General features: G+C 70.9%; 53 protein-coding genes (2 of these 53 cut by a window edge). 27 read left to right on the top strand and 26 right to left on the bottom strand.

Features of this window, described 5'->3' with window-relative positions; all coding sequences use genetic code 11:
* The 5 genes from YU1_RS0106195 to YU1_RS0106175 form a co-directional block, all read left to right on the top strand.
* A protein-coding gene (locus YU1_RS0106195) for an ABC transporter substrate-binding protein (RefSeq protein ID WP_029003326.1) crosses the window boundary here: on the top strand, positions 1-174 show its end. 1,047 nt of this gene lie to the left of the window's left edge; only the last 174 of its 1,221 coding nucleotides appear in the window; its start codon lies beyond the left edge, outside the window; it ends in the stop codon at positions 172-174.
* 140 nt (positions 175-314) lie between these two features.
* Positions 315-1,322 carry a YVTN family beta-propeller repeat protein gene (locus YU1_RS0106190; protein ID WP_245263245.1) on the top strand — a complete coding sequence of 336 codons (1,008 nt, stop codon included), beginning with the start codon at positions 315-317 and terminating at the stop codon, positions 1,320-1,322.
* Between the two features lie 34 nt (positions 1,323-1,356).
* Complete coding sequence (locus YU1_RS0106185) at positions 1,357-2,106, top strand: ABC transporter ATP-binding protein (RefSeq protein ID WP_029003324.1); 750 nt, start codon at positions 1,357-1,359, stop codon at positions 2,104-2,106.
* Positions 2,103-2,942 carry an ABC transporter permease gene (locus YU1_RS0106180; protein WP_029003323.1) on the top strand — a complete coding sequence of 280 codons (840 nt, stop codon included), beginning with the start codon at positions 2,103-2,105 and terminating at the stop codon, positions 2,940-2,942. The genes YU1_RS0106185 and YU1_RS0106180 overlap by 4 nt, the downstream gene beginning before the upstream one ends.
* Complete coding sequence (locus YU1_RS0106175) at positions 2,939-3,553, top strand: hypothetical protein (protein WP_029003322.1); 615 nt, start codon at positions 2,939-2,941, stop codon at positions 3,551-3,553. Before YU1_RS0106180 ends, YU1_RS0106175 begins: the two co-directional genes overlap by 4 nt.
* 226 nt (positions 3,554-3,779) lie before the next feature.
* Here YU1_RS0106175 and YU1_RS0106170 read toward each other — a convergent pair whose 3' ends face one another.
* From YU1_RS0106170 to YU1_RS0106145, 6 genes are all read right to left on the bottom strand, one after another.
* Positions 3,780-5,036 (bottom strand): NAD(P)/FAD-dependent oxidoreductase, encoded by a 1,257-nt coding sequence (locus YU1_RS0106170; protein ID WP_029003321.1) that lies wholly within the window; start codon positions 5,034-5,036, stop codon positions 3,780-3,782.
* Positions 5,037-5,101: 65 nt separating this feature from the next.
* Entirely contained in the window at positions 5,102-6,598 is a 1,497-nt protein-coding gene (locus YU1_RS0106165; protein WP_029003320.1) for an amidase, read from the bottom strand.
* Positions 6,599-6,756: 158 nt separating this feature from the next.
* Positions 6,757-8,298, bottom strand: coding sequence for an L-aspartate oxidase (locus tag YU1_RS0106160; protein ID WP_029003319.1), 1,542 nt, complete (start codon positions 8,296-8,298; stop codon positions 6,757-6,759).
* Positions 8,295-9,281 (bottom strand): quinolinate synthase NadA, encoded by a 987-nt coding sequence (gene nadA / locus YU1_RS0106155; RefSeq protein WP_425339135.1) that lies wholly within the window; start codon positions 9,279-9,281, stop codon positions 8,295-8,297. The genes YU1_RS0106160 and nadA overlap by 4 nt, the downstream gene beginning before the upstream one ends.
* 56 nt (positions 9,282-9,337) lie before the next feature.
* Positions 9,338-10,306 carry an NUDIX hydrolase gene (locus YU1_RS0106150; RefSeq protein ID WP_029003317.1) on the bottom strand — a complete coding sequence of 323 codons (969 nt, stop codon included), beginning with the start codon at positions 10,304-10,306 and terminating at the stop codon, positions 9,338-9,340.
* Positions 10,307-10,344: 38 nt separating this feature from the next.
* Positions 10,345-11,268: a LysR family transcriptional regulator gene (locus YU1_RS0106145; RefSeq protein ID WP_029003316.1), complete on the bottom strand. Its 924-nt coding sequence runs from the start codon at positions 11,266-11,268 to the stop codon at positions 10,345-10,347.
* A 109-nt stretch (positions 11,269-11,377) separates the two neighbouring features.
* Here YU1_RS0106145 and YU1_RS0106140 point away from each other — a divergent pair, with 109 nt between their 5' ends.
* Positions 11,378-12,211: an oxidoreductase gene (locus YU1_RS0106140; protein ID WP_029003315.1), complete on the top strand. Its 834-nt coding sequence runs from the start codon at positions 11,378-11,380 to the stop codon at positions 12,209-12,211.
* 41 nt (positions 12,212-12,252) lie between these two features.
* On the opposite strand, the gene YU1_RS0106135 is transcribed toward YU1_RS0106140, so the two are convergent.
* Positions 12,253-13,104 (bottom strand): LysR family transcriptional regulator, encoded by an 852-nt coding sequence (locus tag YU1_RS0106135; protein WP_029003314.1) that lies wholly within the window; start codon positions 13,102-13,104, stop codon positions 12,253-12,255.
* Positions 13,105-13,330: 226 nt separating this feature from the next.
* Here YU1_RS0106135 and YU1_RS0106130 point away from each other — a divergent pair, with 226 nt between their 5' ends.
* Positions 13,331-13,531: a hypothetical protein gene (locus YU1_RS0106130; protein WP_029003313.1), complete on the top strand. Its 201-nt coding sequence runs from the start codon at positions 13,331-13,333 to the stop codon at positions 13,529-13,531.
* 24 nt (positions 13,532-13,555) lie between these two features.
* Here the strand turns inward: YU1_RS0106130 and YU1_RS0106125 are convergent, their stop codons facing one another.
* A complete protein-coding gene (locus YU1_RS0106125; protein WP_029003312.1) occupies positions 13,556-14,452 on the bottom strand; it encodes a hydroxymethylglutaryl-CoA lyase in 897 nt (298 codons plus the stop codon).
* Between the two features lies 1 nt (position 14,453).
* Positions 14,454-15,872 (bottom strand): aminotransferase-like domain-containing protein, encoded by a 1,419-nt coding sequence (locus YU1_RS28225; RefSeq protein ID WP_245263239.1) that lies wholly within the window; start codon positions 15,870-15,872, stop codon positions 14,454-14,456.
* Positions 15,873-16,019: 147 nt separating this feature from the next.
* On the opposite strand from YU1_RS28225, the gene YU1_RS0106115 reads away from it, so the two are divergent.
* From YU1_RS0106115 to YU1_RS0106090, 6 genes are all read left to right on the top strand, one after another.
* Positions 16,020-17,339: a hydroxymethylglutaryl-CoA reductase, degradative gene (locus YU1_RS0106115; RefSeq protein ID WP_245263238.1), complete on the top strand. Its 1,320-nt coding sequence runs from the start codon at positions 16,020-16,022 to the stop codon at positions 17,337-17,339.
* A gap of 276 nt (positions 17,340-17,615) precedes the next feature.
* Entirely contained in the window at positions 17,616-18,125 is a 510-nt protein-coding gene (locus YU1_RS0106110) for a hypothetical protein (protein WP_198018850.1), read from the top strand.
* 1 nt (position 18,126) lies between these two features.
* Positions 18,127-19,512, top strand: coding sequence for a tripartite tricarboxylate transporter permease (locus YU1_RS0106105; RefSeq protein ID WP_029003309.1), 1,386 nt, complete (start codon positions 18,127-18,129; stop codon positions 19,510-19,512).
* A gap of 154 nt (positions 19,513-19,666) precedes the next feature.
* Complete coding sequence (locus YU1_RS0106100) at positions 19,667-20,830, top strand: MFS transporter (protein WP_035714043.1); 1,164 nt, start codon at positions 19,667-19,669, stop codon at positions 20,828-20,830.
* On the top strand, positions 20,831-21,934 hold the full coding sequence (locus YU1_RS0106095; protein ID WP_156921980.1) for an amidohydrolase family protein: 1,104 nt from the start codon (positions 20,831-20,833) through the stop codon (positions 21,932-21,934).
* A gap of 63 nt (positions 21,935-21,997) precedes the next feature.
* A complete protein-coding gene (locus YU1_RS0106090) occupies positions 21,998-22,744 on the top strand; it encodes an IclR family transcriptional regulator (protein ID WP_029003306.1) in 747 nt (248 codons plus the stop codon).
* A 51-nt stretch (positions 22,745-22,795) separates the two neighbouring features.
* Here the strand turns inward: YU1_RS0106090 and pcaF are convergent, their stop codons facing one another.
* From pcaF to YU1_RS0106075, 3 genes are read right to left on the bottom strand one after another with little or no spacing between them, the layout of a single operon-like run.
* A complete protein-coding gene (gene pcaF, locus YU1_RS0106085; protein ID WP_029003305.1) occupies positions 22,796-23,995 on the bottom strand; it encodes a 3-oxoadipyl-CoA thiolase in 1,200 nt (399 codons plus the stop codon).
* A 35-nt stretch (positions 23,996-24,030) separates the two neighbouring features.
* On the bottom strand, positions 24,031-24,798 hold the full coding sequence (locus YU1_RS0106080; protein ID WP_029003304.1) for a CoA-transferase subunit beta: 768 nt from the start codon (positions 24,796-24,798) through the stop codon (positions 24,031-24,033).
* 13 nt (positions 24,799-24,811) lie between these two features.
* Entirely contained in the window at positions 24,812-25,675 is an 864-nt protein-coding gene (locus YU1_RS0106075; protein WP_029003303.1) for a CoA transferase subunit A, read from the bottom strand.
* 141 nt (positions 25,676-25,816) lie between these two features.
* On the opposite strand from YU1_RS0106075, the gene YU1_RS0106070 reads away from it, so the two are divergent.
* Together YU1_RS0106070 and YU1_RS0106060 are read left to right on the top strand one after the other, a co-directional pair.
* Complete coding sequence (locus YU1_RS0106070; RefSeq protein ID WP_029003302.1) at positions 25,817-26,578, top strand: IclR family transcriptional regulator; 762 nt, start codon at positions 25,817-25,819, stop codon at positions 26,576-26,578.
* Between the two features lie 172 nt (positions 26,579-26,750).
* Positions 26,751-28,064, top strand: a complete 1,314-nt coding sequence (locus tag YU1_RS0106060; RefSeq protein ID WP_029003301.1) for a cation:dicarboxylate symporter family transporter — start codon at positions 26,751-26,753, stop codon at positions 28,062-28,064.
* Between the two features lie 11 nt (positions 28,065-28,075).
* On the opposite strand, the gene YU1_RS0106055 is transcribed toward YU1_RS0106060, so the two are convergent.
* Positions 28,076-29,011, bottom strand: coding sequence for a LysR family transcriptional regulator (locus YU1_RS0106055; RefSeq protein ID WP_280790700.1), 936 nt, complete (start codon positions 29,009-29,011; stop codon positions 28,076-28,078).
* Between the two features lie 107 nt (positions 29,012-29,118).
* On the opposite strand from YU1_RS0106055, the gene YU1_RS0106050 reads away from it, so the two are divergent.
* From YU1_RS0106050 to YU1_RS34695, 7 genes are all read left to right on the top strand, one after another.
* Positions 29,119-29,931 (top strand): alpha/beta fold hydrolase, encoded by an 813-nt coding sequence (locus YU1_RS0106050; RefSeq protein ID WP_035714040.1) that lies wholly within the window; start codon positions 29,119-29,121, stop codon positions 29,929-29,931.
* A gap of 26 nt (positions 29,932-29,957) precedes the next feature.
* Entirely contained in the window at positions 29,958-30,563 is a 606-nt protein-coding gene (locus YU1_RS31795) for a DUF4286 family protein (protein ID WP_051356552.1), read from the top strand.
* Positions 30,564-30,568: 5 nt separating this feature from the next.
* Positions 30,569-31,372 (top strand): alpha/beta fold hydrolase, encoded by an 804-nt coding sequence (locus tag YU1_RS0106040; protein WP_029003298.1) that lies wholly within the window; start codon positions 30,569-30,571, stop codon positions 31,370-31,372.
* An 8-nt stretch (positions 31,373-31,380) separates the two neighbouring features.
* Positions 31,381-31,929, top strand: coding sequence for a carboxymuconolactone decarboxylase family protein (locus YU1_RS0106035; RefSeq protein WP_029003297.1), 549 nt, complete (start codon positions 31,381-31,383; stop codon positions 31,927-31,929).
* Positions 31,930-31,939: 10 nt separating this feature from the next.
* On the top strand, positions 31,940-32,740 hold the full coding sequence (locus tag YU1_RS0106030) for an SDR family NAD(P)-dependent oxidoreductase (protein WP_029003296.1): 801 nt from the start codon (positions 31,940-31,942) through the stop codon (positions 32,738-32,740).
* Position 32,741: 1 nt separating this feature from the next.
* Positions 32,742-33,644 carry an amidohydrolase family protein gene (locus YU1_RS0106025; RefSeq protein ID WP_029003295.1) on the top strand — a complete coding sequence of 301 codons (903 nt, stop codon included), beginning with the start codon at positions 32,742-32,744 and terminating at the stop codon, positions 33,642-33,644.
* Positions 33,645-33,783: 139 nt separating this feature from the next.
* On the top strand, positions 33,784-35,847 hold the full coding sequence (locus YU1_RS34695; protein ID WP_051356551.1) for a methyl-accepting chemotaxis protein: 2,064 nt from the start codon (positions 33,784-33,786) through the stop codon (positions 35,845-35,847).
* A gap of 82 nt (positions 35,848-35,929) precedes the next feature.
* Here YU1_RS34695 and YU1_RS0106015 read toward each other — a convergent pair whose 3' ends face one another.
* The 7 genes from YU1_RS0106015 to YU1_RS28205 form a co-directional block, all read right to left on the bottom strand.
* Entirely contained in the window at positions 35,930-37,321 is a 1,392-nt protein-coding gene (locus YU1_RS0106015) for an amidase (protein ID WP_029003293.1), read from the bottom strand.
* 26 nt (positions 37,322-37,347) lie between these two features.
* Positions 37,348-38,358: an oligopeptide/dipeptide ABC transporter ATP-binding protein gene (locus YU1_RS28215; RefSeq protein ID WP_035714038.1), complete on the bottom strand. Its 1,011-nt coding sequence runs from the start codon at positions 38,356-38,358 to the stop codon at positions 37,348-37,350.
* Positions 38,355-39,332, bottom strand: coding sequence for an ABC transporter ATP-binding protein (locus tag YU1_RS28210; protein ID WP_035714036.1), 978 nt, complete (start codon positions 39,330-39,332; stop codon positions 38,355-38,357). The genes YU1_RS28215 and YU1_RS28210 overlap by 4 nt, the downstream gene beginning before the upstream one ends.
* Positions 39,329-40,168: an ABC transporter permease gene (locus YU1_RS0106000; RefSeq protein ID WP_029003292.1), complete on the bottom strand. Its 840-nt coding sequence runs from the start codon at positions 40,166-40,168 to the stop codon at positions 39,329-39,331. The genes YU1_RS28210 and YU1_RS0106000 overlap by 4 nt, the downstream gene beginning before the upstream one ends.
* Positions 40,165-41,112, bottom strand: a complete 948-nt coding sequence (locus YU1_RS0105995) for an ABC transporter permease (protein WP_029003291.1) — start codon at positions 41,110-41,112, stop codon at positions 40,165-40,167. Before YU1_RS0105995 ends, YU1_RS0106000 begins: the two co-directional genes overlap by 4 nt.
* 100 nt (positions 41,113-41,212) lie before the next feature.
* Complete coding sequence (locus tag YU1_RS0105990; RefSeq protein ID WP_051356550.1) at positions 41,213-42,694, bottom strand: ABC transporter substrate-binding protein; 1,482 nt, start codon at positions 42,692-42,694, stop codon at positions 41,213-41,215.
* Positions 42,695-42,841: 147 nt separating this feature from the next.
* Complete coding sequence (locus tag YU1_RS28205; protein WP_051356549.1) at positions 42,842-43,807, bottom strand: LysR family transcriptional regulator; 966 nt, start codon at positions 43,805-43,807, stop codon at positions 42,842-42,844.
* 184 nt (positions 43,808-43,991) lie between these two features.
* Between YU1_RS28205 and YU1_RS0105980 the strand changes: the two genes are divergently transcribed.
* Both YU1_RS0105980 and YU1_RS0105975 read left to right on the top strand, forming a co-directional pair.
* Complete coding sequence (locus tag YU1_RS0105980) at positions 43,992-44,414, top strand: YciI family protein (RefSeq protein WP_029003289.1); 423 nt, start codon at positions 43,992-43,994, stop codon at positions 44,412-44,414.
* Positions 44,415-44,524: 110 nt separating this feature from the next.
* Positions 44,525-45,457 (top strand): LysR family transcriptional regulator, encoded by a 933-nt coding sequence (locus tag YU1_RS0105975; RefSeq protein ID WP_029003288.1) that lies wholly within the window; start codon positions 44,525-44,527, stop codon positions 45,455-45,457.
* Positions 45,458-45,534: 77 nt separating this feature from the next.
* Here the strand turns inward: YU1_RS0105975 and YU1_RS0105970 are convergent, their stop codons facing one another.
* Positions 45,535-46,860: an MFS transporter gene (locus tag YU1_RS0105970; RefSeq protein WP_051356548.1), complete on the bottom strand. Its 1,326-nt coding sequence runs from the start codon at positions 46,858-46,860 to the stop codon at positions 45,535-45,537.
* 403 nt (positions 46,861-47,263) lie between these two features.
* Here YU1_RS0105970 and YU1_RS0105965 point away from each other — a divergent pair, with 403 nt between their 5' ends.
* A complete protein-coding gene (locus YU1_RS0105965) occupies positions 47,264-48,505 on the top strand; it encodes a Zn-dependent hydrolase (RefSeq protein WP_029003286.1) in 1,242 nt (413 codons plus the stop codon).
* A gap of 6 nt (positions 48,506-48,511) precedes the next feature.
* Positions 48,512-48,928, top strand: coding sequence for a RidA family protein (locus YU1_RS0105960; RefSeq protein WP_029003285.1), 417 nt, complete (start codon positions 48,512-48,514; stop codon positions 48,926-48,928).
* 58 nt (positions 48,929-48,986) lie between these two features.
* Here the strand turns inward: YU1_RS0105960 and YU1_RS0105955 are convergent, their stop codons facing one another.
* Entirely contained in the window at positions 48,987-51,188 is a 2,202-nt protein-coding gene (locus YU1_RS0105955) for a PepSY domain-containing protein (protein ID WP_029003284.1), read from the bottom strand.
* A 285-nt stretch (positions 51,189-51,473) separates the two neighbouring features.
* On the opposite strand from YU1_RS0105955, the gene YU1_RS0105950 reads away from it, so the two are divergent.
* The gene (locus YU1_RS0105950) at positions 51,474-52,568 is read left to right on the top strand and encodes an amidohydrolase family protein (RefSeq protein ID WP_051356547.1); all 1,095 of its coding nucleotides are present in this window, start codon (positions 51,474-51,476) and stop codon (positions 52,566-52,568) included.
* Between the two features lie 18 nt (positions 52,569-52,586).
* Here the strand turns inward: YU1_RS0105950 and YU1_RS28200 are convergent, their stop codons facing one another.
* The 4 genes in view from YU1_RS28200 to fumC are tightly spaced (at most 52 nt apart) and all read right to left on the bottom strand, a layout consistent with a single transcriptional unit that may run on beyond the window.
* Positions 52,587-53,816 carry a threonine/serine exporter family protein gene (locus tag YU1_RS28200; RefSeq protein ID WP_245263236.1) on the bottom strand — a complete coding sequence of 410 codons (1,230 nt, stop codon included), beginning with the start codon at positions 53,814-53,816 and terminating at the stop codon, positions 52,587-52,589.
* A 52-nt stretch (positions 53,817-53,868) separates the two neighbouring features.
* On the bottom strand, positions 53,869-55,368 hold the full coding sequence (mqo, locus tag YU1_RS0105940) for a malate dehydrogenase (quinone) (RefSeq protein ID WP_029003282.1): 1,500 nt from the start codon (positions 55,366-55,368) through the stop codon (positions 53,869-53,871).
* A gap of 21 nt (positions 55,369-55,389) precedes the next feature.
* Positions 55,390-55,785: an AraC family ligand binding domain-containing protein gene (locus tag YU1_RS0105935; protein ID WP_029003281.1), complete on the bottom strand. Its 396-nt coding sequence runs from the start codon at positions 55,783-55,785 to the stop codon at positions 55,390-55,392.
* 47 nt (positions 55,786-55,832) lie between these two features.
* Positions 55,833-56,740 carry the 3' portion of a class II fumarate hydratase gene (fumC, locus tag YU1_RS0105930; protein WP_029003280.1) on the bottom strand. It continues 553 nt past the right edge of the window, so 908 of the gene's 1,461 nt are visible here — the last part of the coding sequence; the start codon falls outside the window, past its right edge — the gene reads right to left on this strand; it ends in the stop codon at positions 55,833-55,835.

Raw genomic sequence — 56,740 nt, 5'->3', positions numbered from 1 at the left:
GGCGTTCCCGTAAGCTTCCGGGCCTGGGACCAGCAGTTGCGCCAGCCGCTGCTGATCGCCCAGCCGAGCGCCATCGTCTCGGTCTCGCCGCAGGACGGCTACCTGCACCGCGCCACGGTGCTGGACACGCTGGGCACCGACGCGCCCGAGACCGCCTGCAAAATGGCGCCGTGACAAGGCCGCCATAACCCATGGCGCCCTGCCCGGCGGCACGTTCCGCCGAGCGGAGGCCGCCCTCCAGCGACAAGGAAAAGGCGCCGAAGCGCCGGGATTGGGAGGATCAGATGTCCGCCGCACGCAAGGCCGAACTTCGCTTGCCCCGCCGCCTGCCCCCGCGGCTCGCGGGCGTATCGCTCGCGCTCGGCGCCCTTCTCCCCGGCCTCGTCCTGGCCCTGGCGGCGGGCGAGGCGTCGGCCTTCAGCGTCTATGTCTCCAACGAGCGGGGCAATTCCGTCAGCGTCATCGATTCCAACACGCTGGAGGTCACCTCCACGGTGAAGGTGGGCCGGCGCCCGCGCGGCATCACGGTCAGCCCGGACGGCAAGTCGGTCTATATCTGCGTCAGCGACGACCATGCGGTGGCGGTGCTCGACCCGGTGACGCTCAAGGTGCTGCGCAAGCTGAAATCCGGGCCGGACCCGGAACTGTTCGTGCTCAACCCGTCGGGCAACCCGCTCTACGTGGCCAATGAGGACGACAACCAGGTCACGGTGCTCGACATCGAGAAGAACCGCGTCATCGCCCAGGTGCCGGTGGGCGTCGAGCCGGAAGGCATGGGCATCAGCCCCGACGGCAAGGTGCTGGCCGCCACCTCCGAGACCACCAACATGGTCCACCTCATCGATACCGCCACCTACAAGGTGATGAACAACGTGCTGGTGGACGCCCGGCCGCGCTTCGCCGAATTCACCGCCGACGGCAAGAAGCTGTTCGTCTCCGCCGAGGTGGGCGGCACCGTGACGGTGATCGACCCGCAGACCCGGGCGATCCTGAAGAAGATCACCTTCGCCATCCCCGGCGTCGCCAAGGAGGCGATCCAGCCGGTGGGGGTGCGCATCACCAAGGACGGCAAGCGCGCCTTCGTGGCGCTCGGCCCCGCCAACCGCGTGGCGGTGGTGAATGCGGAGACCTACGAGGTGGAGAAGTACCTCCTGGTCGGCCAGCGCGTCTGGCAGCTCGCCTTCACCCCGGACGAGGCCCTGCTGTTCACCACCAACGGCAATTCCAACGACGTCTCGGTCATCGACGTGCCCAGCCTCAAGGTGGTGAAGTCCATCAAGGTGGGGGGGGCGCCCTGGGGGGTGGTGGTGGCGCCGCAGTGAGGCCCCTGCCCGCCCGGCCCATGGAGCCCCGCCCGTGACCGGCACGCCCCTCGCCCTGGACATCCGCCGCCTGGACCACAGCTTCGGCAAGCGCCGGGTGCTCGCCGGCATCGACCTGGCGGTGGAGCAGGGCCGCTTTGCCGCCTTGCTCGGCCCCAACGGGGCCGGCAAGACCACGCTGTTCTCCATCGCCACCCGGCTCTATGCCAACCGCTCCGGCGCGGTGAAGATCCTTGGGCATGACCTGTCCGCCCGGCCCCGGCACGCGCTGGCGGAGTTGGGGGTGGTGTTCCAGGCCCGCACCCTAGATCTCGACCTCTCGGTGCGCCAGAACCTGATCTATCACGCCGCTTTGCACGGCCTCGCCGGGCGGGCGGTGGCCGCGCGCATCGCCCATCTGCTGGCCCGGGTGGGCCTGGGGGAGCGGCAGGACGAGCCGGTGCGGGTGCTCTCCGGCGGGCAGGCGCGGCGGGTGGAGATCGCCCGCGCCCTGGTCCACCGGCCCCGCCTGCTGCTGCTGGACGAGCCCACCGTGGGGCTCGACCTTGCCGCGCGCACCGCCATCCGGGCGATCGTGCGCGACCTGGTGGCGGACGAGCAGGTGGCGGTGCTGTGGGCGACGCACCTGTTCGACGAGGTGGCGCCGGGCGACCCGGTCCATGTGCTGCACCACGGGCGGATGATCGCCGAGGGCACCGCCGCCGCCATCGCCGCCCCGTTCGGCGGCGACCTGGAGCAGGCGTTCCGCGCCCTCACCGAGACCGGCGCGGAGGAGGTGGCGTGAGCGGTGCCGGGCGTCCCATCGGCCTTGCCGGCTACGCCGTCTGCTTCGGCGGCATCCTGTGGCGCGAGATGCTGCGCTTCCTGCGGCAGAAGGGGCGCTTTCTCTCGGCGCTGGTGCGGCCGCTGATCTGGCTGTTCATCTTCGCCGCCGGCTTCCGCAGCGTGCTCGGGGTCTCGATCATCCCGCCCTACCAGACCTATGTGCTCTACGAAGTCTATGTCACGCCTGGGCTGGCGGTGATGATCCTGCTGTTCAATGGCATGCAATCCTCCCTCTCCATGGTCTATGACCGCGAGGTGGGCTCCATGCGGGTGCTGCTCACCAGCCCGTTCCCGCGCGGTTCGCTGCTGTTCGCCAAGCTCGCCGCCGGGGTCGCTGTGGGGGTGGTGCAGACCTATGTGTTCCTGGCCATCGCCCGGCTGTGGGAGGTGGAGATGCCGCTCGCCGGCTACCTGCTGGCGCTGCCCGCCTTGATGCTGTCGGGCCTGATGCTGGGGGCGCTCGGCCTGGTCTTCTCCTCGCTGATGCGGCAGCTGGAAAACTTCGCCAGCGTGATGAATTTCGTCATCTTTCCCATGTTCTTCGCCTCCTCCGCCCTCTACCCGCTGTGGCGGGTGCGGGAGGGCAGCGAGACGCTCTACTGGGTCTGCCTCGCCAACCCCTTCACCTATGCCGTCGAGCTGGTGCGCAACGCGCTCTACGGCGTGGTCGAGCCGGTGTCCGCTTTGGTGGTGGCCGGCTGCGCCGCCGCCTTCTTCACCCTCGCCGTCTGGGCCTATGATCCCGGCCGCGGCATCCTGGGGCGGCGGGGCGCCCCCAAGGGAGATACCCCATGATCCTCCAGGCCCGCGTCCTTCTTCTCCTGCTGCTGGCGACGGTGCCGGCGGCGGCCCAGCCCAAGCCGCCGCCGGGCGGGCAGGCCTGGCCCTGCGTCCAGCCCAAGACCCCGAAACTCAGCCTCGGCGCGGTCTGGAGCGGGCCGGACCTCGGCGCGCCCAATGCCTGGACGCAGGACCTGGACGCCGCCGAGCTGGCCCAGAAGCTGGCCTCCCGGCGCACCCCCATGGACCAGGTGGACGGGCTGCTGGACGCCTTCGCCGCCCAGGCGGGCGCCGCCGCCAAGACCCGCCTTCCCCTTGTCTTCGCAGGGGTTTTCGACGTGATCGACGCCGAGCGGGCGAAGATCGTGGCCGGCATCGAGCGCTATGCGCTGGGCCAGCAGAAACTCGCCAACCGGCTGCGGGACGAAGGCGAGAAACTGACCCTGGCCAAGGATTCCCCGGCCGCCGCCGAGACTCCCCAGAGCAAGGAATTGCAGGAGCATCTGGCCTGGGACACCCGCATCTTCGAGGAGCGGGCGCGCTCGCTCACTTATGTCTGCGAGGTGCCGGTGCTGCTGGAGCAGCGGGTGTTCGAGATCGGCCGGCGCATCCAGGCCAGACTATAATACCACCCGAAAGGCAGCCGGACATTCGCATGGCACGCAATGCGAATGGACGGCGCTCCGGCCCGGTGCCGGACGGTCTTCGACGCGCAATTCCCCACTCCGGACACCGTGTCTTGCGACACGTCCCGGGCGTCTCTTGGAACGTCTCCAGCGACATGCCGGCGGCGCGTTCGACACGCAATTCCCCACTTGCGACACCCTGTCTTGCGACACCCGCCGCCCCCGCTCACGCGGCGGCGCGGGCCGCGCCGCACCAGCGCTCCGGGCGGAAGGGCGCGGGGTCCACATAGGGCCGCTCGCCGGCCATCATCTGCGCCAGCAGCAGGCCGGTGGCCGGGCCGAGGGTGAAGCCCTGGTGGCCGTGGCCGAAGTCGAGCCACAGGCCGGGATGGCGGGGCGCCCGCCCCACCAGCGGCAGCATGTCCGGCATGCAGGGCCGCACCCCGGTCCAGGGCTCCGCCTCCACCCCGGCGCCGAAGTCCAGCAGCCCGCGCGCGGCCGCCTCGGCGCGGGTGAGCTGCACCGGGGTCAACGGCGCGTCCGGGGCGGTCAGCTCGGCCCCGGTGGTGATGCGCAGGCCATCGGCCATGGGGGCCATGACATAGCCGTTGTCGGCATCCATCAGCGGCAGGTCGAGCGCCGCGCCGGCATAATGGCGGTGGTAGCCGCGCTTGCGCACCATGGGGACGGCGTAGCCGAAGCGGCGCAGCAGCTCGGGCGACCACGGCCCCAGCGCCACCACCGCGTGCTCGGCCTCCACCGGCCCGTCCGCCGTCTCCACGCGCCAGCCGCCGGCTGCCGCCGGGGTGAGGCTGTCCGCCGCGCCGTGCACGAACCGCCCGCCCTCGCGGGCCAGCAAATCGGCATAGGCCGCCATCAGCGCGCCGGGATTGCTCACGGTCCAGGGCGCGAGCCAGTGGATGGCCCCGGCACCGGCATCCTTGAGCGCCGGCTCAGCAACAGCCAGCGCGCGCGGGTCGAGCGCCTTGAACGGCACGCCATAGGTGGCGCGCACCCGCTCCGCCTCGGCGATGGCCTGCGCCATGTCGGCCGCCCCCCGGTGGAACACCCGGTAGCCCTCGCGCCGCACCAGCCCGGCGGCATTGGTGCCGCGCATCAGCTCCTCGTGGGTGGCGATGGCGTTGGAGATCAGGCTGGCATAGCCCTGCGCGAGCACCCGGTGCCGGGCCGGGGCGGAGTTCCACCAGTAGCGCAGCAGCGCCGGGGCGTGGCGGGGGAGCGAGGCCCAATGGAAATGCACGTCGTTGCTGCGCCCGGTGGCGATGGCCAGCAGCGAGGCCAGGTCGCGCGGCATGGCGAAGGGCTCCGCCGCCTCGCTCTGGATAATGCCGGCATTGCCGTAGCTGGTGGCGCGGCCGGGCTCCAGCCGGTCCACCACCACCACATCCCACTGCCGGCGGCGCAGGTGCAGCGCGGCGCAGACGCCGGCCATGCCCGCGCCGAGAACGATGGCGGAACGCATCCTCGTGTCTCCTGACCCCTGGCGCGCCCGGCGCCGGGCGTCGCATGTCCCTGTCCGTGGCGGCGCTATTCCCAGGTCATGAAGCCGGGGGTTTCGCGGATCGGCCGGGCGGCGGCGAGCGCAGCGAGGTCCGGCACCGGGCGGGCGAGCGCGGCATCGCCGGCGCAGGCGGTCTCCAGCGCCTGCGCCACCGCGAGCGTCAGCGCGTCGCCGCCGCGCGGGCCGATGATCTGGAGGCCGAACGGCATGCCCGCCTCGTCCACGCCCAGCGGCAGGCTGATGGCCGGGTGGCCGACCAGCGTCGCCGCATAGGCGAGCGCCAGCCAGTGGAAATAGGAGCGCGTGGGCACGCCGTCGATCTCGGCCGGGTGCGGCTCGGCCCAGGGGCGCGGGCTCAGCGTGATGGTCGGGCTCACCAGCACGTCGTGGTTGGCGAAGAAGGCCTGGTAGGCGCGGTAGATACGGGTCTGGGTGGCGGCGGCGGCGGCATAGTCGGCCAGCGCATAGCCCAGGCCCTCCTCCACGTTCGCCCGCACGTTGGGGCCGAGCATCTCCGGCCGCTCGCGATAGTTCGCCCCGTGCGCGGTCAGGAAGACGGAGGCGCGCAGCACCGCGAAGGCATCGTCCGCCCCGGTGCAGTCCGGGCTCGCCTCGGCGGCGGCGGCGAACAGCGGCGCGATCGCCGCCACGCGGGCGCGGAACACCCGCCGGATATGCTGCTCGGTGGGGGCGAAGCCGAAATCCTCGGTGAAGGCGAGGCGCAGGGTCTTCAGCTCCACATGCGGCAGGCTGGCCCAGCGCTCCGGCCGCCCGCGCACCGGCTCGCCCGGCAGGGTATAGGCCAAAGGATCGCGCGCATCGTCGCTGGCCATCACCGAGAGCATCAGCGCGGTGTCGGCCACCGTGCGGGCCATGGGACCGTCGGTGGGCAGGCAGGTCCAGCCGTGGCCGCGCTTCTCGCTGGCGACGAGGCCGTAGGAGGGGCGCATGCCGACGATGCCGCAGAAGCCGGCCGGGTTGCGCAGGCTGCCGCCGGTGTCCGAGCCGGTGGCGAGCGGGGCCATGCCGCAGGCCAGCGCCGCCGCCGAGCCGCCGGAGGAGCCGGCGGCGGACTTCATGGGATCGAACGGATTGCCGGTGGCGCCATAGACCGGGTTGCGGGTATTGGCGCCGGCCGCCCATTCCGGCGTGTTGGTCTTGCCGAGGATGACGGCGCCGGCCGCCCGCAGCCGGGCGACGCAGCCGGCATCCGCCGCCGGCACGTGGTCGGCGAAGATGGGGCTGCCGTAGGTGGTGCGCATGCCGCCGACGTCGTGGGTGTCCTTCACCGCCAGCGGCAGACCGTGCAGCGGGCCGAGGTCCTCGCCGCGCATCACCGCCGCCTCGGCCGCCCTGGCCGCCGCCCGCGCGCCGTCCTCATCGACCACCACCATGGCGTTGACGGCGGGGTCCACCGCCGCGATGCGGGCGAGGCAGGCGTCGAGCACCTCCACGGGCGAGACGGACTTGGCGGCGATCCGCTGGCGCAGATCGACGGCGGTGAGATCACAAAGGGCGGTCATGGACAGGCTCGGCCGGGGAAGGTGTTCGGATCATAGGAATATTTGCAAAATCGGCAAAGGATGCATTGCTTCATATGCAGGCATCCGGCGATCAAAGTTTGCGCGTCCGGCGCGGGATCAGGCGCCCACGCGCGACCGGAGCGGACCGAGCCTCCGCCTCACGCCATCTCGCGCGCCGCCACCTCCTGGGCGTCCGCCAGCGCCGCGGCGAGGGTGAAGCGGGTGCGGCGCGGCGGGGCGGCATCGGGAAAGTCGGTGCGGCAATGGGCGCCCCGGCTCTCCTCGCGCCCGAGCGCCGCCACCGCCATCATCAGCCCGACCCGCGCCGGACCGGCCGCTGGACCGCCGCCTTGCGCCAGCGGCAGCAGCGCGCGCACGGCTTCGGTGAGCCCGGCCGCGTCGCGCAGCACGCCCAGCCCGCGCGACAGGATGGGCCGCACCAGGGCCGGATCGGGCGCCATTGGCAGGTCCGGCACGCGCCCGGGAGCCGTCCGCCAGGCGGGGGTGCCGCCAAGGCTCCGCGCCACCAAGCCGGCGCACACCGCCGCCTCGGTGAGCGAATTGCTGGCCAGCCGGTTGGCGCCGTGCAGGCCGGTGGAGGCCGCCTCGCCGCAGGCCCACAGGCCGGGCAGCGTGCTGCGCCCTTCCCCGTCCACGGCGATGCCGCCCATGTGGTAGTGCGCCGCCGGGCGGATGGGGATGGGTTGGCGCGCCGGGTCGAGGCCCGCCGCCCGGCACAGGCCGGCGATGGCCGGGAAGCGCCCGGAAAAGCCGCCGGCGTGGCGCTGCTCGATGGCCCGCGCGTCCAGCAACACGCGGTGCCCGGCCGAGAGGTGCCGCCACACCCGCCGCGCCACCACGTCGCGCGGCGCCAGTTCCGCCCCCGGCGCGTCGGCCATGAAGCGAGTGCCGGTCTCGTCGATCAGCGTCGCCCCCTCGCCGCGCACCGCCTCGCTGATGAGCGCCATGGGGCGCGCCGGGCCGTCCAGCGCGGTGGGGTGGAACTGCACGAACTCCGGGTCGGCCAGCACGGCCCCCGCCTCGGCCGCCAGCAGCAGCCCCTGCCCCCAGGCGCCGCGCGGATTGGTGCTGTCATGGAACAGCCCGCCGACGCCGCCGGTGGCGATGATGACGCGATCGCTCGCCAGCACCAGCGGGCGCCCCGCCGCGTCCGCCGCCAGCACGCCCGCCACCCGCCCATCCGCCAGCAGCAGCCGGCGCGCGGAAACGCCTTCCAGCAGGGCGAGCGCGGGCGTGCGCCGGGCCGCCTCGGCCAGCGCGCGCATGATCTCCCGCCCGGTGCCGTCGCCGGCCGCATGGACGATGCGGCGGCGGCCGTGCGCCGCCTCCAGGCCCAGGGCGAGGCTGCCGTCCGCCGCCTGGTCGAACCGCGCGCCGAGCGCCGCCAGCGCGGCGACGGCGGCGGGCGCCGCCTCCAGGATGCGGCGGGCGACGGCGGCATCGCACAGGCCGTCCCCCGCCTCCAGCGTGTCCGCCAGATGCTGCGCGGGGTCGTCGTCCGCGCCCATGCTCGCCGCCAGCCCGCCCTGCGCCCAGGCGCTGGAGGCCTCGGTGCCGAGGGGCGCCTGCGCCAGCACCACCACCGGCTCGGGCGCCAAAGCGAGCGCGGTCATCAGCCCGGCGAGGCCGCCGCCGATGACGACCGGCCGCCCGGCCAGGGATGCCGTGTCCGGGCTCATATCGCCAGCATCCGCTCCACCGCCCGCCGCGCCCCGGCGGCGACGGCGGGATCGATGGTGACCTCGTGCCGGTTCTCTTCCAGCGCCGCGCGGATGGCCTTCAGCGTGATGCGCTTCATGTGCGGGCACAGGTTGCAGGGGCGGATGAACTCCACCTCCGGATGGAGCACGGCCACGTTGTCGCTCATCGCGCATTCGGTCAGCAGCACCACGCGCGAGGGCTGATGATCGGCCACATAGTCGGCCATGGCGGCGGTGGAGCCGGAGAAATCGGCCACCGCCACCACCTCCGGCGGGCACTCGGGATGGGCCAGAACGACCACACCGGGATGGCCCTCGCGCACTTCGGCGATGTCGGCCGGCGTGAAGCGCTCATGCACCTCGCAATGGCCGCGCCAGGGGATGATCTCCACCTTGGTCTCGGCGGCGACGTTCCGCGCCAGATATTCGTCGGGCAGCATGATCACCCGCTCGGCGCCGAGCGCCTCCACCACGGCGCGCGCATTGCCCGAGGTGCAGCAGATGTCGGAACGCGCCTTCACCGCGGCGGAGGTGTTCACATAAGTGACCACCGGCACACCGGGATAGCGCGCGCGCATCGCGTCCACGTCGGCGGGGGTGATGGAGTCCGCCAGCGAGCAGCCGGCGGCGAGGTCCGGGATCAGCACGGTTTTGTCCGGGTTCAAGAGCTTGGCGGTCTCGGCCATGAAGTGCACGCCCGCCAGCACGATGACGTCGGCCTTAACCGCCATCGCCTGGCGCGCCAGCGCCAGGCTGTCGCCGACGATGTCGGCGACGCAGTTGAAGATCTCCGGCGTCTGGTAATTGTGCGCCAGGATCACCGCGTTGCGCGCCCGCTTGAGGGCGAGGATGGCGTCCACATCCTCCGCGAAGGCCGGCCATTCCACCGCCGGAATGACCCGGCGCACCCGTTCGTAGGCCGGCGCGGTGCGCTCCAGCAGGTCGGTCATATGGCTTGCCATGTTATACTCCGATTGAGCATTTCCCCGACAAATGATTATCCTGAGTATAAGTCCTGTCAACCCCGCGCGAGCGGCAGCTTGGTTCCGGCGACGGCGCGCTCCGCCAGGACCGCATGGCGGAAGCGGAACAACTTGGCGGGGCGCCCGCCGGTGTCGGTGGCGGTGGCGCCGGTTTCCTCCACCAGGTCCTGCTGCTCCATCAGGCGGCGGAAGTTCTGCTTGTGCACCCCGCGCCCGGCCAGCGCCTCGACGCTGCGCTGGAGCTGCAGCAGGGTGAAGGCGGGCGGCATCAATTCGAACACCACCGGGCGGTATTTGATCTTGGCGCGCAGCCGGGCGATGCCGGTGGCGAGGATGCGGCGGTGGTCGCTCTCCATGGCCCGGCCCGGCACCAGCGGGCCGGCGGCGGGGCGCCCGTCCCGCGCCGCCTCGGCCACCAGGCCCGCCTCATAGAGCAGTTCGTAGCGCTGGAGCGCCCATTCCTCGTTCCAGCCGTCGCCGTCGCGCCCGAAGGCCAGGGCCGCGCGCCGCGCCCGTTCCGCCCGCCCCGCCCGCCCGGCATCCTTCGCCCAGGCATCGAGCGCGGGGGCAATGGCCTCGGCGATCAGCGCCGGGGCGCCGGCGCGATGGTCCTCCCAGGGGAAATAATCGTACCAGTCGCGCCAGCCGTCCGCCCCCGCGCCGGCCCCCGCCTCCTCGCGGGCGAGGCCGAGGTAGGAGATGGAAATGACCCGCAGCTCATCATCGCCGGTGGTGCGGTCGCGGTCGGCGAAGGTGTAGAGCTGCTCCACATAGCCGAGCGGCAGGCCGGTCTGCTCCTCCACCCAGGCGCGCAGGCCGAATTGCAGCGAGCGGTGGCGGTGCTCGAACGGGCCGGAGGGCAGGCCTGTGCCGCCGCGCACGGTCATCACCCGGGGCGCGCCGCCGGTGACGGCGACGAGCACCGCGATCAGGTCCGCCGCCACGGCGCGGCCGGCCTCGTCGCGCGGCCGCGGCTCACCTGTTCCCGCCCGCGCCCCCGTCATCGCCCCGCTCCCCGCATCCCGCATTCGTCCGCCGCCGCTCATGCCGGCCCGGCCTCGGCCGCCACCCGCCGCACGCTGTCGATGAAGGCGCGCAGCGCCGGTGCCATCTGCCTCTGGCGCGGATAGCACAGGAACAGGCCGGGGAACATGGCCGACCAGTCCGCCAGCAGCGGCACCAGCCGGCCGGTGGCGATGTCGTCCGCCACCGTCTGCTCCACCGGAAAGGCGATGCCGGCGCCCCGGATCGCCGCGCGCCGGGCCAGCTCCTTGTCGTTGACGATCAGCGGGCCGTCCACCGCCACCGAGAACCAGCCGCCGTCCTCGCAGAACTCCCAGGCATAGGGCGTGGCGTGGCCGGGCCAGCGCCAGCGGATGCAGCGGTGCTGAACGAGGTCACGCGGATGCTCAGGCCGCCCGTGCGCCGCCAGATAGCCGGGCGAGGCCACCGCCACCTGGCGCAGCTCGGGGCCGAGGCGGACGGCGATCATGTCGCGCGCGATCACCTCGCCGATGCGGATGGCCACGTCGAAGCCGGCGGCCACCACGTCCACCACCGCGTCGTCCAGGGTGATATCCAGCACCACGTCGGGATAGTCCCGCGCGAAGCCGGCGAGCATCGGCTCCAGGCAGCTCTCGGCGGCGGAGCGGAAGGCATGCACCTTGACCGAGCCGGCCGGGCGCCCGCGCGCGCCGCGCACCTGGCCGATGGCCGCGCCCAGCTCCGACACCGCCGGCCGCACCCGGCGGAACAGCGCCTCCCCCGCCTCGGTCAGCGCCACGCTGCGGGTGGTGCGGTTGAGCAGCCGGACACCGACCCGCTCCTCGAAGCCGCGCACCATCTGGCTGAGCGCGGAGGGCGACACCCCGAGCGTCTCCGCCGCGCGGCTGAAGCTCAGCAGTTCGCCCACCGCCACGAAGGCCCGCAGCTGGTTGCAGTCGCTGCCGGAGAGCAGGGAATCCATGGGGACACCGGAGATTGTTTAGCCCGCCTTACAAGTCCTATCAGACATCGCGCCATTCTGCATGGGAGGCCGGCGTGGGAGGCTCCGTCCGTCAACAGGAGCTTCCCCCATGAAGACATGGTTCATCACCGGCATTTCCCGCGGCTTCGGGCTGGAGCTGGCCAAGGCGGCGCTGGCGCAGGGCGACACCGTCATCGGCACCGTGCGCGCCGCCGCCCCCGACCTTGCCGCCGGCTCCGGCACCCTGCACGTGCTCACCGTGGACCTCGCCGACGGCGACGCCGCCGAGGCCGCGATGGAGAGCGCCTTCGCCAGCGCCGGGCGGATCGACGTCATTGTCAACAATGCCGGCTACGGCCTGCTCGGCGCCATCGAGAAGGCCACCGACGCGGAGGTGGCCCGGCTGTTCCAGGTGGACGTGTTCAGCCCGTTCCGCATCATCCGCGCCGCCCTGCCCCACCTCAGGGCGCAGGGATCGGGCCACATCGTCAACATCACCTCCGTCGCCGGGCGCGCGCCGGGCGCCGGCGCCGGGCTCTACGCTGCGGCCAAGCACGCCCTGGAGGGCCTCTCCAGCAGCCTCATGCTGGAGGTGGAACCGCTGGGCATCCGCGTGACGGCGGTGGCGCCGGGGGCGTTCCGCACCGATTTCCTGTCCGGCCATTCCATCCGCAAGAGCGGCGCGGAGGGCGAAGCCTATGCGGCGAGCGTCGGGCGCACCTCGGCCGCCTTCGACGCCATGGCGGGCCGGCAATTGGGCGACCCGGCGCGGGCGGCTGAGGCCATCCTCGCCGCCGTGGCGGCGGACGAGCCGCCGCGCCATCTGCTGCTGGGCTCCGACGCCCTGCGGCGCACGCGGGTGAAGCTGGACGCGGTGATCGAGGAGATGGACCGCTGGGAGGACGTGACGCTGGCCACCGACTTCCCCGCCGCCGCCGCATAGGCCGCGCGGGATGCCCCCGGCGGCGATCGCCGGGGGCGTGCCTAGGCCTTGGCGGCGCGCAGGATGGCGGAAAAGCCGCGCAGGGCAGCCCGCGCGGGCCGGTCGGCGGCGCTGGAATAAAGCACCACGTCGCGGCTCGGCAGCGGCGGCAGGCCGAGCCGCGCGCCCACCTCCACCGTCCCTGGCGGCACGGAACGGCGGCCGAGGCCAGCCACCGCCAGGCCCGCCGAGACGGCGGCGCCCAGGGTGGCGAAGCCCCCGCCCACGAACACCTCGGTCCAGGCGATGCCGGCCGCGTCCAGCGCGCCCACCACCATGGCCCGCACCCCGCAGTTGCCCGGCTGGGTGGCGAGCGACAGCGGCGCGCCGGGGCGGTGCTCGAAATCCGGCGTCGCCATCCAGGCGAAATGCTGGGCGAACATCACGTCGCCGTCGCGCCGCCGATTGTCGTGCTGGAGCACGAAGGCGGCGTCCACCGCGCCGGCGTCGAACTGCTCCAGCAGGTCGCGGGAGGTGGAGATGCGCAGCTCCAGCACCACATGCGGCTCGGCGGCGGACATGCGCTTGATCAGCAGCGGCAGCTCGGCGCCGACGATGTGGTGGCTGATGCCCACCACCAGCCGCCGCCGCTCGGCGGTGAAGGATTGCAGCGCGTCGCGATGCGCCGCCGCCAGCGCCCGCGCCGGCTCCAGGAACAGCCCGCCGTCGGCGGACAGGCGCACCATGCGCGGCGTGCGCTCGAACAGGCGCCGGCCGAGCACCGCCTCCAGCCGCTTGATCTTGAGGCTGACCGCCGACTGCGTGGTGTCCAGCGCCTCGGCGGCGCGGGTGAAGCTCTTCAGCTCCGCCACCAGCACGAAGGCCTGCACCGCCTCCACATCCAGAGCTTTCATCGCCTGCGCCAGTCATTGAAATCCGCAATCACTGAAATCTGTAGTGATGCGTTTTTCAATGATCAAGCTCACGCTAGCGTGCGATCGACCCGCATCTAAGCACTTCGGTGCTGCGATGCGGGTCGTGAATCGCTCTCCATCAATAAGCGAGAGACTGATTCACCGATCAGGTTGATTCAGCCTGATCGGATCAGGCTCTGGCGTCCGGGCCATCAGGAGGTCCGTCATGTCCCGCTTTCCCGGCCAACCGCCGTCCGTGACCCGCTACGAGCCCTGGCACGGCGGCTGGCGGCCCTTGTCCGCGCCGCAGCTGTCCGCGCCGGCGGTGGCGGCCCTGCATGCCGCCGTGGTGCTCGCGGCGGCGATCCTCGCCAGCCTCGCGGCCGGCGGGCTCGCCCTGCTGCTGCGGCCGCTGCTGGCGCCGTGAGGGCGCCGGCCCCGCCCTTCGGCCTCACCCCATGCGGGCCTTGGCCACGTGGGAGGCCGGCGGGCGGCCGATGGCGGCGGAGATGAACATCGCCGTCTCCACCAATTGGTCGAGGTCGATGCCGGTGCGGATGCCCATGCCGTGCAGCATGTAGACCAGGTCCTCGCTCGCCACGTTGCCGCTGGCCCCCGCCGCGTAAGGGCAGCCGCCGAGCCCGCCCACGGAGGCATCCAGCACCGACACGCCGCGCTCCAGGCAGGCATAGATGTTGGCCAGCGCCTGGCCGTAGGTGTCGTGGAAATGCAGCGCCACCTGCGCCACCGGCACCTGCGCCAGCACCGCGTCCAGCATGGCCACCGCCTTGCGCGGCGTGCCCACCCCGATGGTGTCGCCGAGCGAGACCTCATAGCAGCCCATCTCCGCGAGGCGGCGCGACACCTCGGCCACGGCGGTGGACGGCACCTCGCCCTGGTAGGGGCAGCCGAGCACGCAGGACACATAGCCCCGCACCTTCACGCCGGCGGCGGCGGCCGCCGCCATCACCGGGGCGAAGCGCTCCAGGCTCTCCTCGATGGTGCAGTTGATGTTCTTCTGCGAGAACGCCTCCGAGGCCGAGGCGAACACCGCCACCTCGGTGACGCCGGCGGCGAGCGCCGCCTCCAGGCCCTTCATGTTGGGCACCAGCACCGGATAGGACACGCCGGGCGCGCGGGCGATGCCGGCCAGCACGTCGGCGCTGTCGGCCATCTGCGGCACCCATTTGGGCGAGACGAAGCTGCCCGCCTCGATGCTCACCACGCCGGCCCTGGCGAGGCGGTCGATCAGCTCGATCTTCACCGCCGCCGGCACGATGGCGGCCTCGTTCTGCAACCCGTCGCGCGGGCCGACATCGACGATGCGGACGTTCTTGGGAAAGGCCATGTCAGGTGGTTCCGTTCTGGAGCATGGACACGGGCCCCCGGCTGCCCGGCAGCGCCCGCGCGAGGAAATGGAGAAAGCGCGGGTCGGCGCCATAGGCGACGTTCACCCGCATGGCGCCCGCCTCCAGCGGCGCGCGGCCGGGGCGAAAGATCTGCCCCGGCGCCAGGAAGATGCCCTCGGCCGCGGCGGCGCGGGACAGCTCCAATTCGTCCACCCCGGCCGGCAGTTCCACCCAGAGATAGAAGCCCGGCACCTTGCTGGCGTGCACCTTCAGGCCCAGCGCGCCCAGCTCCGCCACGGCGCGCTTGCTGGCCTCCTCCAGCCGGGCGCGCAGGCGGCGCAGGTGGCGCAGATACTGGCCGCCCTGGATCAGGCCGAAGATGAAGCGCTCGACGAAATCCGACGTCGCCACGCAGGTGATCATCTTGATGTCGCTCAGCGCGGCGATGAGGGCGGGATCGCCCGCCACGAAGCCGCTGCGCAGGCTGGCGGAGAGCGTCTTGGCGAAGGTGCCCACATAGAGCACTCGGTCGAGCTGGTCGAGCGCGGCGAGGCGCGGCAGGGTCGAGGGCAATATGTCGGCGAAGGCATCGTCCTCCACGAGGCGAAAGCCCCAGCGCTCGGCCGCCTGGAGCAGGCCGAAGGCGCAGGCGGGCGAGAGCGAGCCGCCGGTGGGATTGTGCGCCAGGGACTGGGTGAAGAACAGCTTCGGCCGCCCCAAAGCGAGCTTCGATTCGAGGTCGTTCAGGTCCGGCCCGTCCGGGCCGCGGCGAATGCCGACGATCTGCGCCTTGGCGAGCGTCAGCTTGCCGAACAAGGGGTAGTAGCCGGGATCGTCCACGAACACGATGTCGCCCGGCTCCACCAGATGGCGGATGATGAGATCGAGCGCGTGGTTGGCGCCGTGGGTCAGCAGCAGGCCGTCCGGCGGCACGGCGATGGAGCGGTCCAGCAGCATGACCCGCAGCCGCTCGCGCAAGGGGGCGTAGCCGCGCACGCTGCCATAGCCGAAGTCCACGCTCTCCGGCCCGGCCACCTTGAAGCCGGAGAAGTGCCGGCTGAGCTCGGACGCCTCCATCCAGGAGGCGGGCGGGCGGCCGTCGCCGGGGCGCACCTCGTGGTGCTGGTCCAATTGCTCGCGCAGCAGCGAGACCACGTCGGCGGCCTCCACCACGTGCGGGCGCTCGGCGGCGCCATGGGCGAGATCGAGATGCGCCACGTAGTAGCCGGAGCCGGCGCGGGCCTCCAGCAGGCCCTCGGAGACCAGCCGGTCATAGGCTTCCGCCATGGTGTTCTTGGACACGCCATGGGTCTGCGCCGCCTGCCGCACGGAGGGCAGGCGCTCGCCCAGCTTGAAGCCGCCCGCGCGCAGCACGCCGCTCACATGATCGACGATCTGGTCCACGCGCGTCAGCCGCACCGGCCGTTCCTCCTTCAACCGTCCCTGCCCTTTTATTGGGACAGTCATGGCAAAACGCCGACGAACTGTCCCTTGATTGTCCCCTGAATGCTAGGACAGTTTCGCGCATCGTCAATGAAGAATTCAAGAACCGGAAAGGGAGGCCTCGTGAGCTCGCAGTCGTCCGCGCCGCAGATCAATTCGCGCCAGATCAATTCGCGTCTCGAAAACTACCGCAACAAGACCCCGGCCGAGCGGCTGGCGGCCCTCGCCCAGGCGGTGAGCCTGAGCGCCGAGGACGTGGCGGTGTTCGGGGAAAAGGGCGCCCTGCCCGTCGAGCGCGCCAACGGCATGATCGAGAACGTCATCGGCACGTTCGAATTGCCGCTCGGCATCGCCACCAATTTCCAGGTCAACGGCCGCGACTATCTGGTGCCCATGGTGGTGGAGGAGCCCTCGGTGGTGGCCGCCGCCTCCTACATGGCGCGCATCGCCCGTGACCACGGCGGCTTCGAGACCTCCAGCACCGCGCCGGTCATGCGCGCCCAGGTGCAGGTGCTCGGCCTCACCGACCCCTATGGCGCGCGCCTGAAGCTGCTGGCGGCGCGCCAGCAGATCCTCGATCTCGCCAATGCCCGCGACAAGGTGCTGATCGGCCTCGGCGGCGGCTGCAAGGACATCGAGATCCACGTGTTCCCGAACAGCCGGCGCGGCCCCATGGTGGTGCTGCACCTGGTGGTGGACGTGCGCGACGCCATGGGCGCCAACACGGTGAACACCATGGCGGAAGCCGTGGCGCCCACAATTGAGCAGCTGACCGGCGGGCAGGTGCGCCTGCGCATCCTTTCCAACCTCGCCGATTTGCGCCTCGCCCGCGCCCGGGTCTGCATCCCCGAGGCGGCGCTCGCCACCAAGGACTTCAGCGGCCGCCGCATGATCGAGGGCATCCTGGACGCCTACGAGCTGGCCGCCATCGACCCCTACCGCGCCGCCACCCACAACAAGGGCATCATGAACGGCATCGACCCGGTCATCGTCGCCACCGGCAACGACTGGCGGGCGGTGGAAGCCGGCGCCCATGCCTATGCGGCGCGCAGCGGTCTCTACACCTCGCTCTCCACCTGGGAGATGGATACGCAGGGGCGCCTCGTCGGCACGCTGGAAATGCCCATGGCCGTCGGCCTCGTGGGCGGCGCCACCAAGACCCATCCGGCCGCCCAGGCGGCGCTCAGGGTGCTGAAGGTGACGAGCGCGCAGGAACTGGCGGAAGTCACCGTGGCGGTGGGCCTCGCCCAGAACATGGCGGCGCTGCGGGCGCTGGCGACCGAGGGCATCCAGCGCGGCCACATGGCCCTGCATGCCCGCAACATCGCCATCGTCGCCGGCGCCGTGGGCGCGGAGATCGATCATGTCGCCGCCGAGCTGGCGCAGGCGCACGACGTGCGCACCGACCGGGCGAAGGAGATCCTCGCCCGCCTGCGCGGCTAGCGCACGTTCAGAGACTGATTCACCGTTCAGGTTGATTCAACCCGAACGGATCAGGCTCTAGCGCCCCTAATTGAGCGCGGGCGCCCGCACGCCCGCGCTCAAGCCTGCCGGCGGACCCGCCAACGTCCGCCGGCGCACGGCCGGAACCCGAGCCCGCACGGGCCACACCGATACGGCGGCGGCATCGCGCAACCGATGCCGCCGCCGCGCACGCCGCCAACGTGCGCCCGACGCCAAAAAGCATAAGACACCGCACAGGGAGGATCAGGACCAGACGTGCAAGGAGCATCCACGCCACATCCGTCGCTCGCGCGACCCCCGGCCCCGCCATCGCGCACCCGCCCCGCCGGCCATCTGGCCGAGGTCTGGGGCGACGTGGTGGACCTGCGCCACCTCGCCGCCGCGGTGGTGATCGGCGCCGCCGTCAGCCTCGGCACCTATCTCGTCGCCGCCCGCATCTTCGCCGGCTTCATCGCCGTGGCGGCGGTGGGCCAGGCCTATGCCATGCTGGTGGGCCTCGTCGGCTGCCTCGTCAGCGGCGTGATCTGCGCCCGCCTGTTCGCCCCCAAGCGCGAGGTGCTGGAGACCGCAGCCGATCCGGCCTGGCGCATCGCCGCCTTGGAGCAGCTCGCCGGCGAGACCGGCAGCATCGGCAGCGTCGCCGATCTGCCGCCGGAAGTGGCCGCCGAGATGAAGGAGCTCGGCCTCTACGATTTGTTCGCGTCCTATGACGGCGACGTCGCGCAAACCGCCAGCCGGCCCCAGGCCGCCACCAAGGGGGCATGAGATGGACGGGCTTCTCTACGATATTCTCGTCGCGCTGGGCATGGGCGTCGCCGGCGCCGTCGCCTTCTCGCTCATCGGCCTCGTCTCCGGCACCGACGAGACCACCACCATCGCCCCGGTGACCCTGCTGGTGGTGCTGCTGGGCGTGCCGCCGGTGGGCGTGTTCACCTTCTGGCTCGCCGCCGCCGTGTCCAAGCACATGACGCACGCGGTGCCCACCGCCTTGCTGGGCATTCCCGGCGACACCATGGCGGTGCCGCTGCTGCAACAGGCCACCGCCTTGCGCAATCTCGGCGTGCCGCACATCGCGCTGCGCAAGATGATCTCCGGCGGCCTGATCGCGGCGGTGATCGCGGTGCCGCTCTCGGTGGGCTTCGCGCTGCTGCTGGCGCCGTTCGGGCAGATGATCACCACCGCCGCCCCCTGGATCTTCCTCGGCGCCGCGCTGCTGATCGCCTACTTTTCCGCCGGCAAGTGGGCCTCGGTGTTCGCGCTGGTGCCGTTCGTGCTGCTGGTGGTGGCGTTGCAGACCTTCACCGCCAAGTTCGGCGTGAAGCTCGGCGTCAGCTACTTCCTCGGCATCGCCATCGGGCCGCTGGTGGCCGATTTGTTCTCGGTGCTCTCGCCGATCGAGCGCGGGCGCATGCACCGCGACGGCCCGCGCCGCTTCTCGCTGGCCCCCGACGTGAAGGCGTGGGGCGGCTATTTCCCCAACCCGTTCAAGGTGCTCGACCGCGCGCAGTTGGCCTGGACCACGGGCGCGGCGGCGGTGACCAGCGCCACCTTCGTGTTCAGCCCGGTGGCCATGACGGTGATCATGGGCGAGGTGGTGGGGGCGCGCATCAAGCATGCTTATCACCGGCTCACCACGGTTCTGGCGGTGCGCAACGGCGTGACCGAATCCACCTATATCGCCGAGGCGCTGATCCCGCTCATCGCCTTCGGCCTGCCGCTCTCCCCGGTGGCGGCGGGCCCGGCGGCGCCGCTGTTCAACGCCCCGCCGCGCTTCATGGTGGACGGCCCCGGCGGGCAGATCGTCAACCTGCACACGCTGATGACCCCCTGGCAGTTCCTCGGCTACGGCCTCTTGGCGGTGTTCATCGCGGCGCTGGTGGCCTATCCGTTCGCCATGAACTACGCCCGCGTGGCGGCGGCCTTCGTCTCGCGGCGCATCAGCCATGAGGCGATCATCGCCACCTTCGTCGGCCTGGTCATGGTGATCGGCGTGTGGGAGGGCCAGTTGCTGGGCCTCATGGTCATCGTCGCCATGGGCCTCGTCGGCGGCCTGCTCTACCGCGTGCTCGGCTTCAACACCGGCGTGCAGTTCATGGGCTATTACACCGCCGTCCTCACCGTCCCGGCGCTCACCAAGCTCATCACAGGCTAGCCCCGCCGGCACCTTCGCGACCTCAGGAAAGGCGGCCCGCTGCGCGGAGCCGCCTTTTTCGCGTCCGACGCCCCGCAGGCGCCGGGCGTTGACGAATGCCGCGTCCCGGCGCATAACCGAACAACGGTCACAACGACCGACTAACGGTTATTTTATGCCCGACGCGCCCCATCCCTCGCCGCTCGCCGCCGTCCTGCTCCTGCTCGTCGCCTGCCTCACCATCATGGTGGGGTGCGTGATCGTGCCAGGCGTCGAGCAGGCGGCGGCCGGGCTGAAGGTGGGCAGCCCCGGCTGGCTGGTGACGCTGCCGGCGCTGGGCGTGATCCTGGGCAGCCCGCTGGCCGGACGGCTGATCGACCGGCACGGCGCCTATCTCACCCTCGCCATGGGCCTTGCCGCCTACGGCCTGCTCGGCGCGGCGGGGCCGCTGCTGCATGGCCCGGCGCCGGTCTATCTCGACCGCCTGCTGCTGGGCCTCGCCACCGCCTGCGTGATGACCGGCGGCACCACCCTGATCGCGCGGCTGTGGCGCGAGCCGGCGGCGCGCCTGCGCATGATCGCGCGCCAGGGCATGGCCATCGAACTGGGCGGCGTCGTCTTCCTGGCGCTCGGCGGCTGGCTCGCCACCCTGGACTGGCGCGCCCCCTTCCTGCTCTATCTGCTGGCCTGGCCGCTGCTCGGCCTCCAGCTCGCCCGGCTGCCGCGGCCGGGCGCGGGCGCGGCGCGGGCGGACCATCCAACGGGGCCCGTGCGCCGGCCGCTGGGCCTGCTGGCCACCGCCACCGCCGCCATGCTGATCTTCTTCATCGGCGTGCTCGGCCTGCCCGTCCGGCTCGGCACGGCGGGGCTGGACAGCGCCGGCATCGGCCTGTTCCTGTCCTTCACCTCGCTGGTGGCGGTCTGCGCCGCCTCGCAGATGCCGCGCCTCGTGCGCGGGCTCGGGCACCATGGCGTCTATGCGCTCGCCTTCGCCTGCTATGCCGCCGCCTTCGCGCTGTTCACCGGCGAACTGCCGCTGGCCGCGCGGGTGGCGGGCGGGGCGCTGATGGGCTGTGGCTTCGGCCTATCCGTGCCGCTGCTCAACCACCATGTGATCGAGACCAGCGCGCCGGGCGAGCTTGGCCGGCAGCTCGCCGCCCTGGCCCTGTCGCTGTTTCTCGGCCAGTTCCTCGCCGCCTTCGCCGAGCGCCTGCCCGGCGCGCCCGGCACGGGGTTCGCGCTCGCCATCCTGCTCGCCGCGCTGGTCGCGTCCGCCCATCTTTACGCCCGCCTGCGCCCCGCCCGCCGGCTGATCGCCGCTTCACCAGGAGACCGCTAGATGCCCAAGTCCATCCCCTCCCGCCGGCAGGTGCTCGGCGTGGCCGGCGCCCTCGGCGCAACGGCGCTCGCCGGCCACGCCCTCGCCGCCGATGCCGGATCCGCCGCGCCCGCCCACGCCCCGCCTGCCCCCGCCGCCGGGCGGGTCGGCAAGATCGCCCTGGAAGAGCACATCATCTTCCCCGATTTCATCGACTACCTGGCCGAGACCAAGCAGAACATCCGGCCCGACCTGTTCGACAAGGTGGTGCCGATCCTGTCCGATTTCGGCGAGCGCCGCCTCGCCACCATGGACGCCAACGGCGTGGACATGTCGGTGCTGTCCATCTCCGGCCCCGGCGTGCAGATCGAGCCCGACACCGCCAAGGCGGTGCGCCTCGCCGCCTCGGCCAACGACCGGCTGGCCAAGGAGATGCAGAAGCAGCCGCGCCGCTACGGCGGCTTCGCCCATCTCGCCTTGCAGGATCCCCGCGCGGCGGCGGACGAGCTGGAGCGCTGCATGCGCGACCTCGGCATGCAGGGCGCGCTGGTGAACGGCGAGACCAACGGCGCCTATCTGGACGAGCCCCGCTACGAGGTGTTCTGGGAGCGGGTGGCCGCGCTCAAGGCCGCCGTCTACATCCATCCGGGCAACCCGCCCGCCATGGCGCCGGCCTATGCCGACCATCCCGAATTGTGGGGACCGACCTGGAGCTGGGCGGCGGAGACCTGCACCCACGCGCTGCGGCTGATCTTCCGCGGCACCTTCGACCGCCACACCGACGCGCGCATCATCCTCGGCCACATGGGCGAGACGCTGCCGATCCAGCCCTCGCGCCTCGACAGCCGCTTCCCCATCAGCAACCAGCGCTACACGCTGCGCCGGAAGCCCTCGGACTATATCCGCGACAACGTCTTCATCACCACCTCGGGCGTGTTCTCCGATTCGGCGCTGCGCTGCGCGCTGGACGCCATCGGCCCGCGCAACGTCATGTTCTCCATCGACTATCCGTTCGAGGACAGCAAGGTGGCGTGCGACTGGATGGACCATGCGGGCGCGAGCGCGGCGGAGCGGCAGGCGGTGGCCTCCGGCAACGCCGCCGCGCTCTTGCGGATCACCCGGTAGCGCCGGCTTGACGCCGCCCCGGCCTTGGCGTTGCGTGCCCGGCCGGAGCAGGAGAGGACGCGGGTGGAACAGGACAAGGACCTCAACAGCGGGCAGGTGATCGCCCGCGCGGCGGCGGTGCTGCGCGCCCTGGAGGGGCAGAGCGAGGGCCTGACCCTCGCCGCCCTGGCGCGCGCCACCGAGCTGCCGCGCACCACGGTCCAGCGCCTTGTCACCGCCTTGCAGGCGCAGCAGCTCGCGCTGGGCGTCGATGGCCGCTTCCGCCTCGGCCCGGCCATCACCCGCCTCGCCGGCGCCGCGTTCCTGGACGTGGCCGGGGTGGCGCGCCCGCATATCGAGGCGCTGGGCCGCGCCACGCACGAGACGGTCAATCTCTCCGTGCTGCGCGGCACCCACGCGGTGCTGGTGGACCAGGTGGCCTCGGACCGGGAATTGCGCGTGGTGACGCCGGTGGGCTCGGCCCTGCCGCTCTATTGCACCGCCCATGGCAAGGCGTTGCTGGCGGCGATGAGCGATGCGGAGGTGGAGCGCCGGCTCGCCATGCCCTGGGAGCAGCGCACCGACCACACCGTCCGCACCCTCAAGGCCCTGCTGCGGGATCTGGCGGCGATTCGCGCGGCCGGCCTCGCGCACGACGTCTGCGAGCATCTCGACGGCGTCTGCGGCATCGGCATCACCCTGGAGACGCAGACGCCGGAGCGCTACGCGCTCTCCATCGTCATGCCCGAGGCGCGCTATGCCGGGCAGCACCCGCACCTCGCGGACGCGCTCCGCCACGCCGCCACCGCCATCGACGACGTGTTCCGCTGAGCGGGCGTCGGCCGCCCGCTCCGGACCACGCTTGGCGCGGCCGCGCCGCGCTCAGGCCGCTTCGATCGCCAGCGCGATGCCCTGGCCGACGCCGATGCACATGGTGGCGAGCGCGCGGCGCCCGCCCCGGCGCTTCAGCTCCAGCGCCGCCGTGCCGGCGAGCCGCGCGCCCGAGGCGCCGAGCGGATGGCCGAGCGCGATCGCCCCGCCGTTCGGATTGACGAAATCCGCATCGTCCGGCAGGCCGAGGTCGCGGGTGACGGCCAGCGCCTGGCTGGCGAAGGCCTCGTTCAGCTCCACGAGATCGATGTCGCCCATGGCCAGCCCGAGCCGGGCCAGCAGCTTGCGCGTGGCCGGCGCCGGGCCGAAGCCCATGATGCGCGGCGGCACGCCCGCCGTCGCCCCGCCGCTGACGCGGGCGAGCGGCGTCAGGTTCCAGCGCGCGCAGGCGGCGGCGGAGGCGATCAGCAGGGCCGCCGCGCCGTCATTCACCCCCGAGGCATTGCCGGCGGTGACCGTGCCGCCGGCGCGGAAGGGCGTGCCGAGCCTGGCGAGGCCCTCCAGCGTGGTGTCGGCGCGGATGTGCTCGTCGGCGGCGACCGTCACGGTGCCCTTGCGCCCGGCGATCTCCACCGGCTGGATCTCCTGCGCGAAGAGGCCCGCCGCCTGGGCGGCCGCCGCGCGGTGCTGGCTGCGCAAAGCGAAGCCGTCCTGGTCGGCACGCGAGACATGGAAGTCGGCGGCCACATTCTCCCCCGTCTCCGGCATGGAATCGACGCCGTAGGCGGCCTTCATCTTCGCATTGACGAAGCGCCAGCCGATGGTGGTGTCGTAAATCTCCGCCTGGCGCGAGAAGGCGGATTCCGCCTTCGGCATGACGAACGGCGCGCGCGACATGGATTCGACGCCGCCGGCGATGATGAGGTCGGCTTCGCCGCTCTTGATCTGCCGCGCGGCGATGGCGATGGCATCGAGGCCCGAGCCGCACAGCCGGTTGACCGTGGTGCCGGGCACGCTGACCGGCAGGCCGGCCAGCAGCACCGCCATGCGGGCCACGTTGCGATTGTCCTCGCCCGCCTGGTTGGCGCAGCCGAGGATCACCTCGTCAACGGCCTCCGGATCGAGCCCGGCGTTGCGCGCCAAAAGCGCGCGCAGCGGCACCGCCGCCAGGTCGTCCGGGCGCACCGGCGCGAGGGCGCCACCGTAGCGGCCGAAGGGCGTGCGCATGTAATCGACGATGAAGGCGTCCATCCCGTCCTGCCTTTATGCTTGATGTTTGGGGTGCCTCAGGCCGCGTGCGCGGCCTTGGTGCGGGCGTGCAGGTCGCGCAGGATCGCCAGTTCCTCGGCGGTCGGCGCCGGCGTCTCGCCGGGCTGGGCGGAAAAGCGCAGCGGCCACATGCAGGCGGCCTGGACCTGATCGCGCGTCACGCCCGGATGCAGCGACACCACGGTCAATTCGCGGCTCTCCGGGTCCGGCTCCATCACGCACAAATCGGTGAAGACGCGGGTCGGCCCCTTGGTGGCGAGGCCGAGGCGGGCGCGATGATCGCCGCCCTCGCCATGGCCCATGGAGGTGATGAAGGGCAGCTTCTCCACGAAGGCGCGCGAGCCCATGGCCATGGTGATGAACACCTCGCCGCTCTGGGCCGCGATCTCCGGTGCGCCGCCGCCGCCCGGCAGCCGCACCTTCGGCCTGTCGTAGGGCCCGACCACGGTGGTGTTGAGATTGGCGAAACGGTCGATCTGCGCGCCGCCGAGGAAGCCGATGGTGATGCGCCCGCCCTGGAGCCAGTAGCGGAACATCTCCGGCACCGAGACGGTGGTGAGCGCAGTGTCGCACAATTCGCCGTCGCCGATGGACAAAGGCAGCACGCGCGGCTCGGTGCCGATGGTGCCGCTCTCATAGATCAGCGTGATGCCCTCGGCATGGGTGAGGCGCGCCAGGTTGCAGGCGGCGGAGGGGGCGCCGATGCCGACGAAGCACACGTCGCTCGCCTTGAGCGCGCGGGCGGCGGCGATGGTCATCATTTCGGTGGGGGTGAAGTCGCTCACGGGTCCGCCTCCTTTAGGACGCTGCGGCCAGCGCGGCGGGGCGCGCATGGACGGCGAAATCCGCCGGGGTCTTCTTCATCACGTTCGCGTCCATCCAGGCGAGGAAGGTGTCGCGGTCGCGGGCGATGGCGTCCCAGGCGATGTAGAAGGCGTTGGCGCGGCTGTAATAGCCGTGGGCATAGGAGGGATAGGCCCCGCCCGGCACGTGGCTGATGGCGGTCACCGTCCAGGACGGCAGGATGACGGCGTTGGGCGAGCGCGGGCCGAAGTCCTCGACGATCTCCTCCACCGTGACCACGGAGCGCTTGGCCGCCAGCACCGCTTCGCGCTGCACGCCGACGATGCCTTCCAGGGCGACATTGCCGTGCCGGTCGGCGCGCTGGGCGTGGATGATGGCCACATCCGGCCGGATCGCCGCCACCGCCGCCAGCACCTCGCCGGTGAACGGGCAGGTCACGCTGCGGATGTTCGGGTTCACCTTCGGCAGATCAGTGCCGATATAGCCGCGCAGGGTGGCGAACGGCAGGTTGGCGGCCCCCGCCTCATAGGCATTGGCCATGGCGGCGTGGGAATGCTCCTCGATCGCCAGCGGCCGGGGCCAGGCGTTCTCCACCGCGTCGCGGAAGCGGTGCAGCGAGCCCACCCCGGGATTGCCGCCCCAGGAGAAGCGCAGCGCCCGGGCGCAGCCCATGCCGATGAGCTGGTCGTAGATCAGGTCCGGCGTCATGCGCACCAGGGCAAGGTCGCGCCGGCCCTGGCGGATGATCTCGTGGCCCGCCGCATGCGGGATGAGATGGGTGAAGCCTTCCATCGCGACCGTATCGCCGTCGTGCACGCACGCGCGGATCGCGTCCTCCAGCGACAAGAATTGCGCCATCTCTCCCATCCTCGTTTTGTGCGTTATGCGCACAATGAATGATTATCGCACGGATGGTGCCGCGAGCCCGGCGAGAGGGTCAAGGGCGATATTTGACAATCGTGCGATATGCGCACAAATGACGGAAAAGGGAGCGGGACCATGCAGGAGCGGGACGCGGACACGCTGGGCGGCTTCGCCAAGGGGCTGGCGGTGATCGAGGCGTTCGACGAGACGCGCCAGCGCCTCACCATCGCCGACGTGGCCCGCCTCACCGGGCTGGACCGGGCCACCAGCCGGCGCTGCCTGCTGACGCTCACCAGGCTCGGCTATGCGGACTTCGACGGCAAGTTCTTCTCGCTGACGCCGCGCATCCTGCGGCTCGGCCACGCCTATCTCGCCTCGACGCCGCTGCCGCGCATCGTCCAGCCCTATCTGGAGCGCCTGTCGGAGGCGACCGGGGAGAGCTGCTCCTGTTCCATCCTCGACGGCACCGAAATCGTCTATGTGGCGCGCGCCTCGCAGCGCCGCGTCATGTCCATCGGGCTTGCGGTCGGCAGCCGCCTGCCGGCCTATTGCGCCTCCATGGGGCGGGTGCTGCTGGCCGCATTGCCGCCCGGGGAGGCCGAGGCCCGGCTGCGCGACACCGCGCGCCCGGCGCTGACCCCGCGCACCCGCACCGACATGGCCGACCTGATGGCGGAGCTGGAGCGGGTGCGCGGCCAGGGCTACGCGCTGGTGGACGAGGAACTGGAGATCGGCCTTCGGGCCATCGCCATCCCGGTGCTCGACACCAATGGCGCGGTGCGCGCCGCCATGAACATCGGCTGCCAGGCGGCGCGGGTCTCTCCTGAGCGGATGATCGAGACCTTCCTGCCGCAGATGCAGGCCATGCAGAAGCTGATCCGCTCCATCGTGCGCTAGCCGCGCGGCACCATGGAACCGCCCGCCGGCGGCGCGCCGCGAGCCATGCCGAAACGGCATCGCCACGTATCAGCCGATTGACTTGGACATGGCGCGCCTGCCGTTGATGTAATCGGCGGCAATAAGGCGGCGTGGCTGAAGCGCGCCGATCTCATGGGAGCGGAAACAGAACATGGCACGCCTTCGCCAGCTTTACGTCCAGGTGCTCATCGCCATCGCGCTCGGCATCGCGCTCGGCCTGCTCGCGCCCGCGACCGCCATCGAGATGAAGCCGCTGGGCGATGCCTTCATCGGCCTGCTGCGCATGCTGCTGGGGCCGATCATCTTCTGCTCCGTCGTGCTCGGCCTCACCCATGTGCGCGACATGCGCCAGCTCGGCCGCCTCGCCTTCAAGGCCCTGCTCTATTTCGAGGTGCTGACCACGGTGGGCATGGCGCTCGGCTTCGTGGTGGTCAACGTGTTCGAGCCCGGCTCGGGCCTGCACGCCACCCACCTCGCCATGAGCGACAGCGTCACCAAAATATCGAACACCGCCAGCCACTTCACGGCGGTCGGCTTCTTCCTGTCGATCATCCCGAACACCATCATCGATGCCTTCGCCAAGGGCGAGATCCTCCAGGTGCTGTTCATCTCCATCCTCACCGGCGCGGCGCTGAGCGTGGGCGCGAAGGAGGACTCCCCCATCCTGCGCGGCATCGAGGAAGCGCAGACCATCCTGTTCCGCATCCTCGGCTTCATCATGAAGGTGGCGCCCATCGGCGCGTTCGGCGCCATCGCGGCGGCGGTGGGCGCGCACGGCTCGGGCACGCTGGTCTACCTCGCCCAGCTGGTCGCGCTCTATTATGCCACCTCGCTGTTCTTCGTCCTGGTGATCCTCGGCTCAGTCTGCGCCTTCGCCAAGCTGTCCATCTTCAAGCTGATCCGGCTGGTGCGCGAGGAGCTGCTGCTGGTGCTCGGCACCGCCTCCGGCGAGGTCGCCCTGCCCCGCCTGATGCAGAAGCTGGAGAAGGCCGGCTGCGACGAGGCGGTGGTCGGCTTCGTGCTGCCCGCCGGCTACAGCTTCAACCTGGACGGCACCGCCATCTACATGGCCATCGCGGTCGGCTTCATCGCCCAGGCCACCGACACGCCGTTCTCGCTCGGCCAGCAGATCGGCGTGCTCGCCATCATGCTGCTCACCTCCAAGGGCGGCACCACGGTCGCCGGCGGCGCCTTCATCAAGCTCGCCGCCACGCTCCAGACGGTGCGGGCGCTGCCACTGAACGGGCTCGGCCTGCTGTTCGGCGTCGACCGGCTGATGGCCACCTGCACCGCGCTGACCAACGTGGTCGGCAACACGGTGGCCGTGTTCGTCGTCGCCAAGTGGGAAAACGCCTTCGACCGCGCCAAGTTCAACGCCTACATGGCCGAAATCTCCGCGCCCCCGGCCGAGCCTGCCGCCGCCGCGCCGCTGGCCGCGCCCGTCGCCGTGAAGGCCGGCGAGTGAGCGCTGTGGCGTCAGCGGATGTAGTCGTCCACCACCTTGGCGCCGAACCACGCGCCGGCGGTGACACGCTCGACGATGACGCCGCGCACCACGTCAAGCAGTTCGTGGGCGAGCCCGGTGGGCTGGGCTTCCCGCGGCATGCCGATGGACACGGTGGAGATCAGCGGCGGGCGGTCGATGATGCGCACCTGCATCTCGCCGCGCTCCGCCTCGGCCGCCACCGCCGCATGGGCAAGGATCGTCCAGCCCAGCCCGCGCTTCACCATGGCCTTGGTCATGGACACGCTGTCCACCTCGAACACCACGTTGAGGCGGGCGCCGCGCTGGAGCGCCGCCTGCTCGATCATCCGCCGGTTGCTGTGTGGCAGCGACGGCAGGATCAGCGGCAGTGCGGAGATGTCGCGCCAGCGGATCGTGCGCCCGCTGGCCTCGCCTTTGCCCATGGGGCCGGCAGCCACCATCCGCTCGTGAAGGATCGGGGTGAGGGCGATGCCGTCCAGCGGCGGCGGGTTGTAGAGGATGGCGAGATCCAGCCTGCGGTCCAGCAGCCACTCTTCCAGCGAGGAACTGATGCCCTCGCGCACATGGATGGAGGCGTGCGGCCAGCGCTCGCGCAGCATCTCCACCACCACCGGCGCGACGATGAGCCCGGCCGCCGGCGGCACGCCGAGCACCACATGGCCGGCGAAGCTCTGCTCCGGCGCCCGCACCAGCTCGGAGATCTGGTCCACCTGCCGCAGCACCGCATTGGCATGCTCCAGCAGCGAGCCGCCGGCGCGGGTCAGCCGCACGCCCCGGCCGTGGCGCACCAGCAGGCTCACGCCCAATTCCTCCTCCAGCTTCATCAGTTGGCGGCTCAGCGCGGGCTGCGCGATGTTCAGGATGGTCGAGGCGCGGCTGACGCTGCCGGCGCGCGCCACCTCGACGAAATAGCGAAGGCCTCGGATGTCGATGGCAGGTCTCCCTCGGCGGCGGCCGGGTGCGCGGGGGCGCCGGACGATTTTCTGGCAGCCCCCTTCCCCGCCGTCAAATCCCTCCTCCGATCGGTCTGTGCATGAACTGGATCACCCTCGATCACGTCACGCTGCGCTATGCGCTCACCGGGCATGGCCCCAGAACGCTGGTGCTGCTGCATGAGCTGGGCGGGAGCCTGGAGAGCTTCGACGGCCTGATGCCGGCCTTGGAACAGGACTTTCGCGTGCTGCGCTACGACCAGCGCGGCGCCGGCGGATCGGAGAAGCCGCGCGCGCCCTTCTCCCTGTCCGACCACGCGGACGACCTGGCGCAGATCGCCGCCGCTCTGGGGATCGCCGGCCCGCTGCTGCTGGCCGGGGTGGCCGCCGGCGCCGCCATCGCGGTGGCCTACGCGCTGGCGGTGCCGGAGGCTGTGGCCGCGCTCGCCTTGTGCGCCCCCGCCCTCACCGTGGCGGACGACCGGGTGCGCTATCTCGCCGAGCGCTCCGAGCTTGCGGTGCGCGCGGGCATGGCGGCGATCGCCGATGCCAGCCTGGAACGCTCCTATCCGCCCGTGATGCGGCGCGATCCGGCGGTCTTCGCGGCCTATCGCGCGCGCTTCCTGGCCAATGATCCGGTGGGCTATGCCCATGCCAATCTGGCGCTGGCCGACGTGCGCATCGAGGAGCGGCTCGGCGAACTGGCCCAGCCCTGCCTGGTGCTGGCCGGCGCGCACGATCTGCTGCGCCCGCCCGAGGCGGTGGAGCCGCTGGCGGCGCGCATCGCCCACGCCCGCTACGCGGTGATCGACAGCGGCCACCTGATGCCGGTGCAGGCGCCGGACGAGATGGGGCGGCGGCTGGCCGGCTTCTTCGCCGCCGTGCCGCGCCCGGCCCTGGTGCGGGCCTCGTGAGGGAGAACCATGAAGGACATCTGGCGATGACCACCGCGAAGGGCCTCCTCCTCGTCACCATGGAGCCGCCGGCCGGCCTGGAGGAGGAATTCAACGACTGGTACGACACCGAGCATTTCCCGCAGCGCCGGGCGCTGCCGGGCTTCGAGACCGCCTCGCGCTGGGTGTGCCTGGACGGCTGGCCGCGCTGGCTGGCGCTCTATGACCTCGCCTCCCCGGCGGCGCTGGAAACGGCGGACTACCGCGCCGTCTCCGCCGGCAATTCCACGCCCTGGAGCCGCCGGCTCCTGCCGCGCACTTTGGGCCGGCAGCGGGTGGTGGCCGAGCAGATGGGAGCGGGCGATGCGCTGACCCGCCCCGCCGGCGAGGCCGCCGCCCTCCTGGCGGCGCGCTACCGGCCCGACGGCGGCGCCGAGGCGTTCGCCGCCACGGCCACGGCGGCGGCAGCCCTGTTGCCGGGCCTGATCCAGCTGCGCCTGTTCCGGCAAGCCGGCCCCGGCGCGGAGACCGTGTGGCTGATCGCCGAATTCGCCGGGCCGGTGAGCCGGGAGGCGCTGCGCGCGGCGCTCGGCACCCTGTCGGGAGCGGGCGCGCAGATGTTCAATCTCTACGCCCCCTATTTCCGCGGATGACGGCCATGGCGATGCAAGCCCCGAAGGATCATGCCGTCACCCTGGACGGCCTCACCTTCCGCTGCCGCACCGAGGGGGCGGAGGGCGCGCCCTGGCTGGTGTTCAGCAATTCACTGATGACCGACCTGACGCTGTGGGACGCCCAGGCCGCCGCCTTCGCGCCCCGCTTCCGCATCCTGCGCTACGACCAGCGCGGGCATGGAGAGACCGGCGTGCCGCAGGCGGACTGCACCATGGCGCAATTGGCCGGCGACCTGCTGGCGCTGATGGACCATTTCGGCATCGCCCGCGCCCATCTGGTGGGCATCTCCATGGGCGCCGCCACCTGCCTCGGCGCCGCCTTGCGCAACCCGGAGCGGGTGGCGCGCCTGGTCATGGCCGACGGGCAGGCGGCGACGCCGCCGGGCGGCGCGCAGGCCTGGGACGGGCGCATCGCCACCGCCCGCGAACACGGCATGGCGGGTCTTGCGGAACCCACCCTGGCGCGCTGGTTCACCCCCGCCGCGCTCGCCGCCCGGGGCGCGGGCGTGCGGCACGTGGGGGCGATGATCGCCGCCACGCCCCTGCCCGGCTTCCTGCGCGCCGTGCCCGCCCTCCAGGCGTTCGACTTCCGCGCCGGCCTCGCCGGTCTCGCATGCCCCGCCTTGATGCTGGCCGGCGCCGCCGACGGCGCCCTGCCCGCCACCCTGCGGGCGTTGGCGGCCGAGGTGCCGGACGGGCGCTTCGTCGAGATCGCCGGCGCCGGCCACCTTCCCAATATCGAGCAGCCGGCCGCCTTCAACGCGGCGCTTGCCGATTTCCTGCCGTGAGAGCCCCCATGCGCATCAAGGACCTGTCCCCCGAGGAGATGACGCCCGCCCAGCGGGCCGTGGCGGAAGAAGCCGTCGCCGGCAAGCGCGGCCGCGTGCCCGCCCCGCTCCGGGCCTGGCTGCACAGTCCGGAGCTGGGCCGCCGGGCGCAACATCTGGGCGCCTTCGTGCGCTACGACACCAGCCTGCCGCCGGACCTGTCGGAACTGGCCATCCTGGTGGTGGCGCGGCGCTGGACCTCCCATTTCGAATGGTACGCCCATGCCCGCGAGGGCCTGAAGGCGGGCCTTTCCCCGCAGGTGATCGAGGCCATCGCCGACCGCGCCACCCCGCCGCTCGACGGCGCGCCGGCGCGGCTCGTCTACGACTTCAGCAAGGCGGTGGTGGAGAGCGGGCGCGCGCCGGACGCGCTCTATGCCCGCGCCGTCGCCGCCCTGGGCGAAGCCGGCGTGGTCGAGCTGGTGGGCCTCATCGGCTATTACACGCTGGTGGCCTTCACCCTGAACGTCTTCGACATCGGCCTGCCCGAGGGCGAGACGCCGATCCTGCAACCGTGAGGGCCGCGCCATGACCGGCAGACTTGAAGGCAAGGTCGCGATCATCACCGGCGCCGGCTGCGTCGGCCCCGGCTGGGGCAACGGCCGCGCGGCGGCGGTGCTGTTCGCCCGCGAGGGCGCCAGGGTGCTCGCCGTGGACAAGAACAGCGACAGCATGGACGAGACGCTGGAGCGAGCCCGCGCCGAGGGCGGCACCATCGTGCCGTTCGCTTGCGACGTCACCGACACCGCCCAGGTGGCCGCCATGGTCGCCGCCTGCCGGGACGCGTTCGGCCGTGTTGACATTCTGGTCAACAATGTGGGCGGCTCGGCACCCGGCGGGCCGGTGGAGCTGTCCGAAGAGCAGTGGGAGCGGCAGATCGACTTCAACCTCGGCAGCGTGTTCCTCGCCTGCAAGCACGTGCTGCCGGTGATGGAGGCCCAGGGCGGCGGCGCCATCGTCAACACCGCCTCCACCTCCGGCATCCGCTGGACCGGCGCGGCGCAGGTGGGCTACGCCTCCGCCAAGGCCGGCGTCATCCAGTTCTCGCGCGTGACCGCCGTGCAATATGCCAAGCGCAACATCCGGGTGAACACCGTCGTGCCCGGCCAGATGCACACCCCCATGGTGGAGGCCCGCCTCGCCGGCCAGCGCGCCGGCGGCGACGTGGACGCGCTGCTGAAGACCCGCCTCGCCCGCATTCCGCTGGGCTTCATGGGCGACGGCCGCGACACCGCCGCCGCCGCTCTGTTCCTCGCCTCCGACGAGGCGCGCTTCGTCACCGGCACGGAGATCGTGGTGGACGGCGGCATGAGCGCGCGGTGCGACTGAGATGAGCCACAGCCAGGCGCCCTGCCCGCCGCCGCATCCCGATCCGCATCCGCCCGCGCTGCGCCCGCCGCGACCGGCCTGCGATTCCCACTGCCACATCTACGGCCCGTTCGACCGCTTCCCGCTGCCGGACGACCGCAGCTTCACCCCCTCCGAGGCGCCGGAGCGGGCGCTGCGGGCGCTGCACGACAGGATGGGCTTTTCCCGCGCGGTGATCGTGCAGAGCCAGGGCCACGCCTTCGACCACCGCCCGCTGCTGGACGCTCTGGCACGTGAGCCCGACCGCTATCGCGGCGTCGCCTTGCTGAAGCCGTCGACGCCGATGGACGAGATCCGCCGCCTCGACGCGGCCGGGGTGCGCGGCGTGCGCTTCAGCTTCCTCAGCCATCTCGGCGGCACGCCCGCGCTCGATGCGGCGCAGGAGATCGCCCATCGCGTCGCCCCGCTCGGCTGGCACGTGGCCATCCATGTGGCGGGGGCCGACATCCAGCGCCATGCGGATTTCATCGCCGGCCTGCCGGCGCCGGTGGTGATCGACCACATGGCGCGGCCGGACCTGGACACCGGCCTCGACGCCGCCCGCGCCGCCCTGTTCCGGCTCACCGACACCGGCCGGGTGTGGGTCAAGCTCAGCGGCGCCGACCGCCTGTCGAAGGCCGGGGCGCCCTATGCCGACGTGGTGCCCTACGCCCGCAGCCTCCTCGACCATGCGCCCGAGCGCATGCTGTGGGGCAGCGACTGGCCGCACGTGAATCTGCACGCGCCCATGCCCGACGACGGCACGCTGGTGGACTGGATCGACGCCGTCGCGCCCACCGCCGGTCTGAAGCGGCGCCTGCTGGTGGAAAACCCGGAAACTTTCTTCGGTTTTCCAGCCTCGCACAATGACCATAAGCAAGACTGACCACCAGCGAGGCTGATGATGACCGCTTCAGCCTCCGCTCACGGCGCGCCGCGCAGGCGGCAGCGCGCCGCAGTCGGTTCCGCCGCCAGGATGCGATCGGGAGATCGGAATGTTTAAGCGTTTGTCGGTAAAGGTTCTTTTGACGTCCGTTATTGCCCTGCTGGTGGTCGGCACCGTTGTGATTCTCGCGCTCGGCGCCTGGGATTCGGCCCGCACCCTTGCCGTTGCGTCACGCATCGCCACCGTGACCCGCGTCTCCGAAGACGTATTCACCTCGCTGCACAACCTGCGGCTGGACCGCGCCTCAGCGCTTCGCGATCTTCCTGCTGATCGGGTATTCACCACGCTCACGCCGCAGCTGGAGAAGTCGCGCACGGCGGAAATCCCGGCGCTCAAGGCCAGCCTCGCCGGCCTGCGTGAGGTGGAGTTCCCGGGCCGCGACGCGCTCGCCGGAGATCTGGAACGCGCGCTCGCCAAGCTCACCGAGCTGCACGCCGAATCCACCGTCGCCCTGGGCCGGCCGAAGGCCGAGCGCCGCCCGTCCCTGCTCGCCGACTACGGCAATGAGACCGCCGCCCTGCTCGACCTGCTGGATCGCATCTCCGGCCAGCTGGTGAAGGCGGTGAAGCTCCAGGACGCCTATGTGGACCAGCTCATGCAGCTGAAGCAGCTGGCCTGGGCGACCCGCAACGCGGCGGGCGACACCGCGCTGCTCGTCTCCAACCCGCTGGCCGGCCGCCCGCTGGTGCCGGAACCCATGCTCAAATATACCGCGCTCGTCAGCCAGATCGACAGCACCTGGGCGGTGCTGACCGAGTTCGCCGGCAGCATGACCCTGCCGGAGGAGCTGAGCACCACCATCGCCACCGCCAACCGCGAGTTCTTCGCCAAGGCCTTCTCCGACCTCCGGCTCAACACGCTGAAGGCGCTGATCGCCGGCACCCCGCCCGGCATCACCGCCGAGGAGTGGACCCCGCTCGCCGTCTCCAAGCTGACCTACCTCCAGGCGGTGGCGCAGACCGCGCTCGACCTCGCCTCCGACCATGCCGCGGAGCAGCAGGTGGAAGCCACCCGGGCGCTGTGGCTCCAGGTCGGCCTGCTGGTCGGCGCCGCCGTGTTCGGCATCGCCATGATCGTGGTGGTGACGCGCCGGGTGATCCGGCCGCTGGTCCGCCTCACCGGCGTGATGAAGCAGCTCGCGGGCGGCGACCTGGCGGTGGCCGTCACCGACACGGAGCGCTCCGACGAGGTGGGCGCCATGGCCCAGGCGGTGCTGGTGTTCCGCGAGGAGATGGCCCGCAATGCCGAGCTTGAGCAGGGCGCGGCGGAAGCCCGCCGCCGCGCCGAGGAGGAGCGCCGGCGCGGCATGCACGCCTTGGCCGACGAGTTCGAGCAGGCGGTGGGCGGCATCATCCGCAACGTGTCGGCGTCTTCCGGCACGCTGCACGAGACCGCCCAGAGCATGACGGCGGCGGCGCGCAAGACCTCCAGCCAGTCCACCGCCGTGGCCGCCGCCGCCGAGCAGACCTCCACCAACGTGGTGATGGTCGCCTCCTCGGCGGAGCAACTCGGCGCCTCGGTGGACGAGATCAGCCGCCGCGTGGAGCAGTCCGCCAACCTCTCCGCGACGGCGGTGGTGGAGGCCGACCGGACCGGCTCGGTGATCCGCGACCTGTCGCAGGCCGCCGGACGCATCGGCGACTTCATCGGCCTCATCTCCAACATCGCCTCGCAGACCAACCTGCTGGCGCTGAACGCCTCCATCGAGGCGGCCCGGGCGGGCGAGGCCGGCCGGGGCTTCACCGTGGTGGCCTCCGAGGTGAAGGCGCTGGCCGAGCAGATGGCCAAGGCCACCAAGGAGATCGAGTCACAGATCAGCGCCATCCAGGCCACCACCGGGGATGCAGTGAAGGCGATCGAAGGCGTCAGCGTGCAGATCCGCCAGATGAGCGACGTGGCCACCGGCATTTCCGCCGCCGTGGAGCAGCAGGGCGCCGCCACCAAGGAGATCGTCCGCAACATGGACCAGGCGGCCGCCGGCACCCACACCGTGACCAGCCACATCGCCGACGTGACCCGCACCGCCGACGAGACCGGCACCGCCTCCTCCCGCGTGCTGGATGCCTCCGCCACCCTGTCCGAGCAGGCCCAGCAGCTGGAGACCCAGATGCAGCGCTTCCTCTCCACGGTGCGCGCCGCCTGACGCCGATCGCCTCCCGCAAACAGAAAGGGCCAGAGCAATCGCTCCGGCCCTTTCTTCGTTCCGTCGCGGCCCGGCTTTCGGCTCAGGCGAGTTTCGGCCAGGTGGTGATCGGCCCGCGCCAGCCCTCATAGAGGTGCGCGATGCGCAGCACGTCGAGATCGGCGAAGCGCGGGCCGACGATCTGCAGGCCGATGGGCATGCCGGCTTGCGTGAAGCCGCAATTGATGGAGATGGCCGGCTGTTCGGACATGTTGTACGGCACGGTGAAGCAGATGTGCTCGAACGGCCGTGACGGATCGTTCACCGGCGAGGCCCAGTCCGCCGGGAAGGCGGAGACATTGTTGGTGGGCGTCAGCAGATAGTCGATGCCGTGGAACAGCTCAGCGCAGGCCTGGCGCATCTTCATGGTCTGGTTGAAGCCGCGCACCGCGCGGGGGCCGTCGATGCCCGCGCCGCCCGCCGCCCAGTCGACGATATAGGGCAGCACCTTGGCCTTCCTTTCCGGGCTCAGGGCGCATATGTCGTCCCAGGAGCGGGCGCGCCAGAAATCGTCCAGCCCGTCCAGCATCTCGCGGGTGAGCACGCCCGCCACCGGCACGATGATGGCGCCTTCCGCCTCGAACGCGCGCGCGGCGGCTTCCACCGCGGCGCGCACCTCCGGCTCCACCTCCATGCCGCAGCGCTCTTCCAGCATCAGGCCGATGCGCAGGCCCTTCACGCTGGCACCCTGAAGGTCCATCCAGTCGATGGCGGCGGGCGGCAAGCTGGTGGCGTCGCGCCAGTCCGGCCGGGAGAGGAAGCCCATCATGAGCGCCGTGTCAGCAACCGTGCGTGTCATCGGGCCGGCGCAGCGGCCGACATAATAGGGATCGATGGGGATGCGCCCGAGGCTGGGCTTGAAGCCGACGAGGCCGCACCAGCCCGCCGGCAGGCGCACCGAGCCGCCGATGTCGGTGCCCACATGCAGCGGCCCGTAGCCCGCCGCCCCCGCCGCCGCAGCGCCCGCGCTGGAGCCGCCGGGGTTGCAGGCGAGATTCCACGGATTGCGCGCCAGCGTGTGGAAGCTGGAGAGGCCGGAGGACAGCATGCCGTAGTCCGGCACGGTGGTCTTGGCCAGCAATATGGCGCCGGCCTCGCGCATGCGGGCGGCGGGCGGGGCGTCGGCCGCGGCGGGCGTCAGCTCGGTGGCCGCCGTGCCCAGCGGCACCGGCAGGCCCTTGGTGGCGATCAGCTCCTTGAGCGTCACCGGCACGCCGTCCAGCGGCCCGCTAGGCGCGCCCCTCGCCAGGCGCTCGGTGGCGGCCTTCGCCTCCGCGCGCACGCGCTCGGGATCGAAGGCGTACAGCGCGCCGAGCTTGGGCTCGCTCGCCTCCACATAGGGCAGCAGAGCGTCGAAATATTCGGCGGGCGACACCGTCTTGGCGCCATAGGCGGCGACCAGCTCGACGGCGGACAGATCCAGCAAGGACGACATGACGGCAAGACGCTCCTGAGGCGGCGCTAGGTCGGGAAATGAAGGGATGACGCGCCCTCAGTGAGCGCCTCCGCATGGTGGCAGGCGCTGGCGCGGCCCGGCTCCAGGGCGCGCAGGGCGGGCGCCTCGGCGGCGCAGCGCCCGCTCGCCAGCGGACAGCGGGCGAGGAAGGCGCAGCCGCCGCCCTCGATCTGCGCGGAAGGCGGTGCGGACGGCGTGCGGCGGAGGCCGCGGCCGATACGCTCCAGGCTCGGCTCGGCGGCGATGAGCAGCTGCGTATAAGGGTGGAAGGGCCGGGCGAACACCGCCTGGGCGGGGCCGGTCTCCACCACCCGGCCGCGATACATCACCGCCACATGGTCGGCCACGCAGTCGATCACCGCCAGATTGTGGGTGATGAACAGCACCGTGATGCCGTGGCGGTCGCGCAGCGAGCGCAGCAGGTTCAGCACCTGCGCCTGCACGGAAAGGTCCAGGGCCGAGACCGCCTCGTCCGCCACCACCAGCTTGGGGCGGGTGATGAGGGCGCGGGCGATGGCGATGCGCTGGCGCTGGCCGCCGGAAAATTCATGCGGGAAGCGCGCGGCGTCCGCCGCCTTCAGGCCGACGCTCTCCAGCGCCTCTCCCACCAGCGCCGCCCGCTCCGCCCCGCGCAGCGCGTCCGGCACCACGTGCAGGGGCTCGGCCACGGTGCGGCCGATGCGGCTGCGCGGATCCAGCGAACCATAGGGGTCCTGGAACACCATCTGGAAATCGCGCCGCCGGGCGGCGAGCGCGGCGGGCGGCAGCAGGAACAGATCGTCGCCGTCGAACAGCACGTTGCCGGCGGTGGGCCGGTCCAGCGCCATGACGATGCGCGCCAGGGTGGACTTGCCGCTGCCGCTCTCGCCCACCACGCCGAAGATGCTGCCCGCCGGCACCTTCAGGTCGATGCCGTCCAGCGCCCGCAGCGTGGCGCGGCGGCCGAACAGCGGCGTCGGGCCGACCGGATAGTCGCGGGCGACGTTGCACAGTTCCAGCAGCGCGGGCGTGCTCATGCCGCCGCCTCCGGGCCGAGGATGCAGCGCAGGCCGCGCCCGTCCGCCGCCGTGCGCCAGGCCGGCTCGGCGGCGCGGCAGGCCTCCGTCACGCAGCCGCAGCGGTTGGCGAAGCGGCAGCCCGGCGGCAAAGCGGCGAGTGAGGGCACGGTGCCGGGAATGGTGGGCAGGTCGCCGCCCGCCCCTACCCCGCCGCCCCGGCGCGGCATCGCCGCCAGCAGGCCGCGCGTATAGGGATGGCGGGGATGGCGCAGGACGGCCTCGGTCGGCCCCTCCTCCATGCGCGTGCCGGCATAGAGGACCAGCGTCTCGTCGGCGATCCGGCCGATGACGCCGAGATCGTGGCTCACCAGGATCAGCCCGACGCCGAGATCGCTCACCAGTTCGTCGAAAATGTCGAGGATTTCCGCCTGCACGGTCACGTCCAGCGCCGTGGTCGGCTCGTCGGCGATCAGCAGGTCCGGCCGCATGGCGAGCGCGATGGCGATGCCCACGCGCTGGCGCTGGCCGCCGGACATTTCGTGCGGATAGGTGTCGATGCGGCGGCGGGCGTCAGGAATGCGCACCCGCTCCAGCCATTGCAGCGCCTCGGCGCGCGCCTCCGCCGCCGACACGCGGCGATGCCAGCGGATGCCCTCGGCGATCTGGTCGCCGATGCGCTGAGCGGGGTTGAGCGCCGTCATCGGCTCCTGGAAGATCATGCCGATGCGCCGGCCGCGCACACGGCACATCTCCGCCTCGCCCAAGGCCAGCAGGTCGGTGCCGTCGAACAGGATGGAGCCGGTGGCGCGGATCGTGCCCGGCAACAGGCCGATCAGCGCCTTGAGCAGCATGGACTTGCCGGAGCCGGATTCGCCCACGATGCCCAGCGTCCGGCCGGCGGCGAGGCGGAACGACACGTCGTTCACCAGCCGCAGTGGCTCCGCGTCCGGCCGGGCGATGTCGATGGCAAGGTCGCGGACCTCCAGCATCATGCCGCCAGCCTCCGGCGCGGGTCGATCAGGTCGCGCAGGCCGTCGCCCAGAAGATTGAACCCCAGCACGCTCAGCGCGATGGCGATGCCCGGCACCAGGGCCAAATGCGGCGCGGCGGTGAGATAGGTCTGCGCGTCCGCCAGCATGCGCCCCCAGGAGGGCGCGGGCGGCGCGATGCCGAGGCCGAGGAAGCTCAGCCCCGCCTCGGTGAGGATGGCGAGGCCGAGCTGGATCGTCACCTGCACGATGATCTGGCCGGCGATGTTGGGGAGCACATGCTCAAGGGTGATGCGGGCCGCGCCCTTGCCCGCCGCGCGCGCCGCCAGCACATAGTCCCGCGCCCACACCTGCGCGGCGGCGCTGCGGGTGACGCGGGCGAACACCGGGATCATGAACACGCCGATGGCCACCACGGCGGTCAGCGCCCCCGGCCCCATCAGCGCCCCCAGCATGATGGCCGAGAGCACGGCGGGAAAGGCGAATAGGATGTCGCACAGGCGCATGATGGCGCCGTCGATGATGCCGGCGCGGGCGGCGGCGGTGACGCCCAGCAGCGTGCCCGCCATCGCCCCCAGCAGCACCGCCAGCACGGCAATGGACAGCGAGTTCCACGCCCCCACCATCAGCATGGAGGTGAGGTCGCGGCCGAAATGGTCGGTGCCCAGCAGCCCCTGCGCCAGCGGCCCCTTGAGCTTGAGCGCGAAGCGCATGCGGGTCGGCGCCTCGGGCGTCCAGACTTGCGAGACGAGCGCCGTGCCGATGATGCAGGCGGTGATGGCGCCGCCGAGGATCAGCGGCAGCCGCCCCGCCAGCCGGGAGAGGAGCGCGCCGCTCATGCCCGCCCCCGCAGCCGGGGGTCGAGGGCGAGATAGGCCATGTCCACCAGGAAGTTCACCACCACCACGAGGCCGGCGAACAGCAGCACCACGTCCCTGATCACCAGCAGGTCGCGCTGGGCCAGCGCCTGGAAGGCGAGACGGCCGAGGCCGGGCAGCACGAAGACATTCTCCACCAGCACCGCGCCGGCGATGAGGAAGGAGAATTGCAGGCCCATGATGGTCACCACCGGCACCAGGGCATTGGGCACCACATGGCGCCACAGCGCGGCGCTGCGGTTCAGCCCCTTGGCGCGGGCGGTGGCGACGAAATCCTCGTTCAGCACGTCCAGCACCGCCGCCCGCGTCACCCGCGCCAGGATGGCCGATTGCGGCAGGGCCAGCGCAACGGCGGGCAGCAGCAGCGCCTTCAGCCCGGCGCCGAGGCCCGCCTCCCAGCCGGGAAAGCCGCCGGCCGGAAACCAGCCGAGCTGGCTGGAGAACAGCAGGATGAGGACGAGGCCGATCCAGAAATTCGGCACCGCGACGCAGATCTGCGTGAACAGCGTGGCGCCATGGTCCACCGCCGTGCCGTTGCGCGCGGCGGCGATGACGCCAAGCGGCAGGGCGATCGCGGTGGACAGGACGATGGCCATCAGCGCCAGCGGCAGCGTCACCGCCAGGCGCTCGGCGATCAGCCCGGCCACCGGCACGCCATAGGTGAAGGAGGTGCCGAAATCGCCGCGCAGCATGCCGGAGATCCAGGCCAGATAGCGCACCACGGCGGGCTGATCGAGCCCCATGCTCTGGCGCAGCGCGGCCAGCGTGTCGGCCCGCCCGGAGGTGCCGAGCTGGATGGCGGCGGGATCGCCGGGCAGCACTTCCATCACCAGGAAGATCGCCAGCGACATGACCAGAAGGGTCAGCACCAGCCCGGCCCCGCGCCTGAGAACAAGACGAAACATCAAACCCCGCTTGCAGAGGAGCCATCCGGGCGCATGCCGCGCCCCCTCACGCCCGGCGCTCCGGCGCCGGGCTCTTCTTCAGGCGTCGGGACGGACCGGCTCACTCGGCCCAGCGCACCCCGGTGAGATCGTTGGAGGGCACGGGCTCGCTCTCCCACAGGCCCTCGACCTTGGCGTTCCACACGCCGAGCTTCGGCATCACGAACAGGAACAGCGCCGGCACATCCTCCGCCAGCAGGCGCTGCGCGGCGCCGATCAGCTTCGTGCGCTCGGCCAGATCGGTGGCGGCGGCGGCGGCCTTGTAGGTCTCGACGAACTTCGGGTTCGCATAGTTGAAGTAATAATTCTCGCGGGCGAAGATATCGATGTCCAGGGGCTCGGCATGGGTCATGATGGTCATGTCATAGGCCTTGTCCTTGAACACCTCCTGCACCCATTTGGCGGGGAATTCCGTGGGCTCGATCTTCACCGTGACGCCCACGTCCGCCAGCATGGCCTGGAGCACCTCGGCGGAGCGCGAGAGATAGGCCATCTGCGGCGTCTTCAAAGTGAAGGCAAAGCCCTTGGGATAGCCCGCCTCGGCCAGCAGCGCCTTCGCCTTGGCCGGATCGTAGGGCAGCACGGCGGTGGTGTCGACGAAGCCGGGATCATTGGGCGTGTACTGGCTGCCGATGGGCGTGCCGAAGCCGGACCAGGCCCCCTCCACCAGCGCCTTGCGGTCCACCGCCATCATCAGCGCGCGGCGCACGCGCACGTCGTCGAACGGCTTCCTGGCATTGTTCATGCCGGCGATCATCTTCAGCTCGGTGTTGCCCACCACCGTCCGGAAGGCCTTGTCGGCCTGGAAGGCGGTGTAGATCTCCGGCGCGCTGAATTCCGGGAAGGCGTCCACGTCTCCGGCGCGCAGCGCCGCCGCCTGGGCCTGCGCGTCGGGCAGGAAGCGGAACGTGGCGTGCGCCAGCCGTGCGGGATGGGCCTTGTCCCAATAGGCGTCGAACCGCTCCAGCTCCACCCGGTCGCCCTTGGCCCAGGCCTTGAAGCGGAACGGGCCGGTGCCCACCGGGCTCGTCCGGTTGGCCTCCGCCGAGGCAGGCGCCACCATGACGGCGGCGGGCATGCCGAGGCGATAGAGGAGATCGCTCACCGGGCGTTTCAGCTTCACCACCAGGGTGGCGGCATCGGGCGCCTCGGTGCTGTCGATGGCCTCGACGAACTGCTTCTGCGGATTGCTGGAGGTGGCGCCCCGCGCGCGGTCGAGCGCGAACTTCGCCACCGCCGCATCGAACGGCACGCCATCATGGAAGGTGACGCCGGGCTGGAGCGCGAAGGTGTAAGTGAGACCGTCGGGAGAGATGGTCCAGCTCCTGGCCAGCTGCGGCTCCACCTTGCCGGCGCGGCTGATGCGGGTGAGCCCCTGGTAGATGTTCTGCCACGTCACCTGGCCGATGGAGACCGGCGCGGCGATGGTCGGGTCGAGCCCGGTGGGCTCCACCGGCATGCCCACCACCAGCGCGTCCTTGGCCGCTTGCGCCGTTGCACCGAGCGGCGCCGCCAGCAGCGCCGCGAGGGCGACGCACGCCATAAGCCTCGTGCCGCTGCGGAGGCGGGAACCGGACTTCCAAACCGCGCTGATCGTCATGACTGTCCCCTGCCCGCCGGTGCTTACCTGCTTAACGAGAAGGCACCATGCAGCCCTGCCCAGAAAGACTGCAAGGCCCATGGTGCATCGTCAACGTCGATGTCTTGTGCGCAGTGTGGCCGAAACCGCTGCACTGGCGGCGTCCGCCGCGCGATCCGTGTCAGCCAGCGCGCGCAGCCGCCGTTCCAGGAAATCCAGCAGCCGCGTGGCGGCGAACGAGGGTGCCCGGTCCGCCGGCGCGCACAGGTCGATGCGGGTGCGGATGGGGCGCGCCTCGCGGATGGGAATGGCCACCAGTTCCCCCGCCTCGCACTCCCGCCGCACGGTCATCTCCGGCAGCACCAGGATGGCGGCGCCCCGGCGCGCCAGCTCCTTCTGCATTTCCAGCGACCCGGTCACATAGACCGGATCGAGCGTGCAGCCGAGATCGCGCGCCGCCGCGTCCAGCGCCTGGCGCGCGCCATAGCTGGCGTTGGGTACCGCCAGCGCATGGCCGCACAGATCGGCGATGGTGACCGAGCCGGCCCGCGCCAGGGCGTGGCCTGGCGCCATGATGGCGGCGTGCGGCTGCTCGGTGCGGAAGCGCACCTGCACCCCCGCGCGGGCGGGGGCGAACAGGGTCAGCGCCATGTCCGCCGCCCCCGCCGCCAGCGCCTCCACGGCGGCACCGGCGGTGGCGATGACGATCTCGAAGCGGATCCTGGGAAAGCTGACGCTGAAATCCGCCAGCGCGGGCGCCAGCAGGCCGGAGACGATGGCCTCGCCGGCATAGACCGTCACCGAACCGCCTTGCAGCCCCTTCAGGTCGGCGATCAGGCTGCGGGTGACGTCGATGTCGCGCAGCGTGCGGGCGGCGCGCGCCGCCAGCAGTTCGCCCGCCGCCGTCAGGCGGATGCCGCGCGCGCCGCGTTCCAGCAAAGGGGCGCCGAAATAATGCTCGAGATTCTCCACCTGCCGGCTGATGGCGGTGGGTGCGACGCCCAGCGCCGCCGCCGCCTTGCGGAACGAGCGCGTGCGCACGACCTCGTTGAAATAGATCAGCGCGTGGATCTGCATCGCGGTCACACTTGGGCTGGCGCCGGGGGCGGCACGTCGCGCAGATATAGCCCAAGCCACCGCCCTGGAAAGAGCCGGCGGCGCATCGGAAAATATGCCCGCGCGCATGTCGGTTCCGGCAAAGGCCGCGCGTCATATGCCCGAGGAGGCCGATCCGGGCCTCGCAGCCAGAGGAGACGAACCCATGCGCGTGATGGTTCTGGTGAAGGCGACCGCCGACAGCGAAACGGGAACCCTGCCCACGAGCGAGCTGCTCGAAGCCATGGGCAAGTTCAATCAGGAGCTCGTGGATGCCGGCATCATGCTGGCGGGCGAGGGTCTCCATCCGTCCTCAAAGGGCAAGAGGGTGGCCTTCGACGGCCCCAGCCGCATGGTCACCGACGGCCCCTTCACTGAGACGCGGGAGATCGTCGCCGGCTTCTGGCTGTGGCAGGTCAAGGACATGGCGGAAGCCGTCGAGTGGGTGAAGCGCTGCCCCAACCCCATGCCCGGCCCGAGCGAGATCGAGATCCGCCCGCTCTACGAGGTCGCCGACTTCGGCGCGGCGCTGACGCCGGAGATCGCCGCGCAGGAGGAGCGGATGCGCGCGCAGATCGCCCGCCGCTGAGCCGGCAACCGCCACCGGGCGCCCCGCCCACAAGAAGGCCACGCCTCGGCGTTCCGGCACCGGCCCGGAATAAGCTATCCTCGCCGTCGCGGAACGAGTGGCGTGGTCTCATGGTGAAAACGGATCGCTGGATTTACGGGTTCGACTGGAATCTGCTGCGCACATTCCTGGTCATCGCCGAGGAGCGCAGCGTCACGCGCGCGGCCGACCGCTTGCTGCTGCAACAGCCCAGCGTCAGCGCGGCCCTGAAGCGGCTGGAAGACTCGCTCGAATGCCAGTTGTTCGAGCGGGGGCGGCGGCCCATGCAGCTCACGCCCCAGGGCGAATTGCTGTTCGGCCAGTGCCGCGATCTCTACAAGGCCATCGCCAGGCTCGATCCCAAGCTCTCCCGCCCCGCCAGCAGCGTCACCGGCGTGATCCGCATCGCCACCGTGACGCAACTGGTGAACGGCGGCCTCGACGCGGTGTTCCGCGGCCTGCACGACAAGCACCCCGGCATCTCGTTCGAGGTGCAGGTCTCCACCAGCCACGACATCATCCGCTCGGTGTCGCACCAGATCGTGCCGTTCGGCTTCTGCCTGCTGGTGAAGCCGCTCACCACGCTGGCCTGCCGCTTCCTGTTCCGGGAGAGCTTCGCCATCTATTGCGGCGCGCGGCACCCTTTGTTCGGCGCCGACGAAGTGGGGCTGGGCGCGATCCGCAGCGAGCCGTGGGTCTCGTTCGCCTGCGCCGAGGTCGCCAATTCGCTGGAGCCGATGCTGTCGCTGCGGCTCGGGGCGGACCTCGCCAGCCGCGTGGTGGCCACCAGCGCCGACCTGCATGAGGTGCGCCGCTTCATCACGGCGGGCGTGGGCATCGGCGTGCTGCCGATGGCCACCGCCGCCCGCGACGTGGCCGACGGCCTGTTGTGGCCGCTCCCGGTCGCCGGCCTGGAGGATCTCGGGGCGGACGTCTATTTCCTCTCCAACCCCGCCGCCAGGCACGGGCCGGCGGAAAGCGCCTTCCTCGACGAGATGGGCGCCTTCGAGCCGCTGCCGGGCTGAGGCGGCCGGCACGCGAAAGCTCCGGCAACCGCTGGCGGTCGCCGGAGCCGGGGTCCTGCCCGGAGAGACCGCAGCGGTCAGCCCGCGGCGTGGTCGAGATCGCCCTTCAGCGTTTCCACCAGGAGCAGCAGGGCGAGCGTGGACAGGGCCGCCGAGCCGATCATGAACCATGCCACCGACGAGCCCTTGCCGGTGGCATGGAGCAGGGCCGTGGTGACGATGGGGGTCGCCGCGCTGCCCAGCACGCCGGACAGCATGTAGCTGATCGACAAGCCGGAATAGCGCACCTTGGTGCCGAACAGCTCCGCCAGGAAGGTGGCGATGGGGCCGTAATTGGCGGCGAACGCCGTCATCATCAGCAGGTAGCCCACCAGCGCGAAGGCATACTGGCGCGTGTCCATCAGCCAGAACAGCGGGAAGGCCACCACCGCCTCGGCGATGATGCCGCCGATGATCACCGGCCGGCGGCCGATCCGGTCCGACAGCAGCCCGAAGGCCGGCAGCAGCACCAGGCAGGCGGCGCAGGAGATCAGCGCGATGGACAGCATCTCGTTGCGGCTGAAGCCCAGCGACTGGGTGCCGTAAGTGAGGCCGAAGGCGACGATGAGGTTGAACGACGTGCCCGTGGACATGGTGGCGATGCCGCCCAGCAGCACGCGCTTCCACTGCGCCCGCATCAGCTCGGCGAAGGGGACCTTCGCCTGCGCCTGCGCGCTCTTCACCTTCTGGAACTTGGGCGTCTCGGCCGTATTGAGCCGCACATAGAGGCCGACGCCCACCAGTACGATGCTGACGAGGAACGGCAGGCGCCAGCCCCAGCTGATCAGCGCCTCAGTGGACAGGGTGGCGTTGGCGGTCAGGAAGGCGAAGTTGGCGAGCAGCGTGCCGGCGGGCACGCCGATCTGCACCCAGGAGCCGAACAGCCCGCGCCGGTTGGGCGGCGCGTGCTCCACCGCCATCAGCACCGCCCCGCCCCATTCGCCGCCGAGGGCGAGGCCCTGGATCAGGCGCAGGGTGAGCAGGCTGATCGGCGCCCAGATGCCGATGGCCTCGTAATTGGGCAGCAGGCCGATGGCGAAGGTGGCGATGCCCATGATGATGAGCGAGATCAGCAGCATGGACTTGCGGCCGAGCCGATCGCCGAAATGGCCGAACAGCACGGCGCCGACGATGCGGGCGAGATAAGCCGAGGCGAAGGTGCCGAAGGCGAGCAGCGTGCCCGCCAGGGGATCGAAGCTCGGGAAGAACACCTTGTTGAAGACCAGCGCCGAGGCGGTGCCGAAGACAAAGAGGTCATACCACTCCACCGTTGTGCCGATGACGCTGGCGAAGGCGATCTTCTTCAGGCTGGGTGCGTCGCCCGGCGGGGCATGCGTGCTGCCGATATGGACATTCTGGTTCATGGTTCCGTCTCTCTGGATTTTGTTCTTGGGTTGCCGTGGCCCGGCCATCCGGGACATCCGGCGTGAGGTCCGCGGCTTCAGGGCGCCGGCGTTGCGGGCCGCGCGGCGCCCCCGGCACGCTGCGCCGGCGCGGCCCGTCCCCCGCGCCGGTCCGGCGCGGACGATGCCTGCCGCTCCCATCCAGATAGCTGGACCGAAAACGAAAATTCCAATCGATATTGCGTATGATGAGTATTGCCGATTTCTATTTTCCGCTCCTCCCCGCGGACGCTAGGAAGGAGGCGGGGCGAAGCGCGCGGCAGCCGTGCGCGCCTTCGCGAGCCCGCTGCCTGCCCAGGTTATGTCCCTGGTTCCGTCCCAGGTTCCTGCCCAGGTCCCGTCCGCCTTTTCGAAAGTCCGCACGATGTCCCGCTACGCCAATATCCGCCCCGACATGGCCCGCCTCTGGTCGACGCTGGAGCGCTCCGCGCAGATCGGCACCACGCCCCGCGGCGGGTTGCGGCGGCTCGCCCTCTCCGAGGATGACGGCGTGATGCGGCGCCAGTTCCAGGCCTGGTGCGAGGCCGCCGGCTGCACCATGGAGATCGATCCCATCGGCAACATGGTGGCCCGCCGCCCGGGGCGCGATCCGGATGCCAAGGCGGTGCTGGTGGGCAGCCACCTGGACACCCAGATCAAGGGCGGGCGGTTCGATGGCATCCTGGGCGTGCTCGCGGGACTGGAGATTGTCCGCACGCTCAACGACCACGGCATCGAAACCCGGCGTCCCATCGCCGTGGTCAACTGGACCAATGAGGAAGGCGCGCGCTTCGAGCCGCCGATGATCGGCTCCGCCGTCTTCACCGGGGAGAAGAGCACGCAGTTCGCCTGGGAGCGGACCGACAAGGACGGCATCACCCTGGGTGCCGCGCTGGAGGCCATCGGCTTCGCGGGCTCGGATATCCTCCGCCCGGAGGCGTTCGACAGCCTGTTCGAGCTGCATATCGAGCAGGGGCCGCGCCTCGACGAGCAAAAGATTCAACTCGGCATCGTCACCGGCGCCTTCGCCGTGCGCGGCTTCGTGGTGGAGGTCACGGGCGAGACCGGGCACGTGGGCCCGACCCCCATGCCGAAGCGGCGCAACGCCCTGGTGGGCGCGGCCCACGTGACCCTGGCGGTGGAGGAGATCGGCTGGCTGATGCACGAGACCGGCGGCAAATCCACCACCATGCGGCTGAAGGCGGAGCCGAACCTGCTCGGCATCCTGCCCGACCACGTGGAGATGACCTGCGACATGCGCCATCCCTCGGACGAGGTGATCCGCACCATGATGCAGCTGTTCCTCGACCGCGTCCCGGAGCTGGAGGAAAAGTCGCGCTGCCGCATCACCGTGCGCGAGAGCTGGTCCTATGGCGGCATGACGTTCGACCCCGGCTGCACCGCCCTCACCCGCGCCGCCGCGCAGCAGCTCGGCTATACCCACACCGACCTGCTGACCGAGGCCGGCCACGACGCCATGCATGTGGCGAACTACCTGCCCACCGCCATGATCTTCACGCCCTGCGAGGACGGCCTTTCCCATAATGAGCTGGAGAACGTGACGCTGGCCGACATCGAGCCGGGCGTGAACGTGCTGCTCCAGGCCGTGCTGGCGCGGGCGGGCTGAGCGGCCGTGTCGTCTGCTCCCCTGTCATCCGGCCGGATCGAGATCATCGAGGTGCCGGTGGTGTCCGAGGCGATCCGCCGCCTCGGCGCCCCCACCTCCGCCCTGGTGCGGGCCGGCGACCTGCTGCTGACCTGCGGCATGCCGCCCATCGACCTTAAGACCGGGGGCATCGTCTCCGGCGACATCGCGGCGCAGACCCGCGCCGCGCTCGAAGCGGTTAAGTTCGCCCTGGAGCACGCCGGCTCCTCGCTCGCCAACGTCGCCAGGGCTACACTCTATGTCACCGATCCCGACCTGATGGCGGACGTGAACGCGGTCTACCGCGGCTATTTCCCGAACGGCTTTCCCGCCCGCACCTCGGCCATCGTCCGCCCCTGGCCGCTGCCCTTCCAGATCGAGATCGAGTGCATCGCGCTCGCCTGATCCGCGATTGGTACCGCGCATCGCGCAGAGACGGCGACGGGAAGGGGATGCGCTCGCATCAGTCGAAGGCATCCACGCGGATGCGCGCCTCGGCGGCCCAGCGGTCGATCTCGTCGCGGGCCGCTTCCGGGCTGTAGCCGCCGCGCTCGACAAGGACGCCCGCCAGCGCCTCCTCGACGCCGCGCGCCATCTCGCGGCGGCCGCAGATGTAGACCACGGCCTTCTTGTTCATCAGCCAATCCACCACCTCCGCCGCAGCCTCCTTCAGCCGTTCCTGGATATGCACGCCGTCATCCGCATCGCGCGAGAAGGCGGTGTCCAGGCGGGTGAGCGAGCCGTCCCGCAGCGCCGCTTCGAAGCGCTCCTCCCAGAGGAAGTCGCCGTCCCGGTGCCGGTTGCCGAACAGCAGCCAGGCCGGGCCGGGCCGGCCGCTGGCCTTGCGCTCGCTGAGGAAGCCGGGAAACGGCGCAACCCCGGATCCCGCGCCGACCATGATGATGGGACAGGACGGATCGTCCGGCGGATTGAAGGCCGGATGCGGATCGACGCGCGCGGACAGCCGCCCCCCCACCGGCATCGTGCGGATCAACAGCCCGGACACCCGGCCGAAGCCCTCCTGCCCCTGCGCATCGCGCCAGTGATGCAGCCGCACGGTCAATTCGATCAGGCGCGGATCGACGCGGCAGGAACTGCCGATGGAATAGGGGCGCTCCCGCTCGCCCTCGCCCGGCGTGACGCGCAACAGATCGCCGGGCCGGAAGGAGAGGTCCGCGGCGCTCTCAAGGGTGATGGCCCAGGTTTCCTGGGTTTCCCCCTGCGCCGGATCATCCATGCGGTGGCGATCGGCCAGGATGAGTTCGATCGTAGGGTTCGTCGCCGGCAGCGCGGAACTGGCGCAGCGCAGGCCCAGATCGGCCCGCAGCGCCTCCAGCCAGGACACCCAGGCCGGGCCCGGGTCGCCGTCAGCACAGGCCATCGGCAGGGCTTCGCTTCCGCCCGCCGCCAGCAGGGCGCTGCGGAGTGTCTCCGCTCCGCCGCAGAAATGCGCGTAGCTCCGGTCGCCAAGCCCGAGCACGGCGAAGCGCACGCCGGCCATCGCGCCGGGCTGCAAGGATTTCAGGAAATGCCGTGCGCCATCGGGCACGTCGCCCTCGCCCGTGGTCGCGGCAATGAGCAGGACGAGGCGGAAGCGGCGGAGTTCCGCCGGCGGCACCGTGCCGAGTGGGGCAAGCGCCACGCGCTCGCCGCCCTGCTCCAGCGCCGCGAGGGTCGCCGCGGCAAGGCGCGCGGCGGTGCCGGTCTGGCTGGCATGGACGAGCAGGATGTCAGCCCCGGCCGCCAGCGCCCCGCCGCGATCGCGCCGCCAGCGGCGGAACCAGGAGACGAAGCCGGTGACGGTGAGGCCCAGCAAGGCAAGGGAAACGAGGAAATTGAGACCTCCCGACCACGCCCCGGCCCAGGTGCCCTCGTGGATCTCCTTCACCAGCCCCGGGCCGCCGGTGAGCGCCGTGGCGCCCTTGTCGGTGACGACGAAGGTCCCGCCCGTCTCGCCTGCGACCTGAACCAGAACGGTGCCGCCGCGAAAGCTGCGGGCCGTCTCCAGGTGGCTCAGATCCACCTCGGGCAGCGGCGTCGCGAACACCTGCGACATGGTCACGGGCTGCTCGGCTTTCGGCAGCGGCGTCTGGCCGCCGCCGACGCCCAGGGTCATGAGCACCGCGGTGACCGGCGAGGCGATGGTGACCGGAAGCAGGCACCAGCCGAGCGCCGTGTGCCAACCGATCAACGTGTTGCGGAACCGCAGCCACGCCAGGAGCGGCCCCGCCAGCATGATGGCGAGCATGGCGTAGCTGGCGGCCTCCACGACGAGGCCGAGGCCCAGGAGCAGCGATTTGTGGAGGCTCTCGGCGGTCTGGAAAATGCCCGGCCCGCTGGGCGAGGCGCCGGTGCGGCTGGCCGAGGCGATCTCCCATCGCCCGGTGCTGTCCGCCGCGCTGCTCACCACGTCGACCGACCGGCCGCCGTCCGCAACGGTCAATGTCCTCACCGTCCCGCTCGCCTCCAGCGTGCGAACGAGCGCACCGAGCGCCGGCACGTCAACACGCGTTGCTCCCGCCGAGCGGGCCGCGAAGTCATCGACCACCGGCCGGAACGACAGGACCGCGCCGGACAGGATGATGAGCAGGAACACCGGCGCCAGCACGATGCCGATCCAGCGATGGATCCAGATGAGGCGGGGCCGGATGGCGGAAAAAGACATGATTGGGTCCTGGATTATCATCGGGCGGAACGTGGCGAGATCAAACGCAGAGGCTCCATTCTCGTCCCGCCAAGCCGACGAGCGATTTGCGCAGGAGTATCCGCGCAGTAGAGATGGCAAATTTGATCCAGGGCAAATTTCTCATATGAAATTATCGTAACGTTCCAAGCTGGCGCGCACCCAAATATTGACACGATGAGCGACCCATCTGCATCCGCCTGTCAGGATCCTTGTTCATGAACTGAATATTGTATCCATTTTGAAACATGACACGTGAGAATCATCATGCAGAATGCAACCGAAATCTCCAAGCCAAGCCAATCCGGCGCACGAAGCGGCATCATCGACGCCAACATGCACTGGCTGCCGGAGACCCTGTTCTCCGACGAGCGCCTGCTTGAGGCGTTCCTCAGCGCGCCGCCGCGAGAATACGGCATCCACGCGGAACTCCGCCCCGTGCCGGGCGACACCATCCGCCAGATCGTGATCGAGCAGCCGAAAGGCTACGAGGTGCTCAATTACGCGCAGGATCAGTATGACCGCAGCCGGCAGATCGCCGACATGGACGCGGCGGGCATCGAGCGGGCGATCTTCCGGCTGCCCTGCTGGCAGGAATGGCTGGACCTCGACACCTGCAAGATCGTCAATGACGGCCTCGCCCGGCACGTGCGCAGCAATCCCGACCGGTTCTCAGCGCTCGCCGTGGCACCGCCCTGGGGCGGGCGCGAGAGCATCCGCGAGGTGGAACGGTGCCTCAACGAACTCGGCTTCGTCGGCGTGCAGATGGCGGTGCACTATGGCCAGCTCTATCTGGACGACGCGGCCTTCAAGCCATACCTGCGCGTCCTCAACGATCTCGGCGTGCCGGTCGTCGTGCATCACACGCCGCTTCCGGTCGATTATGCCTCCATCGTGCCCTACACCAACCAGCGGCGGCAGTACGGACGCTGCGTCGCCCAGGCCACCGCCGTCGGGCGCGAGCTGTTCAGCGGCATGTTCGACGAATTTCCCAACCTCACCTTCGTGCATTCCATGCTCGGCGGCGGCTTCTTCGCCTATGTGGAGATGCTCTTCCCGCCCAAGCTCGCCGCGTTCCGCGACGAGGTGGACCGCTTCGAGGCCGAGGCCCAGCGGCTGCGCCAGCAACTGACGCGGAACATCTATTTCGACATGTCCGGCGCCCCGCAATGGGGCAAGGCGCAGCTCGAATGCGCGGTGAAGGTGCTGGGGGCGCAGAACATCCTCTATGGCGGCTCCTATCCCATCCGCCGCGACTGGTTCCTCCAGGGCGTGGACTATGTGAAGAGCCTCGGCCTGCCGGCGGAGGACCAGAAAGCCATCCTCGGCGGAAACGCCAAGCGCATCTTCAAGCTGCCGTGAACGACGCCCCTGCGGGCGTCAGGGGCGCGGGCTCCCGCGTCGAACCTGGGCGTGCTCGATGCACATCTTCGGCACGATCAGCCCGAAGGTCATGGCCAGGATGATCACGAAGGCGGTGGTGCCGTCGGCCACCGCCTCCGTCAGCACGCCGGCCTGCGCGGTCCTGTCGGCGCTCACCAGCGCGAGCAATGCGGAGGCCGCCTGGAACATGAAGACGCCGGGGATCAGCGACACCACGGGGGCGAAGGCGAAGGCGCCATAGGGCATGCGCAGGCGGTCGGCCAGGGGCGTGACGATCAGGCCCACGATCAGGCAGGCGACGAAGGCGGCGCTCTGCACGCTCGCCCCCGCCTGGAGCATACCCCAGTGCGCCGCATGGGCGAGCATGCCGACGACGATGGGCAGCGGCAGGACGCGCCAGGGCATGTTGAAGAAGGACCCGTAGGCCGCGACCGCGACCCCGGCCGCCAGCACGTCGTAGCCGAGCGGGACGGCGGGCGCCGCACCGCCCGCCGGAATGGTGCCGCCGCCCAGGGACAGGCCCATCAGCAGGCCGGTGATGATCATCAGCACGATCAGGGTCGCGAAGGCGATCCGCGCCGCGCCCAAAGGGATGCGCGCCCGGGCCAGGTCGATGGTGCCGTTCAGGAAGTGGGGACCCGGCACCAGCACCATGCAGGGACACACCACGACGAGGCGGTGGTCCACATCGAGCTTCAGGATCATGGCCAGCGTCCCCACCACCCCGGCGAGAAGCGCCGCCGCCAGCGGCTGGACCAACGGGTTGGTGCTGGCGCCCGCGAGCCCGCGCCGCAGGCAGGCCCCGGCGCCGGCGCTGAGCGCGATCAGCGCGAGCGTCAGCGGCTGCGCGGCACCGAAGATCACGCCGAGCGCCGCCGCGCCCGCCGCGGCCATGATCGCGAAGCGCGCAAGCGAGACCGGCGGATGGGCGGCGATGGCGGCGAGGCGCGCGGAGGCCGCCTCAGGTGGCACGCGCTTGTCGCAGACCGCATCCACCAGTGCCTCGGTGGCGGCCACGCGGCCCATGTCGACGCCGAGCGGCTCGGCGAGGATGCCGGCCGCCGGCACGCCGTCGAAGCTCAGGGTCAATTCCCCCCAGCGTTCCCGGCAGGTGGCGCGCACGCCCAGGGCCGCGCCGAGGCGGGAGACCGAGGTGCGGACGGCCTGGGTCGTCTGCCCGTTGACGAACAGGAGCTCGGCGACCCTGGCGATCAGTTCCTGCTGCACGCGCACTTCCACGGCTGGGGCCAGACGATGCGCACCGGCGCCGCCACAGGCATCAGATGTTGTCGATCTTCAGCACCGGCGCGGTCTCGGCGCGGATGCGCGCGCAGGCCGCGCCATCGGTGATCAGGTCGATCCCGTAGGTGGGGATCATCTCCTTCAGCTTGGGCAGCCACGCCGCATCGGTCAGCTCCGACGCGAAGCACTTCTCCAATACGCCGATGGCGATGAAGGTCGCTGTGGAGGCCCCCGGCGAAGCCCCCAGCAGCGCCACGATGGACTTGTCCGCGGCGGCCACCAGCTCGGTGCCGAATTCGAGCCGCCCACCCTCGTGCGCGTCGGGCTTGATGATCTGCACCCGCTGGCCGGCCACCGCATGCTGCCAGTCGTGCCGGGCGGCGGTGGGGAAGAATTGCTGGAGCGTGGCGAACTGGTGCTGGGAGGTCTGAAGCACCTGCCCGATCAGATATTCGCAGAGCGCCATGTTGTCCCGTGCCACGGCCAGCAGCGGCAGGATGTTGCCCGGCTCGACGGAGCGGAACAGGTCGGTCAGCGAGCCGTGCTTGAGGAATTTGGTGGAGAAGCCGGCATAGGGGCCGAACAGCAGGGATTTCTTGCCGCCGATGATACGGGTGTCGAGATGCGGCACGGACATGGGGGGCGAGCCCTCCGAGGCCTTGCCATAGACCTTGGCGTGGTGGCGCTCGACCACCTCGGGCACATCGCAGCGCAGCCAGATGCCGCTGACCGGAAAGCCGCCATAGCCATGGCCTTCCGGGATGCCGGATTTCTGCAGCAGTTCCAGCGCGCCGCCGCCGGCGCCGATGAACACGAACTTGGCGGAGACGGAGCGGGTCTCCCGGCTGGCCACATCCTCCACCTCCAGCCGCCAGCGCCCGTCGGCCTCGCGGGTCAGCGCCGTGACGCGATGCTTGTAGTGGATCGAGACGTCCGACAGGCCGGCGAGATGCCCGGTCAGCAGATGGGTGAGCGAGCCATAGTCCACATCCGTGCCGGTGATGATGCGCGTGGCCGCGACGGGCTGGCCCTCGGCGCGCCCGTCGATGATGATCGGCGCCCATTTGGCGATCTCGGCGCGATCCTCGCTATATTCCATGCCGTGGTAGCAATGGTGGGCCGACATGGCCTGGAAGCGCGCCTTGAGGAAGGCGACGTTCTCGGCTCCCCACACGAAGCTCATGTGCGGGCAGGGATTGATGAAGGCGCGCGGATCGGGAATGGCGCCCTTGCGCACCAGGTAGGACCATAGCTGGCGCGAGAGGTCGAACTCGGTATTGACCTTCAGCGCCTCGGAAATGTCGATGCTGCCGTCGGGGCGTTGGGGCGTGTAGTTGAGCTCGCAGTTCGCGGCATGGCCGGTGCCCGCGTTGTTCCACGAGCCGGAGCTTTCCTGGGCGCAGTCCCCCAGCACCTCGAACACCGTGATGGATAGCGAGGGCTCCAGCTCCTTGAGCATGGTGCCGAGCGTCGCGCTCATGATCCCGGCGCCGATCAGGACGATGTCGGGAGACGCGGAAGTAGAGGCCTGTGCCATGGTCAGTCTCCGGTCCGGCGGTCAGGCCGGGGTGCCTGTCGGGATGAAGGGAATGTCGGCCCCGGGCGCGAAGATCACATAGGCCCGCCGCCAGGGCTGGTCGTCCACCAGCTTCCAGCTATGCCCGCTGCCGGCGGTGTCCTCCGCCAGCAGGATGTCGCCGGGCCGGATGGTGAAATGCTCGCCGCGGCGGGTGACGAAATCGAGCGTGCCGCTCAGCGTGATGACGAACTGGCGGGCCGGCGCATCGTGCCAGTCGAACGTGCCGCCGGACTTCGTCTCGCGGAACGAGATGCTCACGGCGCCCGCCGTGGCGCTGAGGATGTCGCCGCGCGCGCCGCCGGAGAGGTCGATATGCCCCTCCTCGAAGCTGGAATTGCCGTCTTCTGCGGTCCAGATGCGGACACAACGGATCATGGGAACCCCTTCGGCACGAGGAATGGGACGGCGACAGGCGGATCGGTTCAGGCGCCGGCGAGACCTTTGCCGACCATGTTCAAGGGCTTGATCGTGTTGTCGAACAGCTCCTCGCTCACCTTGCCCGAGGCGAGCGCGGCCTGCTTCAGCGTGGTCCCATCGGCGATGGCCTTCTCGGCGATATGGGCGGCGTTCTGGTAGCCGATCACGGGCGACAGAGCGGTGACCAGCATCACGCTGCCCTCCACATATTGCTGAATCCGCTCGCGGTTCAGCTCCGTGCCCTCGACGGAATATTCGCGGAACTTGCCGCAGCCGTCCGCAAGGATGCGGGCGGAATGGAGGAAATTGTTGATGATGATCGGGCGCATGGCATTCAGCTCGAAATTGCCCTGCGATCCCGCGAACGCCACGGCGCTGTCATTGCCCAGCACCTGGATCGCGATCATCACCATCGCCTCGCACTGGGTCGGGTTGACCTTGCCGGGCATGATGGACGAGCCCGGCTCATTGTCGGGGAGCTTCAGTTCGGCAAAGCCGCAGCGCGGGCCGGAGGCCAGCCAGCGCATGTCGTTGGCGATCTTCATCAGCGCCACGGCGACGCCCCGCAGGGCCGCGTGCGCGCGCACGATGGCGTCGAGCGAGCCCTGGGCCATGAACTTGTTGGGCGCGGTCACAAAGGGCTTGCCGGTCAGGGCGGCGATCTGCGCCGCGACATCCTTGGAGAAGCCTTCCGGTGCGTTGAGGCCGGTGCCCACCGCCGTGCCGCCGACCGCCAGTTCATAGAGCCCCGCCCGGCTCGCTTCCACGTCGGCGATGCAGGCCCGCAATTGCCCCGCCCAGCCATGCCATTCCTGGCCGACGGTCAACGGCACGGCATCCTCAAGATGGGTGCGGCCGATCTTGACCACGTCCATCCAGCCGTCCGCCTTGCGCTCGATGGTGCCGGCCAGTT

It is taken from the genome of Azorhizobium doebereinerae UFLA1-100, from assembly GCF_000473085.1.
Taxonomy (GTDB): domain Bacteria; phylum Pseudomonadota; class Alphaproteobacteria; order Rhizobiales; family Xanthobacteraceae; genus Azorhizobium; species Azorhizobium doebereinerae.
Note: the sequence above shows the minus strand (reverse complement) of the source record. Positions and strands in the feature narration are given on the sequence as shown.

Coding starts and splice junctions, on each gene's coding strand:
- YU1_RS0106175 (WP_029003322.1), top strand. CDS start 2,939: ATGATCCTCCAGGCCCGCGTCCTTCTTCTCCTGCTGCTGGCGACGGTG.
- YU1_RS0106170 (WP_029003321.1), bottom strand. CDS start 5,036: ATGCGTTCCGCCATCGTTCTCGGCGCGGGCATGGCCGGCGTCTGCGCC.
- YU1_RS0106165 (WP_029003320.1), bottom strand. CDS start 6,598: ATGACCGCCCTTTGTGATCTCACCGCCGTCGATCTGCGCCAGCGGATC.
- YU1_RS0106160 (WP_029003319.1), bottom strand. CDS start 8,298: ATGAGCCCGGACACGGCATCCCTGGCCGGGCGGCCGGTCGTCATCGGC.
- nadA (WP_425339135.1), bottom strand. CDS start 9,281: ATGGCAAGCCATATGACCGACCTGCTGGAGCGCACCGCGCCGGCCTAC.
- YU1_RS0106150 (WP_029003317.1), bottom strand. CDS start 10,306: ATGACGGGGGCGCGGGCGGGAACAGGTGAGCCGCGGCCGCGCGACGAG.
- YU1_RS0106145 (WP_029003316.1), bottom strand. CDS start 11,268: ATGGATTCCCTGCTCTCCGGCAGCGACTGCAACCAGCTGCGGGCCTTC.
- YU1_RS0106140 (WP_029003315.1), top strand. CDS start 11,378: ATGAAGACATGGTTCATCACCGGCATTTCCCGCGGCTTCGGGCTGGAG.
- YU1_RS0106135 (WP_029003314.1), bottom strand. CDS start 13,104: ATGAAAGCTCTGGATGTGGAGGCGGTGCAGGCCTTCGTGCTGGTGGCG.
- YU1_RS0106130 (WP_029003313.1), top strand. CDS start 13,331: ATGTCCCGCTTTCCCGGCCAACCGCCGTCCGTGACCCGCTACGAGCCC.
- YU1_RS0106125 (WP_029003312.1), bottom strand. CDS start 14,452: ATGGCCTTTCCCAAGAACGTCCGCATCGTCGATGTCGGCCCGCGCGAC.
- YU1_RS0106105 (WP_029003309.1), top strand. CDS start 18,127: ATGGACGGGCTTCTCTACGATATTCTCGTCGCGCTGGGCATGGGCGTC.
- YU1_RS0106100 (WP_035714043.1), top strand. CDS start 19,667: ATGCCCGACGCGCCCCATCCCTCGCCGCTCGCCGCCGTCCTGCTCCTG.
- YU1_RS0106095 (WP_156921980.1), top strand. CDS start 20,831: ATGCCCAAGTCCATCCCCTCCCGCCGGCAGGTGCTCGGCGTGGCCGGC.
- pcaF (WP_029003305.1), bottom strand. CDS start 23,995: ATGGACGCCTTCATCGTCGATTACATGCGCACGCCCTTCGGCCGCTAC.
- YU1_RS0106075 (WP_029003303.1), bottom strand. CDS start 25,675: ATGGCGCAATTCTTGTCGCTGGAGGACGCGATCCGCGCGTGCGTGCAC.
- YU1_RS0106070 (WP_029003302.1), top strand. CDS start 25,817: ATGCAGGAGCGGGACGCGGACACGCTGGGCGGCTTCGCCAAGGGGCTG.
- YU1_RS0106060 (WP_029003301.1), top strand. CDS start 26,751: ATGGCACGCCTTCGCCAGCTTTACGTCCAGGTGCTCATCGCCATCGCG.
- YU1_RS0106050 (WP_035714040.1), top strand. CDS start 29,119: ATGAACTGGATCACCCTCGATCACGTCACGCTGCGCTATGCGCTCACC.
- YU1_RS31795 (WP_051356552.1), top strand. CDS start 29,958: ATGACCACCGCGAAGGGCCTCCTCCTCGTCACCATGGAGCCGCCGGCC.
- YU1_RS0106040 (WP_029003298.1), top strand. CDS start 30,569: ATGGCGATGCAAGCCCCGAAGGATCATGCCGTCACCCTGGACGGCCTC.
- YU1_RS0106035 (WP_029003297.1), top strand. CDS start 31,381: ATGCGCATCAAGGACCTGTCCCCCGAGGAGATGACGCCCGCCCAGCGG.
- YU1_RS0106030 (WP_029003296.1), top strand. CDS start 31,940: ATGACCGGCAGACTTGAAGGCAAGGTCGCGATCATCACCGGCGCCGGC.
- YU1_RS0106025 (WP_029003295.1), top strand. CDS start 32,742: ATGAGCCACAGCCAGGCGCCCTGCCCGCCGCCGCATCCCGATCCGCAT.
- YU1_RS0106015 (WP_029003293.1), bottom strand. CDS start 37,321: ATGTCGTCCTTGCTGGATCTGTCCGCCGTCGAGCTGGTCGCCGCCTAT.
- YU1_RS28215 (WP_035714038.1), bottom strand. CDS start 38,358: ATGAGCACGCCCGCGCTGCTGGAACTGTGCAACGTCGCCCGCGACTAT.
- YU1_RS28210 (WP_035714036.1), bottom strand. CDS start 39,332: ATGATGCTGGAGGTCCGCGACCTTGCCATCGACATCGCCCGGCCGGAC.
- YU1_RS0106000 (WP_029003292.1), bottom strand. CDS start 40,168: ATGAGCGGCGCGCTCCTCTCCCGGCTGGCGGGGCGGCTGCCGCTGATC.
- YU1_RS0105995 (WP_029003291.1), bottom strand. CDS start 41,112: ATGTTTCGTCTTGTTCTCAGGCGCGGGGCCGGGCTGGTGCTGACCCTT.
- YU1_RS0105990 (WP_051356550.1), bottom strand. CDS start 42,694: ATGGCGTGCGTCGCCCTCGCGGCGCTGCTGGCGGCGCCGCTCGGTGCA.
- YU1_RS28205 (WP_051356549.1), bottom strand. CDS start 43,807: ATGCAGATCCACGCGCTGATCTATTTCAACGAGGTCGTGCGCACGCGC.
- YU1_RS0105980 (WP_029003289.1), top strand. CDS start 43,992: ATGCGCGTGATGGTTCTGGTGAAGGCGACCGCCGACAGCGAAACGGGA.
- YU1_RS0105975 (WP_029003288.1), top strand. CDS start 44,525: ATGGTGAAAACGGATCGCTGGATTTACGGGTTCGACTGGAATCTGCTG.
- YU1_RS0105970 (WP_051356548.1), bottom strand. CDS start 46,860: ATGAACCAGAATGTCCATATCGGCAGCACGCATGCCCCGCCGGGCGAC.
- YU1_RS0105965 (WP_029003286.1), top strand. CDS start 47,264: ATGTCCCGCTACGCCAATATCCGCCCCGACATGGCCCGCCTCTGGTCG.
- YU1_RS0105955 (WP_029003284.1), bottom strand. CDS start 51,188: ATGTCTTTTTCCGCCATCCGGCCCCGCCTCATCTGGATCCATCGCTGG.
- YU1_RS0105950 (WP_051356547.1), top strand. CDS start 51,474: ATGCAGAATGCAACCGAAATCTCCAAGCCAAGCCAATCCGGCGCACGA.
- mqo (WP_029003282.1), bottom strand. CDS start 55,368: ATGGCACAGGCCTCTACTTCCGCGTCTCCCGACATCGTCCTGATCGGC.
- YU1_RS0105935 (WP_029003281.1), bottom strand. CDS start 55,785: ATGATCCGTTGTGTCCGCATCTGGACCGCAGAAGACGGCAATTCCAGC.